Origin of the sequence: Planomonospora antibiotica (assembly GCF_014647955.1) — a bacterium.
Taxonomy (GTDB): domain Bacteria; phylum Actinomycetota; class Actinomycetes; order Streptosporangiales; family Streptosporangiaceae; genus Planomonospora; species Planomonospora parontospora.
In genome coordinates this window covers 1-54,838 of sequence record NZ_BMQE01000045.1, presented here as the reverse complement: position 1 = coordinate 54,838, position 54,838 = coordinate 1, and the positions used below count along the sequence as shown (strand labels likewise).

Genomic DNA, 54,838 nt, shown 5'->3' with positions numbered 1-54,838 from the left:
TCCGCCTTCGAACGCGTCGAGAACACCTTCGCCACCGCGGCCCGGCCCGAAGCCTCCTGGGCGACGGCCGCCGTCGCCCTCTCCGACACCCTCGACCGGCTCGCCGGCGACATCAGCCAGCGCATCGCCGACCGCGCCGAGCCGCTGGCCGCCGGAACCCTGATCCAGATCGGCGTCGCCGGCGGGCTCGGCCTGGTCGCGGTCGCGGCCTCGATCTTCGTCTCGGTGCGCTTCGGCCGCCGGATCGCCTCCGAGCTCGTCGGCCTCCAGCAGGCGGCCCTCGACCTGGCGAACCGGCGCCTGCCCGACGTGGTCGCGCGGCTGCGCAGGGGCGAGGACGTCTGCCCCGTCTCGGAGTCCCCCGCGCTTAACCACGGCACCACCACCGAGATCGTGAGCGTCGGCGAGGCGTTCTCCTCGGTGCAGCGGACGGCCGTCGAGGCCGCCGTCGGCCAGGCCGAGATGCGCAAGGGCGTGGGCAAGGTCTTCGTCAACCTGGCCAGGCGCAGCCAGTCCCTCCTGCACCGGCAGCTCGCCATGCTGGAGACGATGGAGCGGCGGGCCACCGACCCGGAGACCCTGGAGAACCTGTTCGCCCTGGACCACCTGACCACCCGCATGCGGCGGCACTCCGAAGGGCTGATCATCCTGTCCGGCTCGGTGCCCGGCCGCGGCTGGCGGACCCCGGTCGCGATCTACGACGTGGTCCGCGCCGCCGTCGAGGAGGTCGAGGACTACCGCCGCGTCACCGTCGAGGTGCCGCACGGCCCGGCGCTCGCCGGCACGGTCGTCACCGACGTCGTCCACCTGGTCGCCGAGCTGGTGGAGAACGCCGCGATCTTCTCGCCCCCGAACACCCCGGTGCTCGTGCAGGGCGAGCCCGCCGCCCGGGGATACGCGATCGAGGTGGAGGACCGCGGCCTCGGGATGAGCCCGGAGGAGATGGCCCAGCTCAACGAGCGCCTGGCGCACCCGCCGGAGTTCGACCTGGCCGACAGCGACCGGCTCGGCCTGTTCGTCGTCGGCAGGCTCGCCGCCCGCCACGGCATCCGCGTCTCCCTGCGCCCGTCACCGTTCGGCGGCACAACTGCGATCGTGCTCATCCCGGACGGGCTGGTCGCCGAGACACCGGAGCCGCCCGCCGACCTGCCGGTCCAGGTCGAGCGGGCCGAGCGGGCCGAGCGGGCCGAGCGGGCCGAACCGGTCCGGGCCGAGCAGGCCGCCGCCACGGGGAGCGGCCTGCCGAAGCGTGTCCGGCGTACCGTGCCCGGGCAGGCCCCTCCGCGGCAGGCCGCACCCGGCGGGACGCCGCAGCGGTCACGGCACCCGGACGGCGAAGAGCCGCCCCCCGTGCCGAGCCGCGTCCTGACGTCGTTCCGCGAGGGATGGCGCCGTGCCGAGCAGGAAGGCGACGGGAAATGACGGAGCGCTGGCTCGACCAGGACGCCGGACCGATCATCCGCCCCTACACGGTCACCAGGGGACGGACCCGGCCGACCGGCGCCCGGTTCGACCTGATCGCCACGGTCTCGGCGACCGGGTCCACGGCCCCCGGTCTCTCACCGGAGCACCGCAGGGTCCTGGCGGCCTGCCGGCGGCCGATCTCGGTGGCCGAGCTGGCGTCCGGCACCGGCCTGGCCGTCGGTGTCGTCGGCGTCCTCCTGGGAGACCTGCGCGACGCCGGGCTGGTGACCGTACGGACGTCATCGGGCGGGGCGGAGCCCCGGGTGGACCTCCTCCGCGACGTCCTGGCCGGGCTGAGGACCCTCTGACCCGCTCCCGTCGGGAGGCGGCCGGGGAGCACCTCGCCGGGGAGCAACGCGCCGGGACGCGGCGCCCGCCGGCACGCCGTGTGCCCGTGGAGGGAGCGGCAGGAGGCCCGGGACCGCGGGAGCGGTTCACGCAGGCCCGGGACCGCGGGGGCCGGTCCCCCGGCTCTCAGTCCGTGGCCAGACGGGCGTGCCGCTCCACGTCGTGACGTTCGTCCCCGTACCTGAGCTTGGCCCGCTCGATCCCCTCGGCCGTGAACCCCGCCCGCACCGCCACCGCGCACGAGGCGGGATTGTCCAGCCGGTGTCCCAGTTCGAGGCGGAACAACCCGCGCTCCCTGAACGCCCACTCGGCCAGGGCGGCCGCCGCCGCCGTCGCGACGCCCCTGCCCCGGGCGTGCGGCGAGGTCCAGTAGGAGACCCACCCCGTGTCGTGGACGTCGATGTTGCTCACCGCCACGTTCCCGACGACCTCGCCGTCCACCGTGACGGCGAAGGCCTGCGCGTCGTCCCGGAAACCCCAGAAGCCCATCCACTCCAGCGCGGCCTCGGGCGTGTCGATCGGCCCGGCCGCCTGCCGGGCCATGTCCGGCACGGCGAAGGCCGCGAGCACGGCGGGCACGTCACCGGGGTGCCAGCCCCTCAACCTCACCTCGACCACGCGAACACCTTACCGATCGCCGCCGGAGCGGGACGATGCCGGATCCGATCTTCCCACACCCCTCCATCCGGCGAGAGAGAATCTTGTGAGAGCGCTCCCAGAGAGAGCATCATGGACCCCATGACGATCGTCCGGCCGTACCGCGCCACCGACCGCGCCGCGCTCTACGACATCTGCGTGCGCACCGCCCACGAGGGCGGCGACTCACGGCACGTCTACCCCGACCTGGAGCTGATGCCGAGCATCTTCGCAGCTCCCTACGCCGAACTGGAGCCCGACCTGACCTTCGTCCTCGACGACGGGGAGCGCGCCGTCGGCTACGTCCTGGGCACCGCCGACACCCCCGCCTTCGTCGAGTCCTACCGGGCGTCCTGGCTGCCCCGGATGAGAGAGCGCTTCCCCGCCCTGGACGGGCCGCCGTCCACGCCGAGCGAGGTGATGATCGATCTCATGTACCGCCCGGAGCGCATGATCGTTCCCGAGCTGGCCGGATACCCCGCGCACCTCCACATCGACCTGCTCCCGGACCACCAGCGCAAGGGCCACGGGCGCGCGCTCATGAACGCCTTCCTCGACGCGCTGCACCGCAAGGGCGTCGCGCACGTCCACCTCGGCATGGTCACCGCCAACACCGCGGCCCGCGCCTTCTACGACCGGCTGGGCTTCCACGAGATCCCCGTCGCCGACGCGGGACCGCTCACCTACCTCGGCCGGAGAACGGACCGGACAGCGCCGCCCACTGCAGAAGCATGATCGTCTTGGCGTCGGCGATCTCTCCGGTGGAGATCATGTCCAGCGCCTTGGCGAAGGGCAGCTCCACCACCTCGATGTCCTCGCCCTCGTCGGCCACCCCGCCGCCGCCGGAGGTCCTGTGCGCGGCGCCGTACGGCGCGGCGAAGAAGTGCACGCGCTCGGTGACGGAGCCGGGGCTCATGTAGACGTCGAAGACGTGCCGGACCTCGCCGATCTCGCAGCCCGTCTCCTCGGCGGCCTCGCGCCGGATCGCGGTCTCCGGGTCGTCGTCGTCGAGCAGGCCCGCGGCGGTCTCCAGCAGCATGCCGTCGGGGTGCCCGTTGACGTAGACCGGGTAGCGGAACTGCCGGGTCAGCAGGACCGTCCCGCGCCCGGCGTCGTAGAGCAGCACGGTGGCGCCGTTGCCCCGGTCGTAGGTCTCGCGCTCCTGGGTGTCCCAGACGCCGTCCGCCCGCAGGTAGTCGAACGTGGTCCTGCGCAGGACGTACCAGCTCGACGAGAGGAGCTCCACCTCCCGCACCCGGACCCGGGGGTTGCCGGTCAGGTCCAGCCCCTCCCGGTCCAGCCCGGTGCGGCCCCGCCGGTCGGGGACGTCGATCCCCGGCACCTCACCCGACACGCGTCCTCCCCCGATCCCGCTCCGCCCCCGGCCGGCTGCGGCCGGTGATTCCGACTCCGCACTGTACATCAGTACAATGCACCCGAAGCCGGGCAACGGTCAGGCCTGTGGACCGCCTGGGCAGAGGGCAGGTCAGCGGGCCGGCGGGGCGGCGGACGGGTCAGCGGACCGCCAGCCTCGCCAGGCCCGGGTAGTCGGTGACGATGCCGTCGCCGTCGCAGACGAGGTCGGCGCTGAAGCCCTCGCTCTCGAAGCGCACGGAGTCCCGCCCGAGGTGCGTGTAGCTCTGCGGGTGGTGGACCACGTGCAGGTGGGGCACCTGGACCAGGGCCATCACGAAGCCCATCCGTCCCTGGCTCCTCAGCAGGCCGTGGCGGAGCACCGGCATCGTGTTGGTCAGCGGGGACAGGGCGAGGTCGCAGTCGAGCGCGTCGTTGAGGCCCATCATGTCCCCGCCGGGCTCCGGCCCTTCGAGCCCGCCCTCGCACTTGGTCTCGCACGACCAGCTGCCGTCGGTGCCGCGCCGCAGGTCGAGCGCGCGCGCCCAGCCCGCCCCGTGCGCCCGCACGGTCAGCAGCTCGGTCACGTACTCGGCCGAGGTGCGCAGGGAGTATTCCAGGCGGTAGGGCACCGGATCCGTCCCGATCGCCACCCCGACCGCCGTCAGCCCCGACGAGAGGTCCACCTCGGCGTACTCGGCCCCCTCGTCCTTCATCCACACGAGCCCGCGCATCGCGCCCTCCTTCCCGCAGAACCCTCAGAACCCTCCAGCTCCTCCGTGCCCCGGAGAACCGAGGTGAACCACGCGCCGGCGGGAGGCCGCGCGGACCGGCCCGTCACACGGCGGAACCGGCCAGCGGCCGCTCCTCGGCCACCGGAGCGACCGGGACGGCCTGGGTGGTGGGGGCCGCGGGCCTCGCCCGCCAGTCGAGGGGCGCACGGCGCTGCCGCCGGCGCAGGGTGAGCACGGCGGCGGCGGTCAGGACCGCGACCAGGCAGATCAGGTTGACGGAGTAGAGGCCCTCGCCGGGAGCGATCAACCGCTCGTTCAGCATGTCGTACCCGGCGTGGAAGCCGACGGCGAGCCAGAGCTCCCCGGTGGCCATCCGGCAGGCGACGAGCACGAACCCGAACGCCGTCGCCTGCACCACGTAGAGCAGCTTCTCCTGGAGGGAGCCGGCCCCGCTCTGGGAGATGATGTGCAGGGCGCCGAAGAGGGCGGAGGTGACCGCGACCGTCACCCACGGCGGCAGCGACTCGCTGAGGTGCCTGAACAGATAGCCCCGGAACCACAGCTCCTCCGGTACGGCCTGCACCAGCAGGGCCGCCGGCACGGTGACCGTGAGCCAGGCCGGGACGCTCGCCAGGGAGGCGTCCGGGTCCCAGTCGGCGGCGCCGAGCGCGACGCACAGGGCGTTCGCCGCGCAGACCGCGGCGGCTCCCGCGGCCGTCCCGAGCAGTGCCCTGCCGACCGCCCGGCGGGAGACGGCCAGCCCGAGCTCGGTCCAGGAGCGGCCCTCGACGACGCGCTGCACGCACCAGGTCAGGCCGATCGCGCAGGCGGTCACCCCGGCCCCGGCCACCAGGTAGAAGGCGTCCGCCGACATCCCGGGGATCAACGAGACGAACAGGACGGTGAAAATGGACGCGAAGAGGCCCGCCACGGTCAGAGCGGACCGCCAGACGGGTTCGAGACGATCGGAGCGCATGCGCCAAAGCTAGGAACGGCGACCCTCCGGACGCATGAGGCGTGGGCATTCCGCACCGTGGCTTGGACCATGTCTGGCCTCGCCCATACCGTCCCGTGGTCCGCCTTGGCGATCCCCTGACGCGCGGCCCGCGCCCGTGGCGTACGGCCTGCGGCTCCGTGACCGGCCGGGAATCCTTCGACGCCCGGACCGCGCAGGCCCTCACCTGCCCATCCGCACGTAGTCCACGGTCATGGTGCTGTCCAGGTCCGCCGCCGGACGGCCCGCCTGCGAACCGACCGCGATGTTCAGGATGACCTCGGCCGGCGAGCCGGACGGCACGCGGTACGGCAGGACCCGCACGAGCCTGCCGTCGATGCGGAACCACACCCGGCCGGACGGGCCCGTGGTCCACCTCACCTCGTACACGTGCCAACGGGTGGCGTCGACGCCGTACGCCCCTCCGGCGCCGGAACCGCTACCGGAGGTGTGGACGTGGTACTCCGGGTCCCAGGCGGCCCCGTTGAGGCCGTTCTCCATCAGGTCGATCTCGCCGTAGTGCGGTGTCTTCGCCGCCGGCGTGCCGAGCAGCCAGATCGCCGGCCACGCTCCGGCCTGCCGTCGCGACAGCTTCGCCCGCACCCGGAGGGTCCCGCCCGCCCGGCCGACCTTGGAGACGAGCCGCGCCGAGGTGTACCTCCGCGACACCCCGTCCGCGCCGACGTACTTCTCGCGCCGGGCGTTGATCACCAGGTGGCCGGCGCCGTCGAGCCGCGCGTTGCGGCCGCCGGCGGTGTAGCACTGCTTCTCGGCCCCGTGCCCCCACATGCATCCGGTGAGCTGCTTCCACTTCGACGCCGAGGGCGCCCTCCCGGCGGGGCCGGTGAACTCGTCCCGGAAGGAGCGGCCCCCCGCGGCCGGGACGCCCGCGTCCCCCGGCGCCTCCGCCCCGGCCGCCTGACCCGCCGCGTCACCGGGCGTCCCCGCCCCCGGCAGCCCGCCCGCCACCTCCCCGGGCGTCCCCGGCAGGGGCACCGTTCCGGCCCCGGGCGTCCCCATCCCCGGCAGCCCGCCCGCCACCTGACCGGGCGTCCCTATCCCCGGCAGCCCGCCCGCCACCTGACCGGGCGTCCCCGGCAGGGGCACCGTTCCGGCCCCGGGCGTCCCCGGCCAAGGCGGATCGTCCACTCCGGTCCCGGCCTCCACCGGCGCCCCCGCCCCCAGGAGCAGAGCGGCCGCCGCGGTCACCGCGGCCCGCCCGCCGGCTCCCCTCAGCCCGCGGACCGTCATCGGACGCGCTCCCGGCGGGGAACCCGGGGCCGCCTGCAGCCCGGCAGGGCCTCGGTCCACCCTCGTGGCGGGCGGTGTGGACGGTGCGGGCGAAGCCGCGTCTTCTTCTCCGGTCCAGGTTCCTCACCCACGACGTCCCCATCTGCAGCACTGTCACCGACAGCAGCAGTTATGTCGCCGATAGTCACCACACAAACACTAAGAGTGTCCAAGTCGGGACATCCGGGGAGAATGGATAGATCACCCGGAAGGCGAAGGGGTGGACCGGCCGGTCCGTCCCACGGCCCGCGATCCCGACCGGCCGGTCCGTCCCACGGCCCGCAATCCCGACCGGCCCGGCCCGGCCTACAACTCGTAGTCCCAGTCGACCCGGCCCTCACGGAGGTCGGCGACGAGGCCCCGGACGTAGTCCAGCTCGGCCCGCACCACCGCCCGCTGGTATTCGGACTCCACGAGGAAGACCCGGGGCAGGAAGGCCGCCCCCTCGGCCAGGTCGGCGTCCAACGCCGACAGCCGCCCCTCCAGGGAGGTCAGCCGCTCCTCCAGCGCCCACCGGACCTCGTCGGGCCGGAGCACCGGCAGGAAGGCGAGCGCCGCCGGGAACTCGGGGAACTCGCGGGCGGGAGCGGAGAGCATCGTCCGCATCCAGTGCCGCAGCGTCTCCCGGCCCGCGCCGGTGAGCTCGTAGACGGTCCGCTCCGGACGGTTCTCCTCGCGCAGGGTCTCCCGGACCGCGATCAACCCGTCGCGGAGCAGCCGGTCGATGGTCTGGTAGACGCTGTTGCGCTGCGCGACGTTGACCACGTCATCCTTGCGCCGCTCCCTGATCAGCTGCTGCATCCGGTACGCGTGCATGGGCTCCTCGGCGACCAGGGAGAGCAGCGCCATCGCGAGAGGGGACCGTCGTGAGGACATGGCGCCATCGTAGGGCTGGCCAAATTTTAGTCATGTTATGTATATTCATTTTATGACTAAAAGAGCAGTGATCATCGGTGGCGGGATCGCCGGTCCGGTGACGGCGATGGCCCTGCGGCGGGCCGGCATCGACAGCGACGTCTACGAGGCGTACGACCGCGGCGCCGACGGCGTCGGCGCCTTCCTCACCCTCGCGGTCAACGGGCTGGAGGCCCTGCGCCTGCTCGACCTGCACGACCTCGTCTGCGAGCTGGGCATGGACACGCCGCGGATGGAGATGAGCAACGGGCGCGGCAGGCTCCTGGCCTCCCTCCGGCAGCCCGGCCGGACGCTGAAGCGCGCCGACCTCTACCGGGCCCTGCGCGACGAGGCCGTACGGCGCGGCGTGCGCGTCCACTACGGCAAGCGCCTCACCGACGCCGAGACCACCGCGGACGGGGTGCGGGCGGTCTTCGCCGACGGGAGCACGGCCGAGGGCGACCTGCTCGTCGGCGCCGACGGGTTGCGCTCGCGCACCCGCACGATCATCGACCCCGGGGCTCCCCGCGCCCGGCACGTCGGCCTGCTGAACACCGGCGGTTTCGCGCGCGGCGTCACGGTGCCGGGCGAGCCGGGGACGAGCCACTTCGTCTTCGGCCGGAGGTGCTTCTTCGGCTACCTCGTCCACCCCGACGGCGAGGTGTGGTGGTTCGCCAACCCGCCGAGCCCCCGGGAGCCGACCCCGGAGGAGCTGGCCGCGATCACTCCGGCGCAGTGGCGCGCCCGGCTGGCGGAGCTGTTCCGGGACGACACCGGGCCGATGCTCGACATCATCGGCGCGACCGAGCACATCCTGCCCGGCTGGAACACCTACGACTTCCCGACCGTGCCGAAGTGGCGGGGCGGGCGCATGGTGATCGTCGGCGACGCCGCGCACGCCACCTCGCCCTCCTCCGGCCAGGGCGCGTCCATGGCGATCGAGGACGCGGTGGTGCTGGCCAAGTGCCTGCGCGACGTCCCCGGCACCCGCGACGCGTTCGCGGCCTTCGAGCGGCTGCGGCGCACGCGGGTGGAGCGGGTCGTGGCGCAGGGCAGGCGCAACGGGAGCGGCAAGGCCCCCGGCGCCTTCGGGGCCCTCCTCCGCGACCTCGTCCTACCTGTGATCATCCGTCAGGTGGACAGGAGGAACGGCCTGGCCTGGATGCACGACCACCGGATCTCCTGGGACGACCGGGTGACCGCGGCCTCCGGCTGAACCGGCCGGAGCGACGGCCCCGTGAGCGGAGGGCCCCGTCACCCGCGCGGGCGTCGTCTCACCAGTGGGCGGGGCGGGTGAGCGACGGCGGGATCTTCGTGGTGCCGTCGCCCCTCGCCGCGTCGAGCTGGGCCTGGACGAGGAAGACGCTCCCGGTGAGGTCGGCGCCCCGCAGGTCGGCGTCGCGCAGGTCGGCCCCGATGAGGTCGGCCGTCCGCAGGTCGGCGCCCCGCAGGTCCGCACCGATCAGGTAGGCCCCTCTCAGGTTGGCGCCCCGCAGGTCGGTGCCCTTCAGCCTGGCCCCGATGAGGTCAGCGCCCCGCCGGTCCTTCCTCCGCCCCCCGGCCCCGGCCCCGGCCCGCACGAGCTCGCTCGCGCGCAGCAGCAGGGCGTTGACCCGCCGCCACTGCGCCTCCGTGTCCAGCCCCAGGAGGGAGTCCGGGTCCCCCTGGGTCAGGCTCTCGATCTCGTCGAACGCGGCGCGGAGCTCGGCGTGGAGCGGGCGGGCCGCTTCCAGCGTCAGCGCCTCCGCCAGGTACCGGAGCAGCTCGTGGAGGTGCCGCATGACCGGGAAGACCTCGAACATCTGCTTCGCGGTCCCCGGATTCCGCCGCCAGTCCCGCCCCCCGAAGGTGACCTGGGAGACCTTCTGCCCCGCGCCGAAGCAGTCGTAGACGGTGCAGCCCGTGAAGCCCTCCGGCCTCAGCCGGTCGTGGATGCCGCAGCGGAAGTCCTGCCGCAGATTCGGGCAGGCCCGCCCGGCGGGCTTGTCGATCGCGAAGTCCGCCGAGGCCGCGAAGGCGGGCACCACGCAGCACAGCCCGAAGCAGCTCCCGCAGTCGGCCCGCAGTCCGGAGCCGACCCCGCCCGCGGCGGGTTCCGGATGTTCCCGCGTCTCGGATGTCTGCGACATCCCGGACATCTCAGAGGACAACGTGCGTGGTCTCCCGTCGTGTCGTGCGCCACCCCCACCGGAAGGCGGCGCCCCGGCCGGCCCCGCCCAGCCGAACGGCTGCGCGCCCCGGTGAAAGGTACCGCCTCCGCGTCCATGCCCGCGCAGCGCCGGGCTCCGCGCACTCCGCGGGTTCCGCCCGCCCGGGGCCGGGGTTCCGCGCACTCCGCGGGTTCCGCCCGCCCGGGGCCGGGGTTCCGCGGGCTCCGCGGGTTCCGCCCAGGGCAGAGGGCTCGTCCCGTCCTCGGGCCCGGCCCGTCATCGGGGACGGCGGCGCCCGATTCATCGGCGGGTCAAGAGGAGTCCCGGAAGCGGCCATATATGGAACGCGACACGGAAGCGCCGTTTTCTGAATCAAGAATCCGGACATAAGGGACATGTCGCAATGTCAACGTACCGAGGAGGGACGAATGATATTCAAGCGACTCGCCGGCGCGTTCACCGCGGCCGCCATCGCCAGTGGTGGCTTCGTGGCACTCACCACCGCCGCCGCGACCCCGGCCCAAGCCGAAACGGTATGCGCCTACAAGGTGCGCAACGTTCCCAGCGGCAATTACCTCAACGTCCGCCGGAAGCCGAAGAAGACTTCCAAGTTGGTCGATCAGATCGACCCGCGCTACGCGGTCGTGGGCCAGTGCAAGCTCGCCACCGCGAACTGGCGTGCAGTCCAGGGACACAGGACGATAACCACGGGCTACGTCCACAAGCGCTATCTGAAGAAGGTCCTGAAGATCACCCGCTAGGTCTCCCTTTTCGGCAGGTGGTCACGTGTCGTGGGGCCGGCCGGTCCCACGACACGGCCGTCCCCCCGGGCACCGGCGGCCGGCCCCCAGCGGAAGAGGGCCGTCGGAACATCCGCTCCAGCGTCCACCGGCGCATTCCCCGTCCGGCCGGACTTTCTTTCATTCTTCCGGCGCTCAGAACACGGAGTTCGGCGCCCAGAATACGGAAAAAGGCATCGGATCGGTTCCCGACCGCCCGCGCGGGCCCATCACGGGGATTCGCAGCGACCGCGCGACCGGCGTCGATATCGCGATCGCCGCTTCCGCCGCAGCAGGTCCGCGTCGACCCCCCAACGCGTCAAGCGTCGACCGCCCACCGCGTCAAATCGTTCCCAACGGGACCACGGAGGAACCCCATGCCGGGGCCATGCCCGGGTCCTCCGGCCGGAGCCGGCCGCATCCGCCTCTCGCGCCGTCACGCGTGCCGCCGTCCCCGCCCTCCCCCGAGGACCGGCAGCGGGCGGCCCCCGGTGGGTGCACGCCGTACCGGTGGAACGCACATCTCGTCCCGCGGGCCGGTCCGGAGCGGCACGGGCTCTCGTACGATGACGAGGTGCTCGCCGCTCTTCGTTCCCTGTGGAACGAGCCACGCCCCCCCGACCCTCCGCCGTGGACATGGCGCGACCCGGCGCTCGTGGGGGTGCTCGTCCCGGCCGCCGTGCTCGAGGGGTTCCTGCGTCCGGACCTCCCGTGGCGGGTCGTCTCGGTGGCCGTCGCCGTCGGGCTGGTGCCCACGCTGCTGTGGCGCCGGACCCGGCCGCTGCTCGTGATCGTGATCTGCTTCGCCGTCACGGGCCTGGTCCCGCTGCTGACGGGCGGGCCCCCTTCGGAGATGTACACGATGGCGTACCAGCTGATCCTGCCGTACGCGTTGTTCCGGTGGGGATCAGGGCGCGAGGCCGCGATCGGACTAGCGATCATGGTTGTCTCGGCCTCCCTGTCGGTGGTCACCGGGCGCACCGCCGGAGCCGACGCGATCGGCGCGTTCACCTTCCTGTCCGCGACCGTCGCCCTGGGCGGCGCGTTCCGGTACCGGTCCCGGGCGAGATCGCGTGAGCTCGACCAGGTCAAGCTGCTCGAACGCGAACAGCTGGCCCGCGACCTGCACGACACCGTCGCCCACCACGTCTCGGCGATGGCGGTGCGCGCCCAGGCGGGCCTCGCCACCGCGGAGTCACGGCCGGAGGCCGCGACCGAGGCGCTCCGCGTGATCGAGGCCGAGGCGGCGCGCGCGCTCGACGAGATGCACGCCCTGGTCCGCGTCCTGCGCCGGGACCGGCTGGACGAGCCGGTGGACCTGGCGCCCGGCCGGCGCATCGCCGACATCGGGCGGCTCGCGGGCCGGAGCCGCTCCGGTCCGGCCGTCGACGTGGAGATCTCGGGCGACCTCGGCGGCCTCCCCCCGTCGGTCGAGGCCGCGGTCTACCGCCTCGCCCAGGAGTCCGTCACCAACGCCGTGCGGCACGCGCGCCACGCCACCCGCGTCGAGGTCCGCGTCACCGCCGACGACACCTCGGTGCGCCTGCGCGTGAGCGACGACGGCGACGGCGGTCTCGTCCGCCCGGCCGCCTCACCCGGATACGGGATCATCGGCATGATCGAGCGCGCCCACCTGCTCCGCGGCACCTGCACGGCCGGCCCCGGCCCCGACCGGGGCTGGACCGTGAGCGCCGTACTGCCCCGGACCGGGGCGGCGACGTGAGCATCCGGGTGGTCGTCGCCGACGACCAGGAGATCGTCCGCACCGGGCTCACGATGATCCTCGACGCCCAGCCGGACATCGAGGTCGTCGGCGAGGCCGCAGACGGGCGGCGGGCCGTCGAACTGGCCCGGCGGCTCCGTCCTGACGTGTGCCTGTTCGACATCCGCATGCCCGGCCTCGACGGCATCGCGGCCACCCGCGCCCTCGCCGGACCCGACGTCGCCGACCCCCTCGCCGTCGTGGTCATCACCACGTTCGACCTCGACGAGTACGTCTACGCCGCGCTGAGGGCCGGCGCCCGGGGTTTCCTGCTCAAGAACGCCGGCGCGGCCCTGCTCTCCCAGGCCGTCCACGCCGCCGCCGGCGGTGAGGCGCTCATCGCGCCGAGCGTCACCGCGCGCCTGCTCGGCACCTTCGCCCGCACCGGGCCCGGATCGGCCCCGGCGCAGCCCATCGAGGCGCTCACCGGCCGGGAGGAGCAGATCCTCGCCGCCGTGGCGCGCGGGCGGACCAACGGCGAGATCGCCGACGAGCTCTACATCTCCCTCAGCACCGTCAAGTCCCACATCGCCAGCCTGATGGCCAAGCTCGGCGCCCGAAACCGCGTCGAGATCGCCATCTGGGCCTACGAGACCGGCCGCGTCAGGCACTGAGCCGGACGGGCCGGGTCACCTGCCGCTGGACGGCCCCCTCGGCCGTGTCAGGCGCTGAGCCGGGCGCCGAGCCGGTCGCGCCGGACCGTCGGCCGCCTGCGGACGGCCCACTCGGCCACGGCGACGTTGATCACCCAACCGGCGGTCATGAGCAGTGCGGTGGCGACCTCGCCGGGCGCCCCGAAGACCGCGACCCAGGGCAGGTGGGTCAGCACCTGCGTGCCCGCGCCCAGGCCGATCGCGTAGCCCCGGATCATCCAGGCGCGGTGCCGTACGACGTCCCGCCGCCGGATCGCGGTGAAGCCGAGGACGATGGCCACGGCCATGGCGGTGCCGAACACGAGCCGGACGCCGGAGAGCAGATCACTGCCACCGGCGGGATAGGGGTAGGACACCGTCATCCACAGCCCCGTGAGCGCCGCGACGAGTCCTGAGGGGACCAGGACCCGCCCGGCGGCACGGTGCCAGCCGGGCCGCCGGCGGCGGAACCGCGGAGCGAACTGGAAGGCTCCGAGAACGCTGTAGACGCTGACGCTGACGATGTGCAGCACCACGGGCAGCGGCACCGCGAAGAACCGCGCGTTCTCCGGCGTGATCTCCGCGCCGCCGGCCAGCTCGGTCAGGCGGGCGGCCCCCGCGACCATGGGCACGGCGCTCAGCAGGATCAGCGCCGCGGGTACGAACCGGCCTGTCGGCCTCTCATCGGTCATGACCCGATCGTGGCCGCCGGCACGATGGCGGCTCATCGCCGGAACGGTCTGATCCGACCTGGCCGATAGTCCGCCGATCAGGCGTACTTTCGGCTGATGAGCCCTCTGTGCGGGACTTCTACGCTGGCCCTCCACGGCTCGGGACGTGCCCGTCACCATGCGGCACCCGGACCCGCCGTGGAGGAGGGAAATTCGATGAAGGCGTTCGTCCTGCGCTCGTACGGCTCAACCGACGCACTGGATCTCACCGAGATCGACCGGCCCGTGCCCGCCGACGACGAGGTGCTGGTCCGGGTGCGCGCCACCTCCGTCCAGCCCTACGACTGGCACCTCATGAGAGGGGAGCCGTACATCGCGCGCCTGATGGCCGGCGGCCCCGGACTGCGCAAGCCGAAGATCCGCGTCCTGGGCGCCGACATCGCCGGGCAGGTCGAGGCGGTCGGCCGGGACGTGACGGAGTTCCGCCCCGGCGACGAGGTGTACGGCATGCCCAAGCAGGGCGGCTTCGGCGAGTACGCCTGCGTCCGCGCCGGAGAGCTGGTGCCGAAGCCGAAGAACCTGTCGTTCGAGCAGGCGGCGGCGGTGCCGATGGCGGCCGGCACCGCCCTGCTGGGCCTGCGCGACGACGGGCGGATCCAGCCGGGGCAGAGCGTCCTCGTCAACGGGGCCTCGGGAGGCGTGGGCACGTTCGCCGTACAGCTCGCCAAGGCGTTCGGCGCGCGGGTCACCGGCGTCTGCGGCACCCGGAACGTGGAACTGGTCCGATCGCTCGGCGCGGACGAGGTCGTCGACTACACCGCGGAGGACTTCACCCGGCGCGGGCAGCGCTACGACCTGCTGCTGGACTGCGCGGGGAGCCATCCGGCCTCGGCGTACCGGCGGGTGCTCGCCCCCAGGGGGGCCCTCGTCATCGTCGGCGGGCCGGGCGGCCGGTGGCTGCAGCCCGTCGGCCGCATCATCTCGGCGCTCGCGGTCTCACCCTTCGTGTCGCAGCGGACGGTCCTGACGGACGTGGTCCGGTGCACGGAGAACAGGCGGAACCTGACGACGCTGGCCGAGCTCATCGAGGACGGGCGCCTCACCCCGGTCATCGACCGGAGTTACCCGTTCGAGGAGATCCCGGCGGCCATCGCGTACCAGGAGCAGGGGCACGCCACGGGAAAGGTCGTCGTCACGGTCTGAGGCCCGGCCTCGTGGGGGTCCTCACATGGAATGATCTTGTCTTGCATCTGCCGCGCCGCTACGACTCTGCAACATCATGTGTCGCGTGGACGGAAGAGGACCACGTCGCCATGGAGTTGGGAACCGACTGACGATGAGCCCGGAAGAGGATTTCAAGCAGGTCGGCGCCGAGCTGGCCGACCTGGGCGTGCGGATCTCCACGATGATGGGGAGGCCCGCGCTCAAAGATCAGGCGGGGAAGGTGTTCGCGAGCCTGCAGCGTGACGGCGCGATGGTGTTCAGACTCGTCAGGGACACCCCCGAACACACAGCCGCGCTCCGACTGGCCGGGGCGTCCCTGTTCGACCCCTCGGGACAGGGCAGGACGGTGAAGGACTGGGTGGTCGTGCCCCACTCCTCGGCCGGGAAATGGACGGATCTGGCCGAGGCCGCCCTCAGCCGCCCACGCTGACCGGCAGGCCGCGTCGACGGTGTGGCGGCGGGTGCCCGGGCGGGGCAGGACGCGGAGGGGCAGCGTGGCGACAGCCCGCGGTCCATCGCGGTGTTCGAGGGCGTTCGCCCCGAGCACGGTCCAGACACCGGTGGGGCGCGACGTCGGGCCTGCGGTCGGGCAACGGCAGATCCCTCAGCCGCAGATCGACGTCGTCGTTCGCGGTGCGGAGCTGCGCTTCGCCACCGCCCATGTGACGGGTGATCTCAGCAGATCTAGAGTTTCCGGACGTCTCTCACGCGAGGAGCCTCACCGTGTTCCCTTTGACGATCCGCACCGCCACTCCTGACGACGCCGCCCTGCTCGCAGAGTTGAACCGTTTCGTTCGGGACATCCACGTAGAGCACCGACCGGACCTCTTTCGAGACCGTCCACCGAGCGAAGAGCTCGCTGTCGGCTTCAGGAGCCAGCTTGAACGCGAAGACGTCACGATCTTCATCGCGGAGCGCCCTGAGGGCGGAGCGGCCGGATCGCCGTTCCAATCGAGAACGGCGACTTCCTGGTTCATGGACGGGTCACCCGGCTTGACGCCGGTGCCGCCGATGCCGCGGTAGCCGCCGGGGTCGAGGTCAAAGGGATTTCCTCCGGCCGGTCCGGGGAGCGCTCAGCCATCGCCGGAGGTGGAGGAACATACTGACCACCAGTGCGCGCAGCACCCGCCGGCGGTGGAGGTCCCGCCTCTGCCGCGCTCCCCGGTAGGGAATCGGCCTCATGATCACGAGATCACCGTCCGGGACCCGTGCCCGCCCGGCCCCCCGGAACGTGCCCGGCCGAGCTCAGTGGGCAGATCCGGTCCGGCGGACTCGTCGCAGGCGAGTACCGCGACCCGGTCGCACCGCGTGGCGTCCCGTGTGGTCACCACCATGGTCGTGCCGCGTGCCGCGATCGCGGAAACGACCGGACCGATCTCGACCGACGGCTCGTCGACGAAGAGCACCTCGGGCGAGCGCAGCAGATTGCTCGCGATCCGCAGGTGGGTACGTGCCCTCGGTGAGCAGGTGCCAGCCCGTTCGTTTCCCGAGAGACCGACGAGGTCGAGCACCTCCTCGATGCGGGCGCGTCGGTTCCGGGGCGGCACACCGTACAGTTCGGCGAAGAAGCGTAGATTGTCGGCGGCGGAGAGCGCGGCCCACAGGTGGCCGCGACCGAACACCGACCCGATGTGGCGGCGAACGTACCGGCGCTGCTCGACCACGTCGTAGCCGCACACGTTGGCCGTGCCACCGGCCGGGGCAAGCCACGCGGCGAGCATCCTGACAGTGGCGGCCGCCCCCGCGCCGAACACGCCGAAGACCTCGCCGCGCCCTACCGTGAAGCTCACCCGCGGGCCTTTGGAATGGCGCAGATCGCGCGCCGCGATCACATGATCACTCATGAGGCGGACGGTACGCGGCCGTTGACCGGGCGGCGATGGATTCGGTGATCGCCGAATGTTCGGAGAGCTCAGCCGGATGCGTGCGCGTCCGACGGCGAGCTCAGCAGGTCGAGCAGGGCGAGTCCGGTGGGCTCCAGGCCGTACAGCACCCGGCGGCCCGCTCTGCGGCGGTGCACGACGCCGGCGGCCGCCAGACCGGACAGGTGCTCGGACACGGTGCTGGGCGCCAGCCCGAGCATCGCCGCGAGCCCCGCCGTCGTCGAGGGTCGCGGGTGCAGGGCGCGCAGCACGGTGGCCCGGCCGTTGCCGAGGAGCACTGAGAGCCGGTCCCGTTCCGTCCGCGGGGGAAGGTCTCGCCCTTCTCCGCCGGCGAGCACCACCGAGCCGCGGGACTGGTAGGAGACGGCCACCACGTTCTCATCGCTGGTGGTGCAGATCAGGGCGCCTGGCGAGAAGATCAGCGGGATCAGCAGCAGTCGCTGGCCGGCGGAGACGAACGCGTGCTCGTGCGGCTTGATCAGTGTGAGCGCGGGACGCTCCCATCTGATCCGTTCATGCAGGACGCCGAGGATCTCCTCAGGGCCGTCGACGGCCAGCAGTCGCGCCCGGAAGATCATCTCTTCCTCCAGCGCACCCCGCATGGCGGGCCAATGCGATGCCAGCGCCGCGTCCCAGTAGGCCTGGAGCCCGTCCGCCAGTTCACCGAGAGCTCGCGCCGGATCCTTACGGAACCCGTCCAGGTCGGGTGTGCCGGCCTGGGCGTTCAATTCGGCGTCGATGACCTCGGGGCTCGTCGCACACAGCCGGTCGAGCTCCTCCTCGATCGTCGGGAACGCCGTTCGCGGAACCGGTGAGAAGAAGTCGGGGAGCTGCGAGCCGAGCCGGAAGACGAGATCGACCGGCGTGGTCTGCGGCACTGTGGCCAGCACCGACCTGGCATGCGTCGCCCACCCGTCGTACGGCCAGGGCACCCGGGTCCGGCGGAGCAGGAAGAGGCTGGACAGCGTCTCCCAGAGCGGGCTTGTCGCGATTCTCGTCCTCGCCAAGGTGAGTTCGTCAAGCTCGATCCGGATCACGCCATGAATGTAGCAAGGGGGCAGTCCACGAGGAGAAACGAACCACATGTCCAGGCGGGCCGGACTCTGTGAAGGCGGATAAGAGTCCCGGTCTGGCGGCCGGCGGCATGCAGGATCATCGCTTCCCAGGGATGACGTTCCGCCCTCGCTCAGACGGCTCACGATGCATCTCGGCCCCACGCAGACCGCCGGGGAAGGTCAGCCCCATGTGCTCTGCCCACGGACCGACACCTCGTCGAAGACCGCCTTGCTCACTCCCCGGCGGACGCGATGCCGACCGGGCACGCGACGCCGGTGCCGCCGAGACCGCTGTGGCCGGAGAGACCCGTGCTTGTGGATTACAGCTTCGGCATCAATGAGGGTTGCGCGCGGCGGGCGTCGTCAGCTGAGCCAGAGAACTCGCAGAATGACCACGCGTAGCTGATCTTCGAGGATGAGGTAAACGGCCAGGCCCTCGCGGTGGTCACCGAAAGGGTGAGCGCGCATGTTCGCGTCCGGGCGTTTCCTGTTGTAGGAGTCACCGCTCCACGGGTGGATTTCGAGGAGATCGACGAGGGAGGCGAAGGAGAGCACTCCTTCCTTGGGAAGGGCCGCGATCTCCAGGGACGCGTTCTCCTCGACCTCCACGGTGTACATCTACAGACCCAGGCGCTCTCTGACCTCGGCCCAGGGCCGGGTGGGCACGTCTTCGCCGCGGGTGAGCTCATCTGCGCGCTCGAGCATCGCCCGATGTCCCGAGGCATCGGTCGATGACCAGGCGACCCGCCACCACCGCTCAAGGAACGACGTCACCACCGTCAGGTCGAGTGTCTCGGTCGCCTCGGCCATGACGGCCCGGAACTCCCGGTCGAAGTCACCGACCTCTTCGGGCAGCAGGGCGGCCCGGATCGCTCGCGGGGTCTTGTCCGGCGCCGGCAGGAAAGGCGGGGCGTTCGTGGGGCCGTGTGGTTCTGCGGTCATCGTGTCGGTCACCTCCACCCGCCAGGCTAGAGGACGCCGCCGACACTTGGCAGGCAACCCGGTAGGCCGGTCGAGCATCGGATCCAGAACGGTGACTCCCCGCTCCACGAACGGGTCACTTAGCTTGACGTCGGTGCCACCGATGCCGCAGCGACCGGAGAGCCCTGAAACAAGATCCGGAGCGCCCCGGGCACTTCTCAGGCGGCTGGAGCCTTCGGTGTCAGACGGACCTCGACATCCGCGTCCAGGGCGCGTGCCAGACGTTCCAGAACCGGCAAGGTGGGGATGGTCCCGCCCGCCTCGAAACGGGCCACCGCGGACTGGGTCATGCCGGCCTCCCGGGCCAGGTCGCTCTGGCTCCACCCCCGCCCCTCGCGCATCGTCCGGACCGTCCTGCCCAGCTCGTAGGCGATACGTGCGGCCTCATACGCCTCGGCCGCACCCGGCTCGTCCATCCGGCGATCCCTGAGCTTATGGGGCGCGGCTCTCTCACATTCTGTTTTCGCACAAACGCGTTGGGCGAATGAGCATGGTCTCCGACTCCCACCACGGTGGCGTAAGCCGTACTGGAACGACCTTCAGAGGAAGCGCAGCGGCACCCGGGCAGCCGCTATTCCTCCGTCACCGTCAGACCCGTCGGGCAGGACCATTCGGACGGGTCACCCAGCTTGACGTTGGTGCCGCCGATGCCGCAGTAGCCGCCGGGGTTCTTGAACAGATATTGCTGGTGATATTCCTCCGCGAAGTAGTACTCACCGGACGGGGCGATCTCCGTGGTGATCGGGCCGTGGCCGGCCTCGGCGAGGACCTTCTGGTAGGCGTCGCGGGAGGCGAGGGCGGACTTCTCCTGCTCCGGGGAGTGGAAGTAGACCGCCGAGCGGTACTGCGTGCCGACGTCGTTGCCCTGGCGCATGCCCTGGGTGGGGTCGTGGTTCTCCCAGAAGACCCGCAGCAGCTCCTCGTACGACACCGCGGCCGGGTCGAAGACGACCCGGACCACCTCGGCGTGGCCGGTGAGCCCGCTGCAGACCTCCTCGTAGGTCGGGTTGGGGGTGTGGCCGCCCGCGTAGCCCACCGAGGTGGACACGACACCGGGGGTCTGCCAGAACTTGCGCTCGGCCCCCCAGAAGCAGCCCAGGCCGAAGTCGGCGGTCTCGACGTCGCCGGGGTACGGCGGAGCCAGCGGGGCGTCGAGGACCATGTGCCGCGCGGGCACCGGCATGCGCGCGTCCCGCCCGGGGAGCGCGTTCTCCGGGGACACCATGGAAGTCTTCTCCCTGCCGAAGAGCCAGCCCATCGGAACCTCCTCCTGTCGCCTTACTCCGCTCTCCTCAACCGCACCGGGCCATCGGGTGTTCCCGTAAGCGAAGCTTAACGATCACATCAGAACCACTAACTTGTGTTAAACAAGGTAAGCAGTCAAAATAGGCGACATGCCTGAATCGCGCCGCGGAGTCCTGTACGGCATCGCCGCCTACAGCATGTGGGGCCTGTTCCCGCTCTACTGGCCGCTGCTCAAGCCCTCCAGCGCCCTGGAGATCCTGGCCCACCGCATGGCCTGGTCGCTCGTGGCGGTCGTCGCCATCCTCGCGGTGCGACGGCACTGGTCGTGGATCCGGGAGATCGCCCGCACGCCCCGCAAGATCGGCCTCCTGGCCCTCGCCGCGCTGATCATCACGGTCAACTGGGGCGTCTACATCTACGCGGTCAACACCGGGCACGTCGTCGAGAGCGCCCTGGGCTACTTCATCAACCCGCTGGTCAGCGTGCTCTTCGGTGTCTTCCTGCTCAAGGAGCGGCTGCGCCCGCTGCAGTGGGCGGCGGTCGGGCTCGGCGCCGCGGCCGTCGTCGTGCTCACCCTGGACTACGGACGGCTGCCGTGGATCGCGATGGTCCTGGCCGCCAGCTTCGGCACCTACGGCCTGGTCAAGAAGACCGCCCAGGTCGGCGCGGCGGAGAGCATGGCGATCGAGACGCTCGTCCTGCTGCTGCCCGCCCTGGGCTACCTGGGTTACCTCGCGCAGCAGGGCACCGGCACCTTCGGGAGCGCGGGCGCGGGGCACGCGCTGCTGCTCGCCGGGGCGGGCGTGATCACCGCCGTCCCACTCATCTGCTTCTCCGCGGCCGCGATCCGCGTCCCGCTCACCACGATCGGCCTGCTGCAGTACATCGCACCGGTCCTGCAGTTCCTCTGCGGCGTGTTCGTCGCCCACGAGGTGATGCCGCCGAGCCGCTGGGCCGGGTTCGCCATCGTCTGGCTGGCCCTGTCGGTCTTCACCTACGACAGCCTCCGCACCGCCCGCGCCGCCCAGGCGGCCCGCCGCGCCGAGCGGCTGGAGCCCGCCGCCGCCTGATACCGCCACCCCGGCCTCACGCCGCCGCCTGATACCGCCACCCCGACCCTGTCGCCGCCGCCTGATACCGCCACCCCGACCCTGTCGCCGCCGGATCCCGCCGCCCCGGCCTCACGCGCCCGCCCGCCGTACGGCCCGCCCTAACGCCCCGGTACGGCCCCGAGGCCCCGGACGGCGGCCACCAGCGGCCGCAGTTCCGGGTCGGTGCCGGCGCGGTCCAGGGCGGTCTCCAGGGAGCGCTCGTAGGTGGGCGAGGCCTCGCCCAGCCGGGCCCGTCCCTCACCGGTGATCACCGAGTAGACGCCGCGGCGGTCGGCCGCGCACAGGTCGCGGCGGGTCAGCCCCGCCTCCTCCAGCCGGGCGATGAGGCGGGTCACCGAGCTCTGGTTCAGCCCGACGGCCTCGGCCAGCTCCTGCATCCGCAGCTCGCCGTCCGGCGCGGCGGCGAGCCGCTTGAGCGCGCGGTACTCCGACAGGCCCAGGCCGTGGCCGCGTTGGAGCGCCTTGGCCAGTTCGGTCTCCACACGCGCGTACAGCAGGGCGAAACGGTCCCACGTCATTGTGAGCCCTCCTTACCTCTGAGCACCTGGCAGTGAGCCTACCTGCTCATGCAACAGATGCACACGCAAGGAAATGCCGCCGAACAGAGCCGGACGGGGCCGGGCGGATCAGCCGGAGCGCTCGACGACGTAGTCGCAGAGGGCGAGGTAGGCGGCGCGGGCCGGGATGTCGGGCAGGCCCGCCAGGTCCGCACGGGCGCGGTCGGTCCAGGCGACCAGCTCGGCGCGGGCCCGGTCCATGGCCGGGTTGGCCCGCAGCAGCGCCAGGGTCTCCTCGACGTCGTCCTCGGCCACCGGTCCGGACAGCAGCTCCCGCAGCCGGGCGTCGGCGGGGTCGTCGCCGGACAGGACGTAGAGCACCGGGAGCGTCCGGATGCCCTCGCGCAGGTCGGTGCCGGGCGTCTTGCCGGACTCGGTGGACTCGGAGGCGACGTCCAGCAGGTCGTCGCTGAGCTGCCAGGCGACGCCGATGGCCTCGCAGGCGCTCGCCAGGCGCTCGACCACGTCGGGCGAGGCGCCGCTCAGCAGGGCGCCGAAGCGGCCGGAGGTGGCGATCAGCGAGCCGGTCTTGTCGGCCAGCACCTCGATGTAGTGCCGGACCGGGTCGTCCCCGTCGCGGGGGCCGGTGGTCTCGCGGATCTGGCCGCGGACGAGCCGGGAGAAGGTCTGGGCCTGGATGCGGATGATGTCCGGACCGAGGTCGGCGAGGATCTCCGAGGCCTGGGCGAACAGGTAGTCGCCGGTCAGGATGGCCACGGTGTTGTTCCACCGGGCGTTGGCCGACTCCGAGCCCCGGCGGACCGGGGCCTCGTCCATGACGTCGTCGTGGTAGAGCGTGGCCAGGTGGGTCAGCTCGATGACGACGGCCCCGGGGACGACCCCGGGGGCGTCCGGCGTGCCGAACTGGGCGGCGAGCAGCACGAGCATGGCCCGGAAGCGCTTGCCGCCGGCCTCGATGAGGTGCCTGGACGCCTCCGTGACGAAGGCGTCCTCGCTCTCCACCGAGGACCGCAGCAGCTTCTCCACCTCGGCCAGGCCCGCGGCCAGGTCCTGCGCCAGCCGCTCGTCGACGAGCGGGAGATCGACAACCGGTGGCGCAGCCATGGGTTCCTACACTTCCTAGCGAATGAACAGGGCCGAAGCCGCCTCGCCGGCCAGGTCCAGGACCGGCTGCGGGAAGACTCCGAGGACTACGGTAGCCGCTGCCGCGAGGGCGACCACAGCCGAGGTGCCGATGGTGGGCGTCGCGATGGTCGGCCCGTCGGCCGCCGGCTCGCTGAAGAACATCAGCACGATCACGCGGACGTAGAAGAACGCCGCGATGGCCGAGGTCACCACGCCCACGACGACCAGGGGCAGCGCGTCGCCCGCGACCGCGGCGGAGAACACCGCGTACTTCCCGAAGAACCCGCTGGTCAGCGGGATGCCGGCGAAGGCCAGCAGGAAGAACGCGAAGATGCCCGCCAGGATCGGGGCCCGCTTGCCGAGGCCGGCCCACCGGGACAGGTGCCCGGCCTCGCCGCCCGCGTCGCGGACCATCGTCACCACGGCGAAGGCGCCGACCGTGGTGAAGCCGTACGCCGCCAGGTAGAACAGGATCGCCGAGAGCGCGCCCTGGTTCTGCTCGAAGGCGCCCGTCGCGATCACGCCGGTCAGGATGAAGCCCGAGTGCGCGATCGACGAGTAGGCCAGCATGCGCTTGATGTCGGTCTGGGTGATGGCCAGGACCGCACCGACGATCATGGTCAGGATCGCGACACCCCACATCACCGGGCGCCAGTCCCAGTCCAGGTTGCCCAGGGCGACCCAGAAGACCCGCAGCAGCGCGCCGAAGGCCGACACCAGGACGGTGGAGGCCATCAGGGCGGTGACCGCGGTGGGCGCGCCCTGGTAGACGTCGGGCTTCCACGCCTGGAACGGCGCGGCGCCGAGCTTGAAGAGCAGGCCGACGCCGAGCATCGCGGTGCCGGCCAGCAGCAGCGCGTTCTGTCCGCTCACCGTGCCCAGCGCGGCGCTGATGGCCTTCAGGTCGAGCGAGCCGGCGTAGCCGTACACCAGGGCCATGCCGTACAGGAAGAAGGCCGAGGAGAACGAGCCGAGCAGGAAGTACTTGACCGAGGCCTCCTGCGAGAGCAGGCGGCGCCGGCGGGCCAGGCCGCACAGCAGGTACAGCGGCAGGGAGAGCACTTCCAGGGCCACGAACATGATCAGCAGGTCGTTGGAGGCCGGGAAGAGCATCATGCCGCCGACGGAGAACAGCAGCAGCGGGTAGACCTCGGTCTGGGCGTATCCGCTGCGGACCGCCTCCTCCTCGTCGGCGCTGCCCGGTACGGCCGCAGCCTGCGCGACGAACTGGTCCTCGTCGTTGATAAGGAGCGTGCTGACGATCGCCAGGACCAGGATGAGGCCCCAGATGAACAGGGCGGGCCCGTCCACCGCGACCGCGCCCATGGCGGACGGGGTGGTCGGCACGCCCTCCCTGACCACCTGGAGGACCGTCATCAGGAAGGCCCCCGCCAGCGCCAGCAGCGTCAGCGGCACGTGGACCGACTTGCGCAGGTAGCGCGGGAAGAACGCCTCGACCAGCACACCGACGATCGCCGCGCCGAAGACGATCAGCATCGGCGCGAGCAGGGCGTATTCGATCGTCGGCGCCGGAATGGTGGTGCCGTTCACTGGCCGGCCCCCTTCTTCTCAGCGGCGGTGGAGGCCGGCTGCTTGTCCAGCACCTGGGCGCTGTCCAGCGTCTTGTCCACCGCGGGGTTGATCACGTCGAGCACCGGCTTGGGGAAGAAGCCGAGCGCGATGATCGCCGCGATCAGCGGGGCCACCACCCACTTCTCCCGGCCGTTGAGGTCGGTGAAGCCCTTGACCGAGTCGGCCGTGGGCCCGTTCATCATGCGCTGGTACATCCACAGGATGTAGATGGCCGCCAGGATCACGCCGAGCGCGCCGATGATCGCCGGGACCGCGTAGCGCTCGTAGGTGCCGATGAGGACCATGAACTCGCTGACGAACGAGGACAGGCCCGGCAGGGCGAGACCGGACAGGCCGGCGATCAGGAAGGCGCCCGCGAGCAGCGGGGCGACCTTCTGCACGCCGCCGTAGTCGGCGATCTGGGCCGAGCCGCGGCGGTGGATCAGGAACCCGGCGATCAGGAACAGCGCGCCGGTGGAGAAGCCGTGGTTGACCATGTAGAGCGTGGCGCCGGCCTGCGCGTTCTGCGTCATCGCGAAGACGCCCAGCGCGATGAAGCCGAAGTGCGAGATCGAGGTGTAGGCGATCAGGCGCTTCATGTCGGTCTGGCCGATGGCCACGATGGCGCCGTAGATGATGCCGACCACCGAGAGCACGATCACCAGCGGGGTGAAGAACTTCGACGCGTCGGGGAACAGCTCCAGGCAGAAGCGGAGCATGCCGTAGGTGCCGACCTTGTCCAGCACGCCCACCAGCAGCACGGCCGCGCCGGCCGGAGCCTGCGCGGCGGCGTCGGGCAGCCAGGTGTGGAACGGCCAGAGCGGCGCCTTGACCGCGAACGCGATGAAGAAGCCGGCGAACAGCCACTTCTGCGTGGCCGGGTCCTGGATGACGCCGATCAGCTCGGGGAACATGAAGGTGTTCTTCTCGGCGACCACGTAGAGCGCGATCACCGCGACCAGCATGAGCAGGCCGCCGAAGAGCGAGTAGAGCAGGAACTTCACCGCGGCGTAGGACCGCTGCACCCCGCCGTACGACCCGATCATGAAGTACATCGGGATCAGCATGGCCTCGAAGAACACGTAGAACAGGAAGATGTCGGTCGCCGCGAAGACGCCGATCATCATCGCCTCCAGCACCAGCAGCAGCGCGAAGTAGGTCTTCGCGGAGCGCCTGGGCGCCGGGGCGTCGTCCCTGCCGTCGGGCGCGGGCCCGTCGGTGTCGTGCCAGGAGGCCAGGATCACGATCGGCACGAGGACCGCCGACAGGGCGATCAGCACCAGGGCGATGCCGTCCACGCCGAGGCCGTAGTTCACGCCGAAGGCCGGGATCCAGCTGTGGGTCTCGGTGAACTGGAAGCGCTGCCCGTTCGGGCTGAACTGGACCGCCATCGCGACGGTCAGGCCGAGCACCACCAGCGAGACCAGCAGCGCGAGCTGCTTGGCGGGCTTGTGGCTGCCCTTGGGGAGGCACGCCACCCCGACCGCGCCCAGTACGGGCACGGCCATCAGTATCGAGAGCCAGGGCATCACATGTTCCCTACGTAGAGCAGCGCTCCGACGACCACTGCGGCACCGAAGAAGATGGACAACGCGTACGAGCGGACGTAGCCGGTCTGCACGCGGCGCAGCCGTCCCGAGGTCCCGCCGATGCCCGCGGCCAGGCCGTTGACCAGGCCGTCGATGCCCCGGTTGTCGAAGAACACCGACAGGCGGGTCAGCCACTGGCCGGGCCGCATGAACAGCGACTCGTTGAGGGCGTCGCCGTACAGGTCGCGGCGGGCGAAGGCGGTGAGGAAGGAGCCGCGCGGGGCGACGGCGGGCACCTCGGCTGCGCCGTACCGCATCCACGCGAAGGCGACGCCGGCGGCGACCAGCGCGAGCGTGGTCAGCGCCGCGAGGCCGACCCCGAAGACGTGCGGCTCGGGCAGCTCCGCCGGCGCGCCGACGGCCGGGGCGAGGAAGGAGGCGAACCGGTTGCCCAGGACCAGGAAGGCGCCCAGGCCGATCGAGCCGATCGACAGGATGATCAGCGGCCAGGTCATCACCGCGGGCGACTCGTGCGGGTGCGCGTCGTCGGCCCAGCGCTTCTTGCCGAAGAAGGTCATGAAGACCATCCGCGACATGTAGAAGCCGGTCAGGCCGGCGCCCAGCACGGCGAGCCAGCCCAGCACCGGGTTGTGGTGCATCGCCGTCTCGATGATGCCCTCCTTGGTGTAGTAACCGGAGAGCAGCGGGAAGCCGATGATGGCCAGGTAGCCGATGACGAACGTGACCGAGGTGATCTTCATGACGGAGAACAGCCCGCCGTAGCGGCGCATGTCGACCTCGTCGTTCATGGCGTGCATGACGGAGCCGGCGCCGAGGAACATGTTGGCCTTGAAGAAGCCGTGCGTGATCAGGTGGCCGATCGCGAAGGCGTAGCCGGCCGGGCCGAGGCCCGCGCCGAGCATCATGTAGCCGATCTGCGACATCGTCGAACCGGCCAGGCCCTTCTTGATGTCGTCCTTGGCGCAACCGATGATGGCACCGGCGAGCAGCGTGGCGACGCCGACGATGGTGACGACCAGCTGCGCGGTCGGGGCGGCCTCGAAGAAGGCGCCGGAGCGCACGACGAGGTAGACGCCGGCGGTGACCATGGTCGCGGCGTGGATGAGGGCCGAGACCGGGGTCGGGCCCTCCATCGCGTCCAGCAGCCAGGCCTGCAGCGGCAGCTGGGCCGACTTTCCGCAGGCGCCGACGAGCAGCAGCAGGCCGATCGCGGTCAGCGTGCCCTCGGAGGCCTGGGTCGCCACGTCGGCGCCGAGGTCGCGGAAGGCCAGCGAGCCGAAGGTCGTCCAGATCGTGAAGATGCCGATCAGCAGGCCGAAGTCGCCGACCCGGTTGATGACGAAGGCCTTCTTGGCCGCGGTGGCCGCGCTGGGCTTGAACTGCCAGAAGCCGATCAGCAGGTAGGAGGCCAGGCCCACGCCCTCCCAGCCGATGAACAGGCCGAGGTAGTTGTCCGACAGCACCAGCAGGAGCATGGCGGCGACGAACAGGTTCAGGTAGGCGAAGAAGCGGCGGCGGTCGTGGTCGTGCGACATGTAGCCGATCGAGTAGATGTGGATCAGCGATCCCACACCGGTGATCAGCAGTGCGAAGCTGATCGACAGCGGGTCGATCAGCACGCCCAGGTCCGCCATGCCGGGGATGAACTCGAACAGCTCGATGCCGCGGCGGCGCTCTGCGGGCGACAGGCCGGTCAGCTCCACGAAGGAGGCGACGGCCACCGCGAAGGCGCCCAGCGACATCGCGACGCCGAGGAGGTGGCCCCACCGGTCGGTACGGCGCCCGCCCAGCAGGAGGATCGCGGCGCCGAGCAGCGGCAGCGCGATCATCAGCCAGGAGTAGCCGATCGCCCCACCGGTGTGCTGGACGATCTCAACAGGAGATTCCACCGGCCACCTCTTAGTACTTCAGCAGGTTGGCGTCGTCCACGGACGCCGACCTGCGGGTTCGGAAGATCATCACAATGATGGCGAGGCCGATCACGACCTCCGCCGCGGCCACCACCATCACGAAGAACGCGATGAGCTGGCCGTCCAGGTTTCCGTGCTGCCGGGCGAAGGTGACGAACGCCAGGTTGCAGGCGTTGAGCATGAGCTCCACGCACATGAACACCACGATCGCGTTGCGCCGCAGCAGCACGCCGACGGCCCCGATCGCGAACAGCAGCGCGGAGAGCACCAGGTAGTGGGTGGTCACTGGCCGTCCTCCTTGATGACCGCGTCCTTGGCCTGGATCGGCTGCTCCGGCTCGACGCCGTGCTCCCGCTCCTCGGCCTCGCCCTTGGCCAGGGCCTCCCTGATCATGGCGGCCTTCTCCGGGTCGGTCGGCGCGAAGTCGTCTTCCAGCTCGTGCCGGGCGAGGACCCGGTTGATCGACTTGGCCGAGACCGAGCCGTCCGGCAGCAGGGCCGGCATGTCGATGGCGTTGTGCAGGGCGTAGGTGCCCGGGCCGGGCAGCGGCGAGGGCTGCGGGCCGGAGAAGCGGGCGCGGGCCAGGTCGCGCTGGGTGGCCTTGGGCCGGACCCGCTCGCGGTGGGCCAGCACCATCGCGCCGAGCGCCGCGGTGATCAGCAGCGCCGAGGTGACCTCGAAGGCGAAGACGTGCCTGGTGAAGATCATCTCTGCCAGGGCGGGGATGTTGCCGCCCTTGGCCTGCGTCACCTGGCCGACGCCCACCGCCGGGGTGAACACCACGTTGCCGACCGCGAGGCCCAGCAGCGCGGCGAAGCCCAGGCCCGCGACGATCGCCCAGAAGCGCTGGCCCCTGATCGTCTCCACCAGGGAGTCGGAGGAGTCCACGCCGACGAGCATCAGCACGAACAGGAAGAGCATCATGACGGCGCCGGTGTAGACGATGATCTGCACCGCGGCGAGGAAGGGCGCGTCCTGGACGGCGTAGAGCACGGCCAGCGAGAGCATCACCACGCCCAGCATGAGCGCCGAGTAGACCGCCTTGCGGCTGAAGACGAGCCCGAGCGCGGCGGCCACGGAAACGACCGCCAGCACCCAGAACGTGATGGCCTCACCCATTGGTACGTCCCAGCCGGTAGTAGTCCTCTTCGGTCTCGCCGAGGCGCATGGCGTGGGGCGGGGCCTCCATGCCGGGGCCGAGCGGCGCCAGGAGCATCTCCTTGGTGTAGATGAGCCCCTCGCGCGTCGAGTCGGCGAGCTCGTACTCGTTGGTCATCGTCAGGGCGCGCGTCGGGCACGCCTCGATGCACAGACCGCAGAGGATGCACCGCAGGTAGTTGATCTGGTAGGTGCGCCCGTAGCGCTCCCCCGGGGAGAAGCGCTCGGACTCGGTGTTGTCGGCGCCCTCCACGAAGATCGCGTCGGCCGGGCACGCCCAGGCGCACAGCTCGCAGCCGACGCACTTCTCCAGGCCGTCGGGCCAGCGGTTGAGCTGGTGCCGGCCGTGGAAGCGCGGAGCCGTGGGCCGCTTCTCCTCGGGGTAGTTGACCGTCTCGACCTTCTTGAACATCGTGTGGAAGGTCACGCCGAACCCCTTGATGGGGTTCAGCCAATCAGTTGCTCCCACTGGGAACCTCCGCAGTCTTGTCAGCGCGTGTCTCCAGCGCGGCCGCTGCCCCGTGGTAGTGCGGCAGGTCGAGCGGCGGTACGGGGAACCCGCCGGCGTGCGGGTCCTCCTGGAGCTGCCGGAACTCCGCCTCGACCTGGGCCGCCCTGGCCTCCTTGCGCTTCTGCAGGACGTTGTCGAAGCGCAGCCAGATGGCGAAGCCGCCGACGACCACGACCGAGGCGATGATCATGACGACGGTCCGGTCGGTGCCCTGCAGCTGCATGGCGCGGACGGTGGCGACCAGCATGATCCAGCCGAGGTTGATCGGGATGAGGATCTTCCAGCCCAGCGCCATCAGCTGGTCGTAGCGGACCCGCGGCAGCGAGGCGCGGCACCAGATGAAGAAGGCGAACACCAGCACCATCTTCAGGAAGAACCAGAGCAGCGGCCACCAGCCGGTGTTGGCCTCCGGCCAGAAGGTGCTGATCGGGAACGGGGCCCGCCAGCCGCCCATGAACAGGGTGATCGACACGGCCGAGACCACGAAGACGTTGACGTACTCGGCGAGCATGATGACGGCGAACTTCAGCGAGTTGGAGTACTCGGTCTGGAAGCCGCCGACCAGCTCGCCCTCGCCCTCGGGCAGGTCGAAGGGGACCCGGTTGGTCTCGCCCAGCATGGTGACGATGTAGATCAGGAAGGACGGGATGAGCAGGACCATGTACCACGAGGGCATCGGGATCGACAGCCCGCCCAGCGTGACCGTGTTGCCCACCGCCTGCGCGGCGACGATCTCCGAGGTGGAGAGCGTGCCCGCGTAGAGGAACACGCCGACGAACGACAGGCCCATCGCGATCTCGTAGGAGACCACCTGGGCGCTGGCCCGCAGGCCGCCCAGCATCGCGTACGGCGAGCGGGAGCCCCACCCGGCGAGCACGATGCCGTAGACGCCGATGGAGGCCATGGCCAGCACCAGCAGCACCGCGACCGGCAGGTCGGTCAGCTGCAGCGGGGTGACCGTGCCGAAGATCGAGACCTTCGGGCCCATCGGGATGACCGAGAAGGCGATGAAGGCCGGGGTGGCCAGCACGACCGGGGCGATGAAGTAGATCACCTTGTCCACGGTCCGCGGCATCAGGTCTTCCTTCAGACCCATCTTCAGGCCGTCGGCCACCGACTGGAGCAGGCCGAACTTGCCCGCCCGGTTGGGGCCGTACCGGTTCTGCATGCGGGAGATGAGCTTGCGCTCGAACCACACGCCGAACAGCACGCCCAGCATCAGGACGACGAAGATGACGGCGCCCTTGAGGATCATGATCCCGACCGGGTCCTTGCCGAAGTCGGCGAGGCCCGGCATGTTCGGGTCGGCAGCCGGGGCCGCGAGAAGAAGAGATGTGTTCACAGGTCGCTCACCGCTCCTCGTTCGCTACGCGGGCCGCTCGCACCTCGCGGACCGCTTCGCTCACTGCGTCGGGCCGTATCCCGCTCATGAGGCACTTCCGATCTTGACGATGTCGCCGGCCGCGGCGCGCAGGTCGCGGGTCACCGAGCGGCCGCCCGAGTTGGCCGGCAGCCACACCACCCGGTCGGGCAGGCCGGCGATCCGCACCGGCAGGCTCAGCGAGCCCTTCCCGGTGGTGACGGTGATCTTGTCGCCGTCGGCGACACCCGCCTCCGCCGCGGTGGCCGCCGACAGCAGCGCCTCGGCCACCGGAGCGGTACCCGCCAGGAACGGCTCCCCCACCTGGAGGCGGCCGTCGTCGAGCAGCTGGTGCCAGGTGGCCAGGACGGCCTCGCCGGCCTGCGGGACGGCGGCGGCCGTGCCGGCGGAAACGGCCGGGGCCGCGGCCCGCGCGCCCCGCCACGCGCCGAGCGAGGCGAGCTCGCGCCGGGCGGCGGCCGGGTCCGGCAGGCCCAGGTGCACGTCCATGTGGTCGGCGATCGCGGAGATGATCCGCAGGTCGCTCATCACCCCGGGGACCGGCAGGGCCTCGGCGAACGTACGGCCGCGGCCCTCCCAGTTGACGAACGTGCCCGACTTCTCGACCACCGTGGCGACCGGCAGCACCACGTCGGCGCGGTCGGTGACCGCGCTGGCGCGCTGCTCCAGGCTCACGATGAACGGGGTGTTCTCCAGGGCCGCCAGGGCGGCCTCCGGGTCGGGCAGGTCGTAGGGGTCGACACCGGCCACGACGAGGGCGTCGAGCTCCTCGCCGAGCGCCGCCGCCAGCATGGCGGAGGTGTCGCGGCCCGGGGCCTCGGGCAGCGAGGCGACGTCCCAGGCCCTGGCCACCTCGGCGCGGGCCTCGGCGTCGTCGGCCGGACGGCCGATCGGGAGCAGGCCCGGCAGCGCCCCGGCCTCCAGCGCGCCGCGCTCGCCGGCGCGGCGCGGGACCCAGGCCAGCCGGGCGCCGCTCGCCTCGGCGAGCTTCAGCAGGGCCGTCAGCGCGCCGGGGATGGTCGCCAGGCGCTCACCGGCCAGGATGACCGCGCCGGGCTTCCTGACCGCCTCCGCGGCCTCGGCGAGCGCCGGGGCGGAGGAGGCCAGGTCCGCGAGGACCTTCGCCTCGGTGCCGGGGACGGCCTCCACGAGCGTGCCGCTCATCTTGGCCAGGCCGGGGGTGGCGAACGGCGCGACGGAGAAGACCTTCAGGCCCTTCTTCCGCCAGGCCTTGCGCAGCCGCAGGAAGACGATCGGCGACTCCTCGTCGGGCTCGAAGCCCACCAGGAACACCGCCGGGGCGTTCTCCAGGTCGCGGTAGCGGAGCTCGATGCCCTTGCCCGCGACGGCGTGCGCCAGGAAGCGCGCCTCCTCCTCGGAGTGCGGCCGGGCCCGGAAGTCGACGTCGTTGGTGCCGAGGGCGATCCGGGCGAACTTCGCGTAGCCGTACGCCTCCTCGACGGTGACGCGGCCGCCGACCAGCACGCCCGCGCGCCCGCGGGCGGCGGCCAGGCCCTTGGCCGCGGCGGCGAACGCCTCGGGCCAGGAGGCCGGGACCAGGTGGCCCTCCTCGTCACGGACGAGGGGGGTCTTCAGCCGGTCGGGCTGGTTGGCGTAGGCGAAGGCGAAGCGGCCCTTGTCGCAGTTCCACTCCTCGTTGACCTCCGGGTCGTTGCCGGCCAGGCGCCGGGTGACCTTGCCGCGGCGGTGGTCGGTCCGCAGCGAGCAGCCGCTGGCGCAGTGCTCGCACGCGGTGGGGGTGGAGACCAGGTCGAAGGGGCGGGCCTGGAAGCGGTAGGCGGCGCTGGTCAGCGCGCCCACCGGGCAGATCTGGATGGTGTTGCCGGAGAAGGAGGACTGGAACGGCCTGCCGTCGGCCGTGCCGACCTGCTCCTTGGCCCCGCGCTCGAAGAACTCGATGAGCGGGTCGCCGGCGATCTCGTCGGAGAAGCGCAGGCAGCGCGCGCACTGCACGCAGCGCTCGCGGTCCAGCAGCACCTGCGTGGAGAGCGGGACGGGCTTCTCGAACACGCGCTTGTGCTCGTGGAAGCGGGACTCGCCCTGCCCGTTGGACATGGCCTGGTTCTGCAGCGGGCACTCGCCGCCCTTGTCGCAGACCGGGCAGTCCAGCGGGTGGTTCATGAGCAGCAGCTCCATGACACCGCGCTGCGCCTTCTCCGCGACCGGGGAGGTGAGCTGGGTCTGCACGACCATGTTCGGCGCGACCTCGATGGCGCAGGAGGGCTGCGGCTTGGGGAAGCCGCGGCCGTTGCCCGCGTCCGTGATCTCCACCAGGCACTGGCGGCAGTTGGCCGCCGGGTCCAGCAGCGGGTGGTCGCAGAAGCGCGGGATCTGGATGCCGATCAGCTCGGCCGCCCGGATGATCATCGTCCCCTTCGGGACGCTCACCTGGAACCCGTCGATCGTCAGGGTCACCAGCTCCGCCGGCTGCTGCGCCGGGGTGGTGGGTTCGACGCTCATGGTGCCTCCTCCGTCGGCCCCATGACCGAAACGGTGCCGCGGCTGTGCTTGTTCACTTGGCCCCCCACACCGTGGACGGGGCGTGGTCGAACGGGCAGCCGCCGATCTCGAAGTGCTTGAGGTACTCGTCGCGGAAGTGCTTCACCGACGAGTGGATGGGGCTGGTCGCGCCGTCGCCCAGGGCGCAGAAGGAGCGGCCCAGGATGTTGTCGGCGATGTCGGTGATCGTGGTCAGGTCCTCCTCGGTGCCCTGACCCTTCTCCAGCCGCTTGAGCACCTGCTTGAGCCAGTAGGTGCCCTCCCGGCAGGGGGTGCACTTGCCGCAGGACTCGTGCGCGTAGAACTCGGTCCACCGCATGACGGCGCGGACCACGCAGGTCGTCTCGTCGAAGATCTGCAGGGCCCGGGTGCCGAGCATGGAGCCCTTGGCGCCGACCGACTCGAAGTCGAGCGGCACGTCCAGGTGCTCGTCGGTGAAGATCGGGGTGCTCGACCCGCCGGGCGTCCAGAACTTCAGCCGGTGCCCCGCGCGGATGCCGCCCGCCATGTCGAGGAGCTCGCGCAGCGTGATGCCGAGCGGCGCCTCGTACTGGCCGGGCCGGGTGACGTGGCCGGACAGCGAGAAGATGCCGAAGCCGGCCGACTTCTCGGTGCCCATGCCGGCGAACCACTCGGCGCCGTTGGCGATGATCGAGGGAACACTCGCGATGGACTCGACGTTGTTGATCACAGTGGGGCAGGCGTACAGGCCCGCCACCGCCGGGAACGGAGGCTTGAGACGGGGTTGGCCGCGATATCCCTCGAGCGAGTCGAGCAGCGCCGTCTCCTCGCCGCAGATGTAGGCGCCCGCGCCGGAGTGCACGACCAGCTCCAGGTCGTAGCCGGAGCCGAGGATGTCCTTGCCGAGGAAGCCCGCCTCGTAGGCCTCGCGCACGGCCGCGTGCAGGCGGCGGATGACGTGCAGGACCTCGCCGCGCACGTAGATGAAGGCCTGGTTCGCGCGGATGGCGTACGACGAGATGATCACGCCTTCCACCAGCGCGTGCGGGTTGGCCATCATCGTCGGGATGTCCTTGCACGTGCCCGGCTCGGACTCGTCGGCGTTGACCACCAGGTAGTGCGGCTTGCCGTCGCCCTGCGGGATGAAGCCCCACTTCATGCCGGTGGGGAAGCCCGCGCCGCCGCGGCCGCGCAGACCGGAGTCCTTGACCGCCTGGATGACGGCGTCGGGCTCCATGCCCAGCGCCTTCCTGGCCGCCTTGTAGTCCCCGCCGTAGCCGGGCAGGGTGAAGGAGTCGGGCCGGTCCCAGTTCGCGGTGAGGACCGGGGTGAGAGTCGTCATGCCTCGGGGGCCTTCCATCCGTTGGCCTTGGCGACCTTCAGGCCCTCCAGGGAGGGGCCCGCCGCCGAGGGGCCGTCGCCGGCCAGGTCGTCGGGGAGTCCCGACAGGACCCGCGACGCCTCCTTGAAGGTGCAGAGCTTCTTCGGGCCGCGGGTCGGGGAGACGTCCTTGCCGTCCCGCAGGTCGTCGACGAGCTGCTTGGCCGAGTCGGGCGTCTGGTTGTCGAAGAACTCCCAGTTGACCATCATGACCGGGGCGAAGTCGCAGGCGGCGTTGCACTCCAGCCGCTCCAGCGAGATCTTCCCGTCCGGGGTCGCCTCGTCGTGCCCGACACCGACGTGCTCGGAGAGTTCGTCCCAGATCTGGTCGCCGCCCATGACGGCGCAGAGCGTGTTGACGCACACGCCGACGTGGTAGTCGCCCATCGGCTTGCGCTTGTACATCGTGTAGAACGTGGACACGCCCACGACCTCGGCCTTGCTCAGGCCGAGCATCTCGGCGCAGAACTCGTGGCCGTCGTCGGAGACGTAGCCGTCCACCGACTGCACCAGGTGCAGCAGCGGCAGCAGGGCCGACCGCGTCCTGGGGTAGCGGCCGATGATCTCCTTGGCGTCCTGTTCCAGACGCTCGCGGACTTCCGGCGAATACGTCACCGGTCCACACCCCCCATAACCGGGTCGATCGAGGCCACCGCCGAGATGACGTCGGCGACCATGCCGCCCTCGCACGTCGCCGGTACGGCCTGCAGGTTCGTGAACGACGGGTCGCGGAAGTGCACCCGGTAGGGCCGGGTCCCACCGTCGCTGACCACGTGGGCGCCGAGCTCCCCGCGGGGGCCCTCCACGCTCGCGTAGGCCTGGCCCGCCGGAACCCGGAAGCCCTCGGTCACCAGCTTGAAGTGGTGGATCAGGGCCTCCATCGAGCCGCCCATGATGTGCGCGATGTGGTCGGGCGAGTTGCCGTAGCCGTCGGGGCCCAGCGCGAGCTGCGAGGGCCAGCCGATCTTCTTGTCGTCCACCATCACGCGCTGCCCCTTGAGCGGGCCGCCCAGCCGGTCGAGGACCTGCTCGATGATCTTGAGCGACTCCTCCATCTCGGCCATCCGGACGAGGTAGCGGCCGTAGACGTCGGCGGTCTTCTCGGTGGCGACGTCGAACTCGTAGGTCTCGTAGCCGCAGTAGGGCTGCGACTTGCGCAGGTCCCACGGCAGGCCGGCGGCCCGCAGCATCGGGCCGGTCACGCCCAGCGCCATGCAGCCGGTGAGATCCAGGTAGGCGACGTCCCTGGTCCGGGCCAGGTAGACCGGGTTGGCGTCCAGCAGCTTCCGCATCTCCTTGATGCGCTTCGGCATGACCTTGAGCAACTCGCCGATCTTGTCCACCGCCCCGGCCGGCAGGTCGACGGAGACGCCGCCCGGCCGGACGTAGGCCATGTTCATCCGCAGGCCGGTGATGTACTCCAGCAGGTCGAGCACCATCTCGCGCTCGCGGAAGCCGAAGAGCATCGGCGTGGTCGCGCCCAGCTCCATGCCGAAGGTCGCGATGGCCACCATGTGCGAGGAGATGCGGGTGAGCTCCATCGTCAGCACCCGCAGCGCCTGGGCCCGCTCCGGGACCTGGTCGGTGATGCCCAGCAGCTTCTCGACGGCCATGCAGTACGCCGTCTCGTTGAAGATCGGCGCCAGGTAGTCCATCCGGGTGACGAGCGTGACCCCCTGGGTCCACGTCCGGTACTCGCAGGTCTTCTCGATGCCGGTGTGCAGGTAGCCGATGACCGTGCGGGCCTCGGTGACCGTCTCGCCGTCGAGGTTGAGGATGAGGCGGAGCACGCCGTGCGTGGACGGGTGCTGGGGGCCCATGTTGATGACGAGCTGCTCGTCCTGCTGGCCGCTGAGCGTGCTGACCAGCTCGGTCCAGTCGTTGCCCGAGACCGTGTAGACCTTGCCCTCGGTCGCCTCCTCGTAAGGGGCACTCACGAGTCCTCCTCCGTCGCACTCGTTCGCGAACTGCTGCGCTCCATGGCTCGCTCGCCACGCTCGCTCACTTGTAGGACCTCCTCTGGTCCGGCGGCGGGATCTGCGCACCGCGGTAGTCGACCGGGATGCCGCCGAGCGGGTAGTCCTTCCGCTGGGGGTGGCCGTCCCAGTCGTCGGGCATCATGATGCGGGTCAGCGCCGGGTGCCCGTCGAAGACGATCCCGAAGAAGTCCCAGGTCTCCCGCTCGTGCCAGTCGTGCGTCGGGTAGATCGACACGCTGGACGGGATGTGCGGGTCGGCGTCGGGGCAGGACACCTCGACGCGCAGGCGCCGGTTGTGCGTGATCGAGCACAGGTGGATGACCGCGTGCAGCTCCTCACCCTCCAGGTGGGGGTAGTGCACGCCGGAGACGCCCAGCGAGAGCTCGAAGCGGAGCGCGGGGTCGTCGCGCAGGTGCCGCAGGACGTCCAGCAGCCGCTCGCGCCTGACGTGGAAGGTCAGCTCGCCCCGGTCCACGACCACGCGCTCGACCGCGTCGGCCAGGTCGCCGCCGAGCGCGCGCTCCAGCTCGTCGGCGACCGCGTCGAAGTAGCCGCCGTAGGGGCGGGGGGTCGACAGCTGCGGCGCCCGGCGCACGACGAGGCCGCCGAAGCCGGAGGTGTCACCGGCGTCCCGGGCCCCGAACATGCCCAGGTGGGCGACCGGCTCCTCCGGCACTCCGGGGAGGTTCTCAGTGCTCATGGTCGCTCACCGCTCCTCGTTCGCGGCGCGGGCCGCTCGTACCTCGCGGACCACGCCGCGGACTCCGGGGCACTCGCTCCGAGTCATTTTCCCGTCCCCTGGTCGATCAGCGGCAGCGTCCGGAGCGCCCGCAGCTCGAGCTCGTCGATCTGCTTGGCGCGGTGGGCGCCGAACTTCATGTTCTGGATCTTGTCGTGCAGCTTCACGATCGAGTCGATGAGCATCTCCGGGCGCGGCGGGCAGCCGGGCAGGTAGATGTCGACGGGGACGACGTGGTCCACGCCCTGCACGATGGCGTAGTTGTTGAACATGCCCCCGCTGGAGGCGCAGACACCCATGGCGATGACCCACTTGGGCTCGGCCATCTGGTCGTAGATCTGGCGCAGGACCGGGGCCATCTTCTGGGACAGCCGGCCCGCGACGATCATCAGGTCGGCCTGGCGGGGAGACGCCGAGGCGCGCTCCATGCCGAAGCGCGCCAGGTCGTGCTTGGGACCGCCGGTCGCCATCAGCTCGATCGCGCAGCAGGCCAGGCCGAAGGTCGCCGGCCAGACGGAGTTCTTGCGCGCCCAGCCGGCCGCTTGCTCGACCGTGCTCAGCAGGAAGCCGCTGGGGAGTTTCTCTTCAAGTCCCATAGTCCTAATCCCAGTCCAGACCCTTGCGGCGCCACACGTACGCGTAGGCGACGAGCACGGTGACGATGAACAGCAGCATCTCGACCAGTCCGAACAGCCCGAGCTGGTCGAACGCGACCGCCCACGGGTAGAGGAAGATGATCTCGATGTCGAAGACGATGAAGAGCATCGCCGTGATCATGTACTTCAGCGGGAAGCGGCCGCCGCCGACCGGCTGGGGGGTGGGCTCGATGCCGCACTCGTAGGCGTCGAGCTTCGCGCGGTTCCAGCGTTTGGGACCGGTGAAGGGCGCGATCGTCACCGAAAAGATCGCGAAGCCCGCTCCCAGAACGGCGAGCACCAGGATGGGTGCGTACAGCTCCATCGCTACGCCTCCTCTCCCATCTCCACGCGCGCCGGCGCGTAGCTCACGTTGTCATGACGCATAAGTCTAGGCGGGGGCATGATTACCATTCGTCCCGGCTTCCGGATGTTTTGTGAGGTCATGCCGGTGGTGCGACCTTCGACAGGGCATTGATGATCCGGTCGGACGCGTCGCCTCGCCGGTCGGTGAGATTAGCAAGGAGTTTGAGCGCGAAGCGCATCAGGCGGGGGTGCGGGAGCGCGTGCCGGGTCGCGAAGTTCATCACGCCGCGCCGGCTGATCAGCTCGACGAAGCCCCTGCCGAGCGTGAAGTAGCCGCCGTAGGCGTCCTTCAGCACCTGCGGGTAGGCCCGCAGGACCCGTTCGCGCTGGGCGGCGGTGCCGCGGCCCAGTGCCTGGACGACGGTCTCGGCCGCGATCCGGCCGGTCTCCATCGCGTAGGCGATGCCCTCACCGTTGAACGGGTTGATCATCCCGCCCGCGTCGCCCACCAGCACCAGGCCCCGCGTGTAGTGCGGCTGGCGGTTGAACGCCATCGGCAGCGCGGCGCCCCTGATCGGGGTGGTCATGTTCTCTTCGGTGTAGCCCCACTCGGGGGGCATGTTCCTTGTCCAACGCCTCAGGAGGTCGCGGTAATCCATGCCCTTGAAGGACTCGCTGGTGTTCAGCAGCCCCAGGCCCACGTTGGAGGTGCCGTCGCCGACCCCGAAGATCCAGCCGTAGCCGGGCAGCAGCTGGTCGCCGTCCCACAGCTCCAGCCACGTCTCCAGGTAGTCGTCGTCGTGGCGGGGGCTGGTGAAGTACGTCCGCACCGCGACGCCCATCGGGCGGTCCTCGCGCTTGTGCAGCCCCATCGCCAGGGAGACGCGGGTCGAGTTGCCGTCGGCCGCGACCACGAGCCGGGAGCGGTAGGCGACCTCCTCGCCGTCCTTCTTCGCGGTCACGCCCACGATGTGGCCGCTGCGGTCGTCGAGGATCGGACCGGTGACGTTGACGCCCTGGAGCAGGCGCGCCCCGCCGCGCACCGCGTTGGCGGCCAGGATCTCGTCGAAGTCCTGCCGCGTGCGGACCAGGCCGAAGTCGGGGTAGCTGGACAGCTCGGGCCAGTCGAGCTCGAAGCGCATGCCTCCGCCGACGACGCGCAGCCCCTTGTTCCTGACCCAGCCGGGGGCGTCGATGTCGATCCCCATGGCGATGAGCTGCTTCACGGCGCGGGGCGTCAGCCCGTCGCCGCAGACCTTCTCACGGGGGAATGCGGTCTTCTCCAGCAGCAGGACGTCCAGTCCGGCCTGGGCGAGATGGAATGCGGTTGTCGAACCGGCGGGCCCGGCGCCGACGACGATGACGTCGGCGTCAGCCTCAGCGGCACTCCGCTGCGGGGCGGCTGGCACGGTCACGGGACCTGTCCTGTCCTACACGCTTAGACGGCCTCGGGGTGAGGGGCCTTTCGTTCCTTTGTGAAGGTCTTCACAAACTTGTCGGGCGGCAGTCTAACGCTTTCCCGGGGAGAAGTGTCAGGCGGGTACGGCGGGCGATTCACCATTTTCCGGACTCGGCTTGTAAGCCCGGTGCAGCGCGACGATGCCGAGCGAGAGGTTGCGCCAGGCGACCCGCTCCCAGCCGGCCCGCCGGATGGTCCGCGCGAACTCCGCCTGGTCCGGCCAGGCCCTGATCGACTCGGCGAGGTACTCGTAGGAGTCGGGGTTGGAGCTGACCGCCCTGGCCGCGATCGGCAGCATCCGGATGAGGTACTGCGTGTAGACCAGGTCGAAGGACCTGGCCGTCGGCCGGGAGAACTCGCAGACCACCAGGCGGGCACCGGGCCTGGCCACCCGGAGCATCTCGCGCAGCGCCTGCTCGGTGTCCGCGACGTTGCGGATGGCGAAGGAGATCGTCACCGCGTCGAAGCTGTCGTCGGCGAACGGCAGCCTGAGCGCGTCGCCGGCCACGAACGTCACCCCGCGCACCCCGCCGCCGGAGAGGCCGGACCCGCCGCGCCGCGTGACGCCGGTGCGGAGCATGCCGAGGGAGAAGTCGGAGGCGATGGCCCGCGCCCCGAGGGAGGTGAAGGCGTCGGTCGAGGTGCCGGTGCCGGCGCCCAGGTCGAGCACGAGCTCACCGGGGCCCGCGTCGACCGCGGCCGCGGTGGCCCTGCGCCACAGACGGTCCTGCCCGAGGGAGAGGACGTCGTTCATCAGGTCGTAGCGCCGGGCCGTGCGATCGAACATCGAGGCGACCTCGTGCGGTTGCTTGTCCAGCGAAGCGCGCGTCATGACAGCAAGCCTAGGGCCGCGCGCACAATCCACGGAAAGTAGCGACATCATCACCAAGAGTCTGTTAGAACTTGGCGAATGCTTGCCAGAACCGCCAGAACCGCCAGAACCACCAGAACCGCCTCCGCCCTGACGGCCGCCCTCGCCCTGACCACCGCCGGGATCAACGGGGGCATCACCGGGGCGACCGCCTCCGCCGGCACCGTGGAGCACCGCGGGATCGTCTCCGCGGATCCCGTGGACACCACCCCGCACGTGCTCGACGGGATCGTCAACGCCATCGCCCTGGTGGGCGGCACGGTGGTGGTCGGCGGCTCGTTCAGCGAGGTGCGCGACGCCGGGAGCTCGCGGATCCTGGAACGCGCCAACATCTTCGCCTACGACCTGGCCAGCGGGCGGATCCTGCCGGACTTCGCCCCCGACCTCGACGGCCCGGTCAACGCCCTGGCCGCCGGGACCTCCGGCACCGTCTACGCCGGAGGCGCGTTCTCCGAGACCGGCGGCACCGCGACGTCCAGGCTGGTCCGGCTCCGGCTCGCGGACGGCGCCCCGGTGACGTCCTTCCGCGCCGGAGCCTCCGGCGGCACGGTCACCAGCCTCGTAAGGCACGGCTCCCGGCTCTACGTCGGCGGGGACTTCACCCGCATCGGCGGCGCCCGCCGTACGGCCCTGGCCCGGGTGCACGCCGCCACCGGCGCCGTCGACCCCGCCTTCGCCGTCACGCCGGGCGCGCCCCGGGGACCCCGGGTCAAGGTGTACGCCATGGCCCTGGCGAAGGACCGGCTCGCGGTCGACGGCAGCTTCGGCACCCTCGACGGGCTCTCCCGGCCCCAGCTCGGCCTCATCGACGTCGGGGCCTCCCCGGCGAAGGTCGCCCCCTGGCGGACGGACGCCTACGCCGCCGCGTGCAAGCCGACCTTCCCCAGCTACGTCAGGGGACTGGACTTCGCCCCCGACGGCAGCTACTTCGTGGTCGTCACGAGCGGCGGTTGGGGCGGGCCCAGGAAGCTGTGCGACAGCGCCGCCCGCTTCGAGACCCGCGCGCGCGGCGAGACGGACCCGACCTGGGTGAACCACACCGGCGGCGACACGCTCTACTCGGTGGCGGTGACCGGGGCCGCGGTCTACGTGGGCGGCCACCAGCGCTGGCTGGACAACCCGCACGGCCGGGACTCGGCGGGCCCGGGGGCCGTCGCCCGGCCGGGGATCGGGGCGATCCACCCGGTCACGGGCAAGGCGCTGCGCTGGAATCCCACCCGGACCCGCGGAATCGGCGTCAAGGCGTTTCTCGCCCACCGGGGAGGGCTACTCGTCGGTAGTGACACAACCCGACTCGGCCGCGAGTACCATGCCCGGATCGGCATGTTCCCGCTGCCGTGACATTCCCCGTTTTCAGCGATTCTTGGTGATTCGTGCGCTGAGCGCGTCGCGCTGCTTGGACAGCAGGACGTAGCTGGCCACGCCGCTGACGAGGAATGACGCGACCAGCAGCAGGAAAGGATCGCGGAGCCCGAGAAGGTAGAGCACGCCGGCCGTCACGGCCAGCACTCCGATCCGGGACGCGGTGTAGACGAAAGCGGGATGCACGGCATCGAGGCTACGTCACTCCTGACATGCCGGTGCGAGCGGGCGCGCGGACGGCGCGGCAAAGGCCTTCCGGGCCATGTCGCAGGCGCGAAGCGAACGCTCTTCGCATCTGACGCGACCACTGCTAGTGTTCCCAACAGATCAGTTACGTAAAGAAACACCCACGAGAGTCTCAAAGAGGCTCTATCATATAACAATCGGGCAGTCAGTCGATAACAACCCGTGATCTTTGTCCGAAAGCACGGATAAATCAGGCTTCGCTCGGCACACTGGTTACCTGTCCGCCCGCTGGCAGGAAGCGGGATGCGAGGGGGAGAGATTGTGGAGAGTAGCAGCGAGCGTCTGCTGACGCCCGGAGAGGTTGCCGCCCTCTTCCGGGTCGACCCAAAGACGGTTACGCGCTGGGCCGCGGCAGGCCGCATCAGCAGCATCCGTACCCCCGGAGGGCACCGGCGGTTCCGCGAGTCGGAAGTGCACGCCCTTCTGCGCGGTGAGGACGTCCTGACGGCCGAACGGCCGGCGGGTGAGTCCCCCCGCGTCTGACGCCGTATGACGTCGCACCATCGGTGATCCTGCGCGCCTTACCCGGAAGCCGCAGGGTCACCGTGGAGTCACTCCGCGGTCACCGGATCGTTCCCCCGCCGGACCTCACCCGTCCTGCTCGGCCTTGAAGGCCAGGAACTCCTTCTCCAGATCGTCGTTCTCCGCGAGCCACCGTCTCCGCCGCTCCGCCACCTCCTCCTCCGTGAGCGACTCGGGCAGCCAGCGGTCGTACTCCGGATCCCCCGGTGAGAGCTCCACGTACGCGTTGCCGATCAGACGCCCGTCATCGCTGGACAGGCTCTGCGGCACGCGCAGGGTCCCGTCAGCGAGCCGGATGACGTACATCCCAGACCACCTAGATTCCGTAGCGCCGGTTGAAGAACAACATGACATTGAGCGCCATCCGCGTGTCCCCGCCCAGCATGTCCACCAGGGCGGGACGCTGCCGGGAGGCGATGGCGGCGAAGGCGTCGGCGAAGAACTCCCTGCGGCCCAGGGTCCCCGGCTGCAGGTGGAACCCCGAGGCCAGGACCGGAACGCACTGCTCGTAGAGGGCGGCGAACTCGGGGCAGTCCGACACCCAGTCTCCATGGGGCGCGTCCACGTCGTCCAGGGCGTGCCCGATCTCGTGCATCATCACGTCGGGGGTGGGCGAGGGCCGGTCCCCCACCACCACTTTGCGGTCGCCGTACGCGCCGGCGCAGATGTCCCACGTGGCCCTGCCCGACGGCAGCGGCGCGCCCCGCAGGTAACCCATGTCGTCCAGGTCGGGCACGCCGCCCGCGCCGACGTAGATGCCCTCCAGCCCTTCGGCCAGCTTGGCCTTGAGGCCGTCGGGCAGCCGCGCGAGGCTCTCCACCGCGCCCACGACCTCCGGGGGCGGCGGTCCTTCGCGGATGTCCCACTGCCGGTGCAGCACGCGCTCCAGGGCCCCGCAGTGCCGCAGGCCGTCGCCCATGCCGGGGGCGTCGGGGGTGTTGGGCCGGGCCCGGGGACGCTCGTCCGCCAGCTCGAAGTCCCGCCAGGTGTACTGCGGGCGGTCGGCGGGGGCCGGCTTCGCGATCCGCGCCTCCGGCTCGCGGGGGACCTCCCTGGGCGCCTCGCGGACGGTGGCCTCACCGCCCCGGCGGGACGTCTCACGCTGCCACCACCGCCGCCGATGACGGCCCCTGTCCGTGTTCACCCTGCCCGCCCGCTTGAATGCGCCACCACGCGCTCCCGTCGGAGAACGGCAACAGGTCCCACCGTACGGCGTGGATCTTCCCGCGTCACCCCGAACCGGCACCCCGTCCCGCCCGGTTCCCGATCCGTCCCCGTTCCGTTTCCGGCCTGGCCCCACCTGCCTGCGGGATGGCTTACAGTTCGGGCATGTCCGTGCTTCTCGGTCTGGCGCTGCTCGCCTTCTGGCTCTACTGCCTGTTCGACGTCATCACCACGCCGGACGAGGAGGTCAGGAACCTCCCCAAGATCCTGTGGGTGCTCATCGTGGTGCTGCTGGCCCTGGTCGGCGGCCTGTTCTGGCTGCTGCTCGGCCGCCCTCTCGGCCCCCGCCCCCCGCGGATCCTCCTGCCCCCCGAGGGCACGCCCCGCGAGCCGCGCCCGCAGGCCCCCCGCGGCCCGGACGACGACCCCGACTTCCTGCGCGACCTCGACCGGCGCCTGCGCGACGACGACTGACCGTACGGCCGGCGCCCGCACGACGCGGAGCCGGCCGCCGTCCGCGTCCGTACGGCGGCTACGGCACTTCGGCGTAGGAGTGCAGGCCGCCGATGAAGATGTTCACCCCGATGAGGTTGAAGAGCAGGCAGGCGAAGGCGACCAGCTGCACGATCATCGCCGCCCGGCCCTTCCAGCCGGCGGTCGCCCGGGCGTGCAGATAACCGGCGTAGACGATCCAGGTGATGAACGCCCAGATCTCCTTGGGGTCCCAGCCCCAGTAGCGGCCCCAGGCCTTGTCCGCCCAGAGCGCGCCGGCGATGACGGCGAAGGTCCAGATCGGGAAGCCGATCACGATGGCCCGGTGCGCGACCCGCTCCAGCTCCTGCCGGGACGGCAGGTGGTCGGCGGCGTCGTGCCGGATCAGGAAGATGACGCCGCAGGCCCCGGCCACGATGAACAGGCCGCTGGCGATGATCGCGGCCGAGACGTGGATGGCGATCCAGTAGGAGTTCAGCGCGACCATCGCGGGAGCGGCGTCCACGTGCAGGGAGTGCACGGCGAAGCCCAGCCCGAGGGCCGAGGCCGCGGTGACGAAGGCGCCCAGGAAGCGGACCGGGTAGCGCAGCTGCATCAGCAGGAACGCGCCCATGGCCGCCAGGCACATGGCGACCACGAACTCGTACATGTTGCCCCAGGGCCACCGGCCCGCGGCCAGCCCCCGGGTGAGCAGGGCCCCGGCGTTCAGGACGAGACCGAGCCAGCTCAGCGCGACCGCGGCCGGACCGGCCCGCAGCACCCAGCCGGACGGGGCCCCGTCCGCCCCGCTCACCGCCCCGGAGCCCGCGGCGGCGTCCCCCGCCCCCGTCCCGGCCGCCGTCTCGACCGCGGCGCCGTCCCGCACGTCCCCCGGCGCGGCCCCGGAGGCGGCCGTGGCCGCCTCCCCGGTGCCCGCGGGACCGCCGACCGCGGCGAGCGCGGGTTCCGCCTCGCTCGCAGCCTCCGCCCCGGTCCCGTCCGGGGAGACCTCCACCGTCCGGGCGAAGGCGAGATCCAGCGCGTAACCGATCATCGCGACGGCGTAGCACAGCACCGCCACCAGGACGAGCTGATCGCTCAGCGCGGCGAGACCGGGATCGACCTCAGCGGGCATCCTTCACTCCAGGGGTAGAACCTTGATTCAGGACGGCGACGATCCCGGCGAACTCCTCGCCGAAGTCACCGCCTTCGGTGCGGGTGAGGCCGCCCGCCTCGGCGGGCCCGCCCCCGGCCCCGGTCCGCACCCACACGCGCCGGCGGCGGACGGTCAGGGAGAACACCAGCGCCGCGGTGGCCAGGGCCGCCGAGAGCAGGGCGGGCATCCGGCCGGGATCGTGGGTGATCTGGAGGGCGACCCACTCCCTGACGCCGGTGAACTCGATCGTGCCGGCCCCGCCCGGCAGTTCGAGCTTCTCGCCCTTCGCCAGCGGGTCGGCCTTCATGACCAGCGGCTTCATCTTCTTCAGGATCTCCGGCGGGATCTCGTAGACCGACTGGGGACGGCCGTTCCCCATGCCGAGGTCGCCGGCGAAGGCACCGTACACCTGCGCGGTCGGGTTCGCAGCGCCGGGGAAGACCGACACCCACTCGCCGCCCTCGGCCGGGACCGTGGTGGGCAGGAAGGCCACCATGAGGCCGAGCTGCTCGGGCAGGGCGTCGGGCACCTTGATGACGCACTCGGAGGTGAACGTCGCCGGCTGCACGACCAGGCACGGCACCGCCCCCTCGAAGGCGACCTGCCCCTCGCCGTCGGTGATCCTGAAGGTGGGCGCGTAGCCGTGGTCGATCAGGTAGGTCAGGGTGCCGTTCACGTCGAGCGGCTCGTTGACCTTCAGCTCGTAGTCCCGCTCCGGCGCCCCCGGCGCGTCGCTCACCGCGAGCTTCGCCGAGTAGTCCAGCGCCTGGCCCCGCTTGGGACCCTGCGCGATGTAGGTGGCCTGGAAGTCCTCCAGCGTGAACGAGAACGGCTCCAGCGACTCTGCGTTCACCTGCTGTCCGGGCATGTAGCGGTCGTAGGCCGCGACCGTGTTGGCGAACCCGTCGCCCTCCACGACCAGCACGTTGCCGCGGTAGCCGTACAGCGCGCCGGCGCCGACCGCGAGCAGCAGACCGAGCAGCGCGACGTGGAACAGCAGGTTGCCGGTCTCCTTCAGGTAGCCCTTCTCCGCCGAGACCCAGTCGGGCCCGGTGGTCACCCGGAACCGGAGCCTGCGCAGCCGCCGCGCCGCCTCCTGCACGGTCAGGTCGCCATCGAGTACGGCGTGCTGGGGCAGCCGGGCCAGGTTGCGCGGCGCCGCGGGCGGCCTGCGGCGCAGCTCGCGCAGGTGGGCCGCGGTGCGCGGGAGCACGCAGCCGATCAGCGAGACGAACAGCAGCAGGTAGATCGCCGCGAACCACGGGGCCCTGAACACGTCGAAGAGCCAGAGCCGGTCCAGCCACTCGGCCAGCGCGGGGCTGTCGTCGTAGTACTGCGCGACCTTGGCGTCCGAGACGCCGCGCTGCGGCCAGACCGACCCCGGGATCGAGGCCAGCGCGAACAGGAACAGCAGGATCAGCGCGGTCCGCATCGAGGTGAGGGTGCGCCAGAACCAGCGCGCCCAGCCTGCCGCGCCCAGCCCCGCGGGGCGGGGTGCGGACTTCTCCTCGGGCCTGCCGTCGGTAAGGGTCATCAGATCACCGGCTGGAATCCGCCGATCCACACCTGCATCGCCGCCACGAGCTCCCCCCAGAGCCCGGTGACGAGCAGCAGGCCGACGGTGACCAGCATGGCCCCGCCCACCCGTGTGATCAGCTGCGAGTGGCGGCGGACCGCCTTGAACGTGTGCAGCGCCCTCCGGTAGGCCAGCCCCGCCGCCACGAACGGCAGGCCCAGGCCGAGCGCGTAGCCGAAGGCGAGGAGCGCCCCGCGCCCCGCGCTGCCCTCGGTCACCCCGAGGGTGAGCACGACCCCGAGCGTGGGGCCGATGCAGGGGGTCCAGCCGAGGCCGAACACCACCCCGAGCAGCGGCGCGCCGGCGAGCCCGGCGGCCGGGAGCCGGTGGACGCGGACCTCGCGCTGCAGGCCCGGGACGAATCCCATGAAGGCGAGCCCGAGCACGATCGTCAGGGCTCCGAGCACCCGGGTGATGCCGTCGGCGTTGCCGAACAGCGCCGCGCCCAGGCCGCCGAGGAGCGCGCCCTGCGCCACGAAGACGGCCGCGAAACCGAGCACGAACAGCACGATGCCCAGCGTCATCCGGCCCCGCCGGGGGTCGGCGCTCATCCCGGTCACGTAGGACAGGTAGCCGGGGACCAGCGGTAGCACGCACGGCGACAGGAAGGACACCAGCCCCGCGGCGACCGCGATCGGCAGGGCCAGCGCCAGGGAGCCGCTCGCCACCGTGCTCGCCAGGTCGGCGCTCACCGGAGGCGTCCCGGATTACTTCTCATCGGTGATCCTGGTGACGGCGGCGAGGAGGTCGCTGTACTTGACCGCGCCCAGGGCCCGGGCGGCGATCCGGCCCTGCCGGTCGATGATCAGCGTCGACGGGATGGCCGCCGGGGGGACCGTGCCCTGGAAGGCGAGTGCGACCTTGCCGGGCTGGTCGAAGATGCTCGGGTAGCCGGGCTTCTCGGTGCGCTCGAAGGCGAGCGCCCTGGCCTTGTCGTCCTTGAAGTCGACACCGAGGAACTCCACGCCGTCGGCCTTGGTCTTGGCCGCGATGTCCGCCAGCACCGGGGCCTCGGCGCGGCAGGGCGCACACCAGGAGGCCCAGAAGTTGAGCACCACGACCTTGCCCCGGTGCGCGGCGAGCGAGGCGGTGCCGCCCTGGAGGGTCGCCCCCTCGACCGCGGGGGCCGCCTTGCGGCCGGCCGCCTCGAAGACGGTGACCTTGCCGTCTCCGGCGATGAACCGGGTGTCCCCCGCCTGCGGCTGGGATGCCTGGCTTCCGGCGCATCCGGCCGCCGCGACGGCGAGCAGCAGGGCGGCGGCGAGCGGTCTGGCGCGCATCGAAGGACGGTCTCCCTGTACTACTACAAGCGGTAGAGCAATCACTCTACCGGCGGGGTCACGCGCCCGGCACAGTGGGGCGCCGGACGAGCGCGGCCGCCGGCTCGGCGTATCCCACGCTGGCGAGCCGGTCGCCCTCGAAGCAGAAACTGGTGACGCTGGCGAGCCCGCACTGCCTGCGGCGCGGGTCGTGCGGGAGCGGCCTGCGCTCGGCCGCGAGCCGGATGACCCAGATGGGGAGCTGGTGGCTGACCAGCACCGCCTCGTGGCCCCGCGCCGCCCTGCGGGCGGCCAGGACCGCCTCCCGCATCCGGCCGACCACCTCGCTGTAGCGCTCCCCCCAGGAGGGGCGGAGCGGGTTCCACAGGTGGCGGTAGTAGCGGGGGTTGCGGAAGACGCCGTCGCCGTTGCCGACGGAGACGCCCTCGAAGGCGTTCGCCGCCTCGATCAGCCGGTCGTCGAGCTCGACCTCCAGGCCGAAGGTCTCGGCGAGCGGGGCGGCGGTCTCCTGGGCCCGCTCCATCGGAGAGGAGAACAGGGCGACGACGTCGCGCCCGGCCAGCGACTTGGCCGCCGTCTCGGCCATCAGCCTGCCGTTCTCCGACAGGTGGTAGCCCGGCAGCCGGCCGTACAGGACGTTGGCAGGGTTGTGCACCTCGCCGTGGCGCAGGAGGTGGATGACGGTGGTCTCAGCCATGGTGTCGTCAGCCTACCCACTGGTAAGGGCGGATGGCACGGACGGGTCCGTCCGCGCCGTCCGGCACCGGGCGCGCGGCCCGCCCGGCCGTCCCACGGCGGAGGCGCGGCCCGCACCACCGCTCCGAGACCCTCGGAGGCGCGGCTCACATCACCACGCCGAGGCTCTCGGAGGCGCGGCTCACATCACCACGCCGAGGCTCTCGGAGGCGCGGCTCACACCACCGCGCCCAGGCCCGCGGAGGCGGCCCGGAGCGCGTCGACGGCGGCGCGGATGGCCGGGCGGCGGGCCGCGTCGCTCCGCCAGACCGCGTAGATCCTGCGGATGGGACGCGGCCGGATCGGGACGGCCCGGACCCCCGGGGGCAGGAGGTCGCGGCCGAGCCGGGGGACGATCGCACAGCCCTGCCCGACGGCGGTGAGCGCCAGCTGGGTCGGGTACTCGTCGGCCATGCAGGTGATCTCCGGCTCCAGCTCGGCCGCGCGGAGCGTGTAGACCAGCCAGTCGTGGCAGACCGTCCCGGGTGAGCCGCTGATCCACCGCTCCCCGGACAGCTCGGACAGCTCGATCTCGGCGCGCCCGGCCAGCGGGTGGCCGACGGGCAGGACCACGTCGGCGATGTCGTCGAAGAGCGTGGCCCGCGACAGCCCGTCGGGCACGGCCAGCGGCCGGTTCATCCAGTCCTGGATCACCGCCAGGTCGAGCTCGCCCCGGGACACCTCGCGGACCATCCGCTCGGGCTCGCGCTCGTACAGCCGGAGCGTGAGGTCGGGGTGGCGCTCGCGCAGGCGGACCAGCGCCTGCGGGAGCAGCCCCCGGGCCGCCGTGGGGAAGGCGCCGATGCCCAGCCGCCCCACGACCTCGCCGCGCAACGCCTCGAAGTCGGCCTCGGCGGTCTCCACCAGGGCGAGGATGCGCTCGGCGTGGTCGGCCAGGAGCCCGGCCGCGTCGGTGAGCCGCACCCCGCGCCCACTCCGCTCCAGCAGGGTCGCGCCGGTCTCCCGCTCCAGCTTGGCGAGCTGCTGCGAGACCGCCGACGGGGTCACCATGAGCGCCTCGGCCGCCGCGCCCACCGAGCCGTACACGGAGACGGCGTGCAGCGCCTTCAACCGGTTGAGATCCAACATGTAAGCAACCCTAAACCATCGTCTTCTGCGAGTCTCGCCTGAACTGAACACTCCGGCTCTACCGCCACCCCCTCCCGCCCGGAGCCGGGGGCGCGGACCGAGCCGTCGCCACCTTCCCTGCCACGGCCCCTCCGTCTGCGCAGGGGAGATCTTCTCCCATCAAGACTTTGTCCGGGCGGTTCTCAGGATCCCGCGACCGGGGTCGAGGAGGTGGATACGCCCGCCGGCCGATCCGGCGTGGCCGTGCACCGCACCGACGGACCCGGAGGACCGCCATGCCAGCCACCACCCAGGTCCTGGGCACGATCGCCGCACTCGCGCTGGCCGCCGGCCTCACCGCGTCCCCCGCCGCAGCGGACGCCCGGCCGGCCGCCGTACCGCCCCTCGCCGTGGGCACCGCCCCCGCCGTGGGCACCGCGCCCGACGCCGCCCCCGCCCCCGAGGAGTGGCAGCCGAACGAGCCCGTCGGCCTCACCGGCCCGGTCTCCGAGGTGCTCGCCGACGCGCCCGAGCGCGGGCCGGTCCGCGTCGTCACCCTGACCGCCGACTCCGCCGGACGGCCGGAGGTCAGCGTCACCGTCGCCGAGGACCGGGAAGAGGCCGCCGACGCCGTGCAGGACGCCCGCGCCGTCCCCGACACGCTCGCCGTCGCCGTCGACTCCAAGGTCTCCGCCGTGGGCGGCCCCTCTCCACTCCTCTCCACCGGTACGGCCTCGGCCGCGGCCACCCAGGTCGACGACGCGTACCGCAGCGCGCAGTGGCCGCTGAACACGCTCTCCGGGGAGAGCGTGTGGAAGTCGGCGACCGGCGCGGGGCAGATCGTCGCCGTCGTCGACAGCGGTGTCGACGCCGCCCACCCGGACCTGGCCGGGACGGTCCTGTCCGGCACCGACCTGGTCGCGGACCGCGGCGCCGGACACTCCGACCCGAACGGGCACGGCACCCACGTCGCCGGCATCGTCGCCGCGAAGGCGGGCAACGGCGTCGGGATCGCCGGTCTCGCGCACGGGGCGAAGATCCTCCCGGTCCGCGTGCTCGACGCGAGCGGAAGCGGCTGGAGCTCCGACGTCGCCGCCGGCATCGCCTACGCCGCCGACCACGGCGCGACCGTCATCAACCTGTCCCTGGGCAGCCCGGGCAGCGACCCGATGGTGCGGTCCGCGATCGACTACGCCCTGGCCAAGGACGTCGTCGTGGTCGCGGCCGCGGGCAACTCCGCCCAGGACTGCTCGAAGGTCTCCAACCCTTATCCGGGTGAGAACTGCGGCAACCCGGTGAACTACCCGGCCGCGTTCCCCGGTGTCGTCGGGGTCGCCGCCACCGACAGCGCCGACGCCCGCGCGGTGTTCTCCGAGTACGGCTCCTACGTCGACGTGGCCGCCCCCGGCGTGCGCGTCCGCTCCACCTACCCCTCGTCGCGGTACCTCGACATGAGCGGCACCTCGATGGCCTCGCCGTACGCCGCCGCCACCGTGGCGCTGATCCGCGCGAGGTTCCCGGCGATGTCGGCCGCCCAGGCGACCGCCCGGCTCACCGGCACCGCGCGCGACCTCGGCACGGCAGGCAGGGACCCCTACTACGGCGCCGGCCTGGTCCAGCCCCTCGCCGCGCTCTCCGGCCCCTCCGGCGAGGCGGCCCCCGTGCCCGCACCGGCTCCCGCACCGGCGGCCGCTCCGGCTCCGGTGCCGGTGAGCACCGTCACCGGAGTGAAGGTCTCCGCCACCACCGTGACCGCCGGGCAGTCGATCGTGGCGACCGCGACCGTGCGGACCTCCTCCGGCGCCGGGATCACCGGCACCGTGCAGCTGTGCAGCCGGCGGGTCACCGTCAGGGCCTACTCGTGCTCGAACGTGGCCGTCCGCAACGGCACCGCCGCCAGGTCGCTGCGCGTGGACGCCGGGACCTACGTGTACGCGCGGTTCACCGGCACCGCGACCGCGAAGGCCAGTGCCAGCCGGGCCGTCCGGATCTACGCGCGACCGAAGGCGGCGGTCGCGGGCGGGAAGGGGAAACTGAGCTTCAGGGTCTACCAGCCGCGCAGGCAGCGGGTCTCGGTGCAGCGGTACCACCGCGGCGCGTGGCGGACGGTGAAGACCTCGGCCGCCTCCTCCACGGCCTCCCGCACCGTCAGCGGGCTCCCCCGCGGCACGTACCGGGTCGTGGTGGCCGCCTCCGCCGACCTGCTCACGGTGACCTCCGGGAAGACCGCCGTGCGCTGACCCTCCGACGTGCGCCCCTTCCCCCACAATGGGCGGAGGAGGAGCATGGGGAAGGCGACGGAAGCGGGCCGAATGAACACATACGGTGACGGAGACGATGTTACGGTGACCGACGTGGCCAGCGCGCTCGACTACTGGCCGGCTCCGCCTCCGTGGGGATGGACCGCCGACGACCTCGATCGTCTGCCGCCGGAGGGACCGAACGGCGAGCCCGACTTCTTCAAGCACGTCGAACTGATCGATGGAGCCCTCGTCTTCATGTCCCCCCAGAAGCGCTTCCACCAGCGCATGATCCGCAACCTCACCGAAGCCCTCGGCGACCAGGCTCCTGCGCAGATGACGGCGGTGGACCAGATGGACGTCAAGCTCGGTCACCGGATGCGGCCCTGCCCGGACGTGCTCGTCGTCGACGCGGCCGCCGCCGACGACGACGACCGGACGTACTACACGCCCGACGAGGTGCACCTCGTGGTCGAGGTCGTCTCGCCCGAGTCGGAGGAGCGCGACCGCAAGACCAAGCCGGCCCGCTACGCCGAGGCCGGGATCGCGCACCTGTGGCGGGTCGAGAACAACGACGGCAAGCCCGTCGTCTACACCTACGAACTCGACCCGGCCACCCGCGCCTACGCCCTCACCGGCATCCACCACGGCCGGCTGACCGTCCCGGTCCCTTTCCCCGTCGACGTCGACCTGGACGGGCTGCCCCGCTAGGGGCCGCGCGGGTGTTCCCCGTCAGGACGCCTGGGCCGCGGCCTTCGCGGCGACGGGCAGGGCCTCGGCGATGCGGGTGAGGGCCTCGTCGTCGTGGGCGGCCGACAGGAACCACGCCTCGTACGCCGACGGCGGCAGGTAGACGCCCCGGTCGAGCATCGCGTGGAAGAAGGCCCGGTAGGCGGCGGTGTTCTGCCGCTGCGCCCCGGCGAAGTCGGCGACCCGCTCGTCGGTGAAGAAGATCGAGAACAGGCTGCCCGCCCGCTGGAGGCGGTGCGGCACCCCGGCGGCGGCCAGCGCGTCGGCGGCGGCGCGGCCGACGACCAGCGCGGCGGCGTCGACCCGGTCGTAGACGTCGTCGTCGCAGGCCCGCAGCGTGGCCAGGCCCGCGGCGCAGGCCAGCGGGTTACCGGACAGCGTGCCGGCCTGGTAGACCGGACCCTCCGGGGCGAGATGGGCCATCACGTCGGCGCGGCCGCCGAACGCCGCCGCGGGCAGGCCGCCGCCCATGACCTTGCCGAAGGTCATCAGGTCGGCGTCCACCGGGTCGAGGCCGTACCACCCGGCCCCCGACACCCGGAAGCCGGTGAGCACCTCGTCGACGATGAGCAGCGCGCCGTGCGCGGTGCACAGCTCGCGGAGCCGGGTGTTGAACCCGTCCAGCGGCGGGACGACCCCCATGTTCGCCGGACAGGCCTCGGTGATCACACAGGCGATCTCGTCGCCGAACGCGGCGAACGCCTCGGCCACCGCCTCGGCGGAGTTGTACGGCAGGACCACGGTGTCGGCGGCCGAGGCCCCGGTCACGCCGGGGGTGTCGGGCAGCCCGAAGGTGACCAGGCCGGAACCGGCCGAGGCGAGCAGGGCGTCCACGTGGCCGTGGTAGCAGCCGGCGAACTTCACGATCTTGGAGCGGCCGGTGAAACCGCGCGCCAGCCGTACGGCCGACATCGTGGCCTCGGTGCCCGAGCTGACCAGCCGGACCTTCTCCACGGGCGCGATCCGGGCGACGATCTCCTCGGCGAGCTCGACCTCGCCGGGCGTCGCCGTGCCGAACGAGGTGCCGGCCGCGAGAGCCTCCTGCAGGGCCTCGACCACGGCCGGGTGACGGTGCCCGAGGATCATCGGGCCCCAGGAGCAGACCAGGTCGACGTAGCGGTTGCCGTCGACGTCGGTGATGTACGGCCCCTGACCGGAGGCCATGAAGCGCGGCGTGCCGCCGACGGCGCCGAAGGCGCGGACCGGGGAGTTGACACCTCCCGGGACGATCTCGCGGGCGCGGGCGAACAGGTCCTCGGAGTTCTCAGTACGGCTCACCGTCCCAGCCTAAGGGCCCGTGGAGCCGGGTCCCGAGCCGAACCGGGTCCCGAGCCGAACCGGGTCCCGAGCCGAACCGGACCGGAGGCGGCGCCCCGCCCGGTTTCCGCGCCGGGACGCGGCCGGGCGCTACCGGAATCGTTCGCAGTGCTCCGGCCTTCACGCCGGGGGTGGAGCGGACCGTCCTGCGGAGCAGGGCAGGGAAAGC

General features: G+C 71.6%; 58 protein-coding genes (1 of these 58 cut by a window edge). 16 read left to right on the top strand and 42 right to left on the bottom strand.

Features of this window, described 5'->3' with window-relative positions; genetic code table 11:
* Together IEZ06_RS37345 and IEZ06_RS29010 are read left to right on the top strand one after the other, a co-directional pair.
* A protein-coding gene (locus IEZ06_RS37345; RefSeq protein ID WP_189239863.1) for a sensor histidine kinase crosses the window boundary here: on the top strand, positions 1–1,422 show its 3' portion. It extends 735 nt beyond the left edge of the window; 1,422 of the gene's 2,157 nt are visible here — the last part of the coding sequence; its start codon lies off the left edge, out of view; it ends in the stop codon at positions 1,420–1,422.
* The gene (locus IEZ06_RS29010; RefSeq protein ID WP_189239862.1) at positions 1,419–1,772 is read left to right on the top strand and encodes a DUF742 domain-containing protein; all 354 of its coding nucleotides are present in this window, start codon (positions 1,419–1,421) and stop codon (positions 1,770–1,772) included. Before IEZ06_RS37345 ends, IEZ06_RS29010 begins: the two co-directional genes overlap by 4 nt.
* Before the next feature lie 166 nt (positions 1,773–1,938).
* Here the strand turns inward: IEZ06_RS29010 and IEZ06_RS29005 are convergent, their stop codons facing one another.
* A complete protein-coding gene (locus tag IEZ06_RS29005) occupies positions 1,939–2,430 on the bottom strand; it encodes a GNAT family N-acetyltransferase (protein ID WP_189239861.1) in 492 nt (163 codons plus the stop codon).
* Between the two features lie 120 nt (positions 2,431–2,550).
* Here IEZ06_RS29005 and IEZ06_RS29000 point away from each other — a divergent pair, with 120 nt between their 5' ends.
* The gene (locus IEZ06_RS29000) at positions 2,551–3,183 is read left to right on the top strand and encodes a GNAT family N-acetyltransferase (protein ID WP_189239860.1); all 633 of its coding nucleotides are present in this window, start codon (positions 2,551–2,553) and stop codon (positions 3,181–3,183) included.
* Here the strand turns inward: IEZ06_RS29000 and IEZ06_RS28995 are convergent.
* The 5 genes from IEZ06_RS28995 to IEZ06_RS28975 form a co-directional block, all read right to left on the bottom strand.
* A complete protein-coding gene (locus IEZ06_RS28995; protein ID WP_203871851.1) occupies positions 3,128–3,802 on the bottom strand; it encodes an NUDIX domain-containing protein in 675 nt (224 codons plus the stop codon). The genes IEZ06_RS29000 and IEZ06_RS28995 overlap by 56 nt on opposite strands.
* A 160-nt stretch (positions 3,803–3,962) precedes the next feature.
* Positions 3,963–4,535, bottom strand: coding sequence for a putative glycolipid-binding domain-containing protein (locus IEZ06_RS28990; protein WP_189239858.1), 573 nt, complete (start codon positions 4,533–4,535; stop codon positions 3,963–3,965).
* Between the two features lie 103 nt (positions 4,536–4,638).
* A complete protein-coding gene (locus IEZ06_RS28985; protein ID WP_189239857.1) occupies positions 4,639–5,511 on the bottom strand; it encodes a CPBP family intramembrane glutamic endopeptidase in 873 nt (290 codons plus the stop codon).
* A gap of 201 nt (positions 5,512–5,712) precedes the next feature.
* A complete protein-coding gene (locus IEZ06_RS28980) occupies positions 5,713–6,780 on the bottom strand; it encodes a glycoside hydrolase family 16 protein (protein ID WP_189239856.1) in 1,068 nt (355 codons plus the stop codon).
* Positions 6,781–7,125: 345 nt separating this feature from the next.
* Complete coding sequence (locus tag IEZ06_RS28975; protein ID WP_229798837.1) at positions 7,126–7,695, bottom strand: PadR family transcriptional regulator; 570 nt, start codon at positions 7,693–7,695, stop codon at positions 7,126–7,128.
* A 52-nt stretch (positions 7,696–7,747) separates the two neighbouring features.
* Here IEZ06_RS28975 and IEZ06_RS28970 point away from each other — a divergent pair, with 52 nt between their 5' ends.
* Entirely contained in the window at positions 7,748–8,929 is a 1,182-nt protein-coding gene (locus tag IEZ06_RS28970) for an FAD-dependent oxidoreductase (RefSeq protein WP_189239855.1), read from the top strand.
* 58 nt (positions 8,930–8,987) lie between these two features.
* Here the strand turns inward: IEZ06_RS28970 and IEZ06_RS28965 are convergent, their stop codons facing one another.
* Positions 8,988–9,842, bottom strand: coding sequence for a pentapeptide repeat-containing protein (locus tag IEZ06_RS28965; protein ID WP_189239854.1), 855 nt, complete (start codon positions 9,840–9,842; stop codon positions 8,988–8,990).
* Between the two features lie 449 nt (positions 9,843–10,291).
* On the opposite strand from IEZ06_RS28965, the gene IEZ06_RS28960 reads away from it, so the two are divergent.
* The 3 genes from IEZ06_RS28960 to IEZ06_RS28950 all read left to right on the top strand — a co-directional run bounded on the left by IEZ06_RS28960 (position 10,292) and on the right by IEZ06_RS28950 (position 13,018).
* On the top strand, positions 10,292–10,624 hold the full coding sequence (locus IEZ06_RS28960) for a hypothetical protein (protein ID WP_189239853.1): 333 nt from the start codon (positions 10,292–10,294) through the stop codon (positions 10,622–10,624).
* A 592-nt stretch (positions 10,625–11,216) separates the two neighbouring features.
* Complete coding sequence (locus IEZ06_RS28955) at positions 11,217–12,365, top strand: sensor histidine kinase (RefSeq protein ID WP_229798836.1); 1,149 nt, start codon at positions 11,217–11,219, stop codon at positions 12,363–12,365.
* Positions 12,362–13,018 carry a response regulator gene (locus IEZ06_RS28950; RefSeq protein WP_189239851.1) on the top strand — a complete coding sequence of 219 codons (657 nt, stop codon included), beginning with the start codon at positions 12,362–12,364 and terminating at the stop codon, positions 13,016–13,018. Before IEZ06_RS28955 ends, IEZ06_RS28950 begins: the two co-directional genes overlap by 4 nt.
* A gap of 47 nt (positions 13,019–13,065) precedes the next feature.
* Here IEZ06_RS28950 and IEZ06_RS28945 read toward each other — a convergent pair whose 3' ends face one another.
* A complete protein-coding gene (locus tag IEZ06_RS28945; protein WP_189239850.1) occupies positions 13,066–13,728 on the bottom strand; it encodes a DUF2306 domain-containing protein in 663 nt (220 codons plus the stop codon).
* A 195-nt stretch (positions 13,729–13,923) separates the two neighbouring features.
* On the opposite strand from IEZ06_RS28945, the gene IEZ06_RS28940 reads away from it, so the two are divergent.
* The 3 genes from IEZ06_RS28940 to IEZ06_RS28930 all read left to right on the top strand — a co-directional run bounded on the left by IEZ06_RS28940 (position 13,924) and on the right by IEZ06_RS28930 (position 15,954).
* The gene (locus IEZ06_RS28940; protein ID WP_189239849.1) at positions 13,924–14,910 is read left to right on the top strand and encodes an NAD(P)-dependent alcohol dehydrogenase; all 987 of its coding nucleotides are present in this window, start codon (positions 13,924–13,926) and stop codon (positions 14,908–14,910) included.
* Positions 14,911–15,043: 133 nt separating this feature from the next.
* Complete coding sequence (locus IEZ06_RS28935) at positions 15,044–15,361, top strand: hypothetical protein (protein WP_189239848.1); 318 nt, start codon at positions 15,044–15,046, stop codon at positions 15,359–15,361.
* Positions 15,362–15,663: 302 nt separating this feature from the next.
* Positions 15,664–15,954, top strand: a complete 291-nt coding sequence (locus tag IEZ06_RS28930; protein WP_189239847.1) for a GNAT family N-acetyltransferase — start codon at positions 15,664–15,666, stop codon at positions 15,952–15,954.
* Positions 15,955–16,115: 161 nt separating this feature from the next.
* Here the strand turns inward: IEZ06_RS28930 and IEZ06_RS28925 are convergent, their stop codons facing one another.
* The 6 genes from IEZ06_RS28925 to msrA form a co-directional block, all read right to left on the bottom strand.
* Positions 16,116–16,763, bottom strand: a complete 648-nt coding sequence (locus IEZ06_RS28925) for an ATP-binding cassette domain-containing protein (RefSeq protein WP_189239846.1) — start codon at positions 16,761–16,763, stop codon at positions 16,116–16,118.
* A gap of 80 nt (positions 16,764–16,843) precedes the next feature.
* Positions 16,844–17,851, bottom strand: a complete 1,008-nt coding sequence (locus IEZ06_RS28920) for an ArsR/SmtB family transcription factor (RefSeq protein ID WP_189239845.1) — start codon at positions 17,849–17,851, stop codon at positions 16,844–16,846.
* A 381-nt stretch (positions 17,852–18,232) separates the two neighbouring features.
* A complete protein-coding gene (locus IEZ06_RS28915) occupies positions 18,233–18,487 on the bottom strand; it encodes a hypothetical protein (RefSeq protein WP_203871854.1) in 255 nt (84 codons plus the stop codon).
* Positions 18,488–18,811, bottom strand: a complete 324-nt coding sequence (locus tag IEZ06_RS28910; RefSeq protein WP_189239844.1) for a DUF6247 family protein — start codon at positions 18,809–18,811, stop codon at positions 18,488–18,490. It abuts the gene before it with no gap.
* Positions 18,812–19,008: 197 nt separating this feature from the next.
* Positions 19,009–19,266, bottom strand: a complete 258-nt coding sequence (locus IEZ06_RS28905; protein ID WP_189239843.1) for a helix-turn-helix domain-containing protein — start codon at positions 19,264–19,266, stop codon at positions 19,009–19,011.
* 155 nt (positions 19,267–19,421) lie between these two features.
* A complete protein-coding gene (gene msrA / locus IEZ06_RS28900; RefSeq protein ID WP_189239842.1) occupies positions 19,422–20,108 on the bottom strand; it encodes a peptide-methionine (S)-S-oxide reductase MsrA in 687 nt (228 codons plus the stop codon).
* A gap of 136 nt (positions 20,109–20,244) precedes the next feature.
* Between msrA and rarD the strand changes: the two genes are divergently transcribed.
* Positions 20,245–21,165: an EamA family transporter RarD gene (gene rarD / locus IEZ06_RS28895; RefSeq protein WP_189239841.1), complete on the top strand. Its 921-nt coding sequence runs from the start codon at positions 20,245–20,247 to the stop codon at positions 21,163–21,165.
* A 140-nt stretch (positions 21,166–21,305) separates the two neighbouring features.
* Here the strand turns inward: rarD and IEZ06_RS28890 are convergent, their stop codons facing one another.
* The 18 genes from IEZ06_RS28890 to IEZ06_RS28805 all read right to left on the bottom strand — a co-directional run bounded on the left by IEZ06_RS28890 (position 21,306) and on the right by IEZ06_RS28805 (position 40,743).
* Positions 21,306–21,725, bottom strand: a complete 420-nt coding sequence (locus tag IEZ06_RS28890) for a MarR family winged helix-turn-helix transcriptional regulator (RefSeq protein WP_189239840.1) — start codon at positions 21,723–21,725, stop codon at positions 21,306–21,308.
* Positions 21,726–21,833: 108 nt separating this feature from the next.
* A complete protein-coding gene (locus IEZ06_RS28885) occupies positions 21,834–22,829 on the bottom strand; it encodes a polyprenyl synthetase family protein (protein WP_189239839.1) in 996 nt (331 codons plus the stop codon).
* 15 nt (positions 22,830–22,844) lie between these two features.
* Complete coding sequence (gene nuoN / locus IEZ06_RS28880) at positions 22,845–24,401, bottom strand: NADH-quinone oxidoreductase subunit NuoN (RefSeq protein WP_189239838.1); 1,557 nt, start codon at positions 24,399–24,401, stop codon at positions 22,845–22,847.
* Complete coding sequence (locus IEZ06_RS28875) at positions 24,398–25,951, bottom strand: NADH-quinone oxidoreductase subunit M (RefSeq protein WP_189239837.1); 1,554 nt, start codon at positions 25,949–25,951, stop codon at positions 24,398–24,400. The genes nuoN and IEZ06_RS28875 overlap by 4 nt, the downstream gene beginning before the upstream one ends.
* Complete coding sequence (nuoL, locus tag IEZ06_RS28870) at positions 25,951–27,801, bottom strand: NADH-quinone oxidoreductase subunit L (protein WP_189239869.1); 1,851 nt, start codon at positions 27,799–27,801, stop codon at positions 25,951–25,953. Before nuoL ends, IEZ06_RS28875 begins: the two co-directional genes overlap by 1 nt.
* 70 nt (positions 27,802–27,871) lie before the next feature.
* Positions 27,872–28,168 (bottom strand): NADH-quinone oxidoreductase subunit NuoK, encoded by a 297-nt coding sequence (gene nuoK, locus IEZ06_RS28865; protein WP_068898216.1) that lies wholly within the window; start codon positions 28,166–28,168, stop codon positions 27,872–27,874.
* Positions 28,165–29,001, bottom strand: coding sequence for an NADH-quinone oxidoreductase subunit J (locus IEZ06_RS28860; RefSeq protein ID WP_189239836.1), 837 nt, complete (start codon positions 28,999–29,001; stop codon positions 28,165–28,167). The genes nuoK and IEZ06_RS28860 overlap by 4 nt, the downstream gene beginning before the upstream one ends.
* Entirely contained in the window at positions 28,994–29,509 is a 516-nt protein-coding gene (gene nuoI, locus IEZ06_RS28855) for an NADH-quinone oxidoreductase subunit NuoI (protein ID WP_084008490.1), read from the bottom strand. Before nuoI ends, IEZ06_RS28860 begins: the two co-directional genes overlap by 8 nt.
* Complete coding sequence (gene nuoH, locus IEZ06_RS28850) at positions 29,496–30,893, bottom strand: NADH-quinone oxidoreductase subunit NuoH (protein ID WP_189239835.1); 1,398 nt, start codon at positions 30,891–30,893, stop codon at positions 29,496–29,498. Before nuoH ends, nuoI begins: the two co-directional genes overlap by 14 nt.
* Before the next feature lie 84 nt (positions 30,894–30,977).
* Positions 30,978–33,413: an NADH-quinone oxidoreductase subunit G gene (locus IEZ06_RS28845; RefSeq protein WP_189239834.1), complete on the bottom strand. Its 2,436-nt coding sequence runs from the start codon at positions 33,411–33,413 to the stop codon at positions 30,978–30,980.
* Between the two features lie 52 nt (positions 33,414–33,465).
* Positions 33,466–34,755: an NADH-quinone oxidoreductase subunit NuoF gene (gene nuoF, locus IEZ06_RS28840; RefSeq protein ID WP_189239833.1), complete on the bottom strand. Its 1,290-nt coding sequence runs from the start codon at positions 34,753–34,755 to the stop codon at positions 33,466–33,468.
* Complete coding sequence (gene nuoE, locus IEZ06_RS28835) at positions 34,752–35,408, bottom strand: NADH-quinone oxidoreductase subunit NuoE (RefSeq protein ID WP_189239832.1); 657 nt, start codon at positions 35,406–35,408, stop codon at positions 34,752–34,754. The genes nuoF and nuoE overlap by 4 nt, the downstream gene beginning before the upstream one ends.
* The gene (locus IEZ06_RS28830; RefSeq protein ID WP_189239831.1) at positions 35,405–36,730 is read right to left on the bottom strand and encodes an NADH-quinone oxidoreductase subunit D; all 1,326 of its coding nucleotides are present in this window, start codon (positions 36,728–36,730) and stop codon (positions 35,405–35,407) included. The genes nuoE and IEZ06_RS28830 overlap by 4 nt, the downstream gene beginning before the upstream one ends.
* Before the next feature lie 64 nt (positions 36,731–36,794).
* Complete coding sequence (locus IEZ06_RS28825) at positions 36,795–37,472, bottom strand: NADH-quinone oxidoreductase subunit C (protein ID WP_189239830.1); 678 nt, start codon at positions 37,470–37,472, stop codon at positions 36,795–36,797.
* Positions 37,473–37,555: 83 nt separating this feature from the next.
* Positions 37,556–38,107, bottom strand: coding sequence for a NuoB/complex I 20 kDa subunit family protein (locus tag IEZ06_RS28820; RefSeq protein ID WP_189239829.1), 552 nt, complete (start codon positions 38,105–38,107; stop codon positions 37,556–37,558).
* A gap of 4 nt (positions 38,108–38,111) precedes the next feature.
* Positions 38,112–38,471, bottom strand: coding sequence for an NADH-quinone oxidoreductase subunit A (locus IEZ06_RS28815; RefSeq protein WP_068898202.1), 360 nt, complete (start codon positions 38,469–38,471; stop codon positions 38,112–38,114).
* 118 nt (positions 38,472–38,589) lie between these two features.
* The gene (locus IEZ06_RS28810) at positions 38,590–39,867 is read right to left on the bottom strand and encodes a geranylgeranyl reductase family protein (protein WP_189239828.1); all 1,278 of its coding nucleotides are present in this window, start codon (positions 39,865–39,867) and stop codon (positions 38,590–38,592) included.
* Positions 39,868–39,984: 117 nt separating this feature from the next.
* Complete coding sequence (locus IEZ06_RS28805; protein ID WP_189239827.1) at positions 39,985–40,743, bottom strand: demethylmenaquinone methyltransferase; 759 nt, start codon at positions 40,741–40,743, stop codon at positions 39,985–39,987.
* Positions 40,744–40,821: 78 nt separating this feature from the next.
* Between IEZ06_RS28805 and IEZ06_RS28800 the strand changes: the two genes are divergently transcribed.
* Entirely contained in the window at positions 40,822–42,123 is a 1,302-nt protein-coding gene (locus tag IEZ06_RS28800; protein ID WP_189239826.1) for a delta-60 repeat domain-containing protein, read from the top strand.
* Positions 42,124–42,135: 12 nt separating this feature from the next.
* Here the strand turns inward: IEZ06_RS28800 and IEZ06_RS28795 are convergent, their stop codons facing one another.
* Entirely contained in the window at positions 42,136–42,330 is a 195-nt protein-coding gene (locus tag IEZ06_RS28795) for a DUF4229 domain-containing protein (RefSeq protein WP_189239825.1), read from the bottom strand.
* Positions 42,331–42,633: 303 nt separating this feature from the next.
* On the opposite strand from IEZ06_RS28795, the gene IEZ06_RS28790 reads away from it, so the two are divergent.
* Positions 42,634–42,873 carry a BldC family transcriptional regulator gene (locus IEZ06_RS28790; RefSeq protein ID WP_012887349.1) on the top strand — a complete coding sequence of 80 codons (240 nt, stop codon included), beginning with the start codon at positions 42,634–42,636 and terminating at the stop codon, positions 42,871–42,873.
* A 105-nt stretch (positions 42,874–42,978) separates the two neighbouring features.
* On the opposite strand, the gene IEZ06_RS28785 is transcribed toward IEZ06_RS28790, so the two are convergent.
* Together IEZ06_RS28785 and IEZ06_RS28780 are read right to left on the bottom strand one after the other, a co-directional pair.
* The gene (locus IEZ06_RS28785; protein WP_189239824.1) at positions 42,979–43,218 is read right to left on the bottom strand and encodes a hypothetical protein; all 240 of its coding nucleotides are present in this window, start codon (positions 43,216–43,218) and stop codon (positions 42,979–42,981) included.
* Positions 43,219–43,228: 10 nt separating this feature from the next.
* The gene (locus IEZ06_RS28780; protein ID WP_189239823.1) at positions 43,229–44,056 is read right to left on the bottom strand and encodes a hypothetical protein; all 828 of its coding nucleotides are present in this window, start codon (positions 44,054–44,056) and stop codon (positions 43,229–43,231) included.
* A gap of 185 nt (positions 44,057–44,241) precedes the next feature.
* Here IEZ06_RS28780 and IEZ06_RS28775 point away from each other — a divergent pair, with 185 nt between their 5' ends.
* Positions 44,242–44,550: a PLDc N-terminal domain-containing protein gene (locus tag IEZ06_RS28775; protein WP_229798834.1), complete on the top strand. Its 309-nt coding sequence runs from the start codon at positions 44,242–44,244 to the stop codon at positions 44,548–44,550.
* A gap of 58 nt (positions 44,551–44,608) precedes the next feature.
* Here the strand turns inward: IEZ06_RS28775 and ccsB are convergent, their stop codons facing one another.
* The 6 genes from ccsB to IEZ06_RS28745 form a co-directional block, all read right to left on the bottom strand.
* Entirely contained in the window at positions 44,609–45,682 is a 1,074-nt protein-coding gene (ccsB, locus tag IEZ06_RS28770; RefSeq protein ID WP_189239821.1) for a c-type cytochrome biogenesis protein CcsB, read from the bottom strand.
* Positions 45,672–47,237 carry a cytochrome c biogenesis protein ResB gene (gene resB / locus IEZ06_RS28765; RefSeq protein ID WP_189239820.1) on the bottom strand — a complete coding sequence of 522 codons (1,566 nt, stop codon included), beginning with the start codon at positions 47,235–47,237 and terminating at the stop codon, positions 45,672–45,674. The genes ccsB and resB overlap by 11 nt, the downstream gene beginning before the upstream one ends.
* Positions 47,237–47,971 carry a cytochrome c biogenesis CcdA family protein gene (locus tag IEZ06_RS28760; RefSeq protein WP_189239819.1) on the bottom strand — a complete coding sequence of 245 codons (735 nt, stop codon included), beginning with the start codon at positions 47,969–47,971 and terminating at the stop codon, positions 47,237–47,239. Before IEZ06_RS28760 ends, resB begins: the two co-directional genes overlap by 1 nt.
* A 15-nt stretch (positions 47,972–47,986) precedes the next feature.
* Positions 47,987–48,559 (bottom strand): TlpA family protein disulfide reductase, encoded by a 573-nt coding sequence (locus IEZ06_RS28755; protein WP_189239818.1) that lies wholly within the window; start codon positions 48,557–48,559, stop codon positions 47,987–47,989.
* Positions 48,560–48,617: 58 nt separating this feature from the next.
* On the bottom strand, positions 48,618–49,256 hold the full coding sequence (locus tag IEZ06_RS28750; protein WP_189239817.1) for a histidine phosphatase family protein: 639 nt from the start codon (positions 49,254–49,256) through the stop codon (positions 48,618–48,620).
* A gap of 215 nt (positions 49,257–49,471) precedes the next feature.
* A complete protein-coding gene (locus tag IEZ06_RS28745; protein WP_189239816.1) occupies positions 49,472–50,383 on the bottom strand; it encodes a LysR family transcriptional regulator in 912 nt (303 codons plus the stop codon).
* Positions 50,384–50,658: 275 nt separating this feature from the next.
* On the opposite strand from IEZ06_RS28745, the gene IEZ06_RS28740 reads away from it, so the two are divergent.
* Both IEZ06_RS28740 and IEZ06_RS28735 read left to right on the top strand, forming a co-directional pair.
* On the top strand, positions 50,659–52,602 hold the full coding sequence (locus tag IEZ06_RS28740) for a S8 family serine peptidase (protein ID WP_189239815.1): 1,944 nt from the start codon (positions 50,659–50,661) through the stop codon (positions 52,600–52,602).
* Positions 52,603–52,707: 105 nt separating this feature from the next.
* Complete coding sequence (locus IEZ06_RS28735) at positions 52,708–53,313, top strand: Uma2 family endonuclease (RefSeq protein WP_229798832.1); 606 nt, start codon at positions 52,708–52,710, stop codon at positions 53,311–53,313.
* Positions 53,314–53,334: 21 nt separating this feature from the next.
* Here the strand turns inward: IEZ06_RS28735 and hemL are convergent, their stop codons facing one another.
* Entirely contained in the window at positions 53,335–54,630 is a 1,296-nt protein-coding gene (hemL, locus tag IEZ06_RS28730; RefSeq protein WP_189239813.1) for a glutamate-1-semialdehyde 2,1-aminomutase, read from the bottom strand.
* Positions 54,631–54,838: the final 208 nt, after the last annotated feature.

Excerpts from the sequence above, each read along its gene's own strand:
- IEZ06_RS29010 (WP_189239862.1), top strand. The coding sequence starts at position 1,419 with ATGACGGAGCGCTGGCTCGACCAGGACGCCGGACCGATCATCCGCCCC.
- IEZ06_RS29000 (WP_189239860.1), top strand. The coding sequence starts at position 2,551 with ATGACGATCGTCCGGCCGTACCGCGCCACCGACCGCGCCGCGCTCTAC.
- IEZ06_RS28990 (WP_189239858.1), bottom strand. The coding sequence starts at position 4,535 with ATGCGCGGGCTCGTGTGGATGAAGGACGAGGGGGCCGAGTACGCCGAG.
- IEZ06_RS28985 (WP_189239857.1), bottom strand. The coding sequence starts at position 5,511 with ATGCGCTCCGATCGTCTCGAACCCGTCTGGCGGTCCGCTCTGACCGTG.
- IEZ06_RS28980 (WP_189239856.1), bottom strand. The coding sequence starts at position 6,780 with ATGACGGTCCGCGGGCTGAGGGGAGCCGGCGGGCGGGCCGCGGTGACC.
- IEZ06_RS28975 (WP_229798837.1), bottom strand. The coding sequence starts at position 7,695 with ATGTCCTCACGACGGTCCCCTCTCGCGATGGCGCTGCTCTCCCTGGTC.
- IEZ06_RS28970 (WP_189239855.1), top strand. The coding sequence starts at position 7,748 with ATGACTAAAAGAGCAGTGATCATCGGTGGCGGGATCGCCGGTCCGGTG.
- IEZ06_RS28965 (WP_189239854.1), bottom strand. The coding sequence starts at position 9,842 with ATGTCGCAGACATCCGAGACGCGGGAACATCCGGAACCCGCCGCGGGC.
- IEZ06_RS28960 (WP_189239853.1), top strand. The coding sequence starts at position 10,292 with ATGATATTCAAGCGACTCGCCGGCGCGTTCACCGCGGCCGCCATCGCC.
- IEZ06_RS28945 (WP_189239850.1), bottom strand. The coding sequence starts at position 13,728 with ATGACCGATGAGAGGCCGACAGGCCGGTTCGTACCCGCGGCGCTGATC.
- IEZ06_RS28940 (WP_189239849.1), top strand. The coding sequence starts at position 13,924 with ATGAAGGCGTTCGTCCTGCGCTCGTACGGCTCAACCGACGCACTGGAT.
- IEZ06_RS28935 (WP_189239848.1), top strand. The coding sequence starts at position 15,044 with ATGAGCCCGGAAGAGGATTTCAAGCAGGTCGGCGCCGAGCTGGCCGAC.
- IEZ06_RS28915 (WP_203871854.1), bottom strand. The coding sequence starts at position 18,487 with ATGTACACCGTGGAGGTCGAGGAGAACGCGTCCCTGGAGATCGCGGCC.
- IEZ06_RS28910 (WP_189239844.1), bottom strand. The coding sequence starts at position 18,811 with ATGACCGCAGAACCACACGGCCCCACGAACGCCCCGCCTTTCCTGCCG.
- IEZ06_RS28905 (WP_189239843.1), bottom strand. The coding sequence starts at position 19,266 with ATGGACGAGCCGGGTGCGGCCGAGGCGTATGAGGCCGCACGTATCGCC.
- msrA (WP_189239842.1), bottom strand. The coding sequence starts at position 20,108 with ATGGGCTGGCTCTTCGGCAGGGAGAAGACTTCCATGGTGTCCCCGGAG.
- rarD (WP_189239841.1), top strand. The coding sequence starts at position 20,245 with ATGCCTGAATCGCGCCGCGGAGTCCTGTACGGCATCGCCGCCTACAGC.
- IEZ06_RS28890 (WP_189239840.1), bottom strand. The coding sequence starts at position 21,725 with ATGACGTGGGACCGTTTCGCCCTGCTGTACGCGCGTGTGGAGACCGAA.
- IEZ06_RS28885 (WP_189239839.1), bottom strand. The coding sequence starts at position 22,829 with ATGGCTGCGCCACCGGTTGTCGATCTCCCGCTCGTCGACGAGCGGCTG.
- IEZ06_RS28875 (WP_189239837.1), bottom strand. The coding sequence starts at position 25,951 with ATGCCCTGGCTCTCGATACTGATGGCCGTGCCCGTACTGGGCGCGGTC.
- nuoL (WP_189239869.1), bottom strand. The coding sequence starts at position 27,801 with ATGATCGCGCTGCCGCTGCTCGGCGCCGCGATCCTCCTGCTGGGCGGG.
- IEZ06_RS28860 (WP_189239836.1), bottom strand. The coding sequence starts at position 29,001 with ATGGGTGAGGCCATCACGTTCTGGGTGCTGGCGGTCGTTTCCGTGGCC.
- IEZ06_RS28845 (WP_189239834.1), bottom strand. The coding sequence starts at position 33,413 with ATGAGCGTCGAACCCACCACCCCGGCGCAGCAGCCGGCGGAGCTGGTG.
- nuoF (WP_189239833.1), bottom strand. The coding sequence starts at position 34,755 with ATGACGACTCTCACCCCGGTCCTCACCGCGAACTGGGACCGGCCCGAC.
- IEZ06_RS28825 (WP_189239830.1), bottom strand. The coding sequence starts at position 37,472 with ATGAGCACTGAGAACCTCCCCGGAGTGCCGGAGGAGCCGGTCGCCCAC.
- IEZ06_RS28820 (WP_189239829.1), bottom strand. The coding sequence starts at position 38,107 with ATGGGACTTGAAGAGAAACTCCCCAGCGGCTTCCTGCTGAGCACGGTC.
- IEZ06_RS28815 (WP_068898202.1), bottom strand. The coding sequence starts at position 38,471 with ATGGAGCTGTACGCACCCATCCTGGTGCTCGCCGTTCTGGGAGCGGGC.
- IEZ06_RS28805 (WP_189239827.1), bottom strand. The coding sequence starts at position 40,743 with ATGACGCGCGCTTCGCTGGACAAGCAACCGCACGAGGTCGCCTCGATG.
- IEZ06_RS28800 (WP_189239826.1), top strand. The coding sequence starts at position 40,822 with ATGCTTGCCAGAACCGCCAGAACCGCCAGAACCACCAGAACCGCCTCC.
- IEZ06_RS28790 (WP_012887349.1), top strand. The coding sequence starts at position 42,634 with ATGCGAGGGGGAGAGATTGTGGAGAGTAGCAGCGAGCGTCTGCTGACG.
- IEZ06_RS28785 (WP_189239824.1), bottom strand. The coding sequence starts at position 43,218 with ATGTACGTCATCCGGCTCGCTGACGGGACCCTGCGCGTGCCGCAGAGC.
- IEZ06_RS28775 (WP_229798834.1), top strand. The coding sequence starts at position 44,242 with ATGTCCGTGCTTCTCGGTCTGGCGCTGCTCGCCTTCTGGCTCTACTGC.
- ccsB (WP_189239821.1), bottom strand. The coding sequence starts at position 45,682 with ATGCCCGCTGAGGTCGATCCCGGTCTCGCCGCGCTGAGCGATCAGCTC.
- resB (WP_189239820.1), bottom strand. The coding sequence starts at position 47,237 with ATGACCCTTACCGACGGCAGGCCCGAGGAGAAGTCCGCACCCCGCCCC.
- IEZ06_RS28755 (WP_189239818.1), bottom strand. The coding sequence starts at position 48,559 with ATGCGCGCCAGACCGCTCGCCGCCGCCCTGCTGCTCGCCGTCGCGGCG.
- IEZ06_RS28750 (WP_189239817.1), bottom strand. The coding sequence starts at position 49,256 with ATGGCTGAGACCACCGTCATCCACCTCCTGCGCCACGGCGAGGTGCAC.
- IEZ06_RS28745 (WP_189239816.1), bottom strand. The coding sequence starts at position 50,383 with ATGTTGGATCTCAACCGGTTGAAGGCGCTGCACGCCGTCTCCGTGTAC.
- IEZ06_RS28740 (WP_189239815.1), top strand. The coding sequence starts at position 50,659 with ATGCCAGCCACCACCCAGGTCCTGGGCACGATCGCCGCACTCGCGCTG.